At 62.9% G+C, this 43,578-nt stretch carries 45 protein-coding genes (1 of these 45 cut by a window edge); 23 read left to right on the top strand and 22 right to left on the bottom strand.

All coding sequences use genetic code 11. The features are described 5' to 3' along the window. Both EOC83_RS33305 and EOC83_RS23740 read right to left on the bottom strand, forming a co-directional pair. Positions 1–839 (bottom strand): cobyric acid synthase (locus EOC83_RS33305; protein WP_245441842.1); only part of this gene is annotated, 839 nt, incomplete at its 3' end. Beyond that, positions 839–1,453 (bottom strand): dimethylsulfonioproprionate lyase family protein, encoded by a 615-nt coding sequence (locus EOC83_RS23740; protein ID WP_063168187.1) that lies wholly within the window; start codon positions 1,451–1,453, stop codon positions 839–841. The genes EOC83_RS33305 and EOC83_RS23740, both read right to left, overlap by 1 nt. 144 nt (positions 1,454–1,597) lie before the next feature. Here EOC83_RS23740 and EOC83_RS23735 point away from each other — a divergent pair, with 144 nt between their 5' ends. Both EOC83_RS23735 and mmsB read left to right on the top strand, forming a co-directional pair. Beyond that, on the top strand, positions 1,598–2,764 hold the full coding sequence (locus tag EOC83_RS23735; RefSeq protein WP_013531207.1) for an isobutyryl-CoA dehydrogenase: 1,167 nt from the start codon (positions 1,598–1,600) through the stop codon (positions 2,762–2,764). Between the two features lie 25 nt (positions 2,765–2,789). Beyond that, positions 2,790–3,674 carry a 3-hydroxyisobutyrate dehydrogenase gene (mmsB, locus tag EOC83_RS23730; RefSeq protein ID WP_063168188.1) on the top strand — a complete coding sequence of 295 codons (885 nt, stop codon included), beginning with the start codon at positions 2,790–2,792 and terminating at the stop codon, positions 3,672–3,674. Between the two features lie 327 nt (positions 3,675–4,001). Here mmsB and EOC83_RS23720 read toward each other — a convergent pair whose 3' ends face one another. The 8 genes from EOC83_RS23720 to EOC83_RS23685 form a co-directional block, all read right to left on the bottom strand. Then, on the bottom strand, positions 4,002–6,437 hold the full coding sequence (locus EOC83_RS23720; RefSeq protein ID WP_063170256.1) for an FAD-dependent oxidoreductase: 2,436 nt from the start codon (positions 6,435–6,437) through the stop codon (positions 4,002–4,004). A gap of 193 nt (positions 6,438–6,630) precedes the next feature. Then, positions 6,631–6,876 carry a cytochrome c oxidase assembly factor Coa1 family protein gene (locus tag EOC83_RS23715; RefSeq protein ID WP_244514305.1) on the bottom strand — a complete coding sequence of 82 codons (246 nt, stop codon included), beginning with the start codon at positions 6,874–6,876 and terminating at the stop codon, positions 6,631–6,633. Positions 6,877–6,882: 6 nt separating this feature from the next. Next, positions 6,883–7,248, bottom strand: a complete 366-nt coding sequence (locus EOC83_RS23710) for a hypothetical protein (protein WP_063168189.1) — start codon at positions 7,246–7,248, stop codon at positions 6,883–6,885. 142 nt (positions 7,249–7,390) lie between these two features. Continuing rightward, on the bottom strand, positions 7,391–8,770 hold the full coding sequence (locus tag EOC83_RS23705; RefSeq protein ID WP_013531202.1) for an aspartate aminotransferase family protein: 1,380 nt from the start codon (positions 8,768–8,770) through the stop codon (positions 7,391–7,393). Positions 8,771–8,818: 48 nt separating this feature from the next. Next, on the bottom strand, positions 8,819–8,959 hold the full coding sequence (locus EOC83_RS23700) for a capsid protein (RefSeq protein WP_082826679.1): 141 nt from the start codon (positions 8,957–8,959) through the stop codon (positions 8,819–8,821). A 68-nt stretch (positions 8,960–9,027) separates the two neighbouring features. Further along, the gene (locus EOC83_RS23695; protein ID WP_063168190.1) at positions 9,028–11,100 is read right to left on the bottom strand and encodes a prolyl oligopeptidase family protein; all 2,073 of its coding nucleotides are present in this window, start codon (positions 11,098–11,100) and stop codon (positions 9,028–9,030) included. A 66-nt stretch (positions 11,101–11,166) separates the two neighbouring features. Then, positions 11,167–12,339, bottom strand: a complete 1,173-nt coding sequence (locus EOC83_RS23690) for an MFS transporter (protein ID WP_063168191.1) — start codon at positions 12,337–12,339, stop codon at positions 11,167–11,169. A 144-nt stretch (positions 12,340–12,483) separates the two neighbouring features. Further along, complete coding sequence (locus EOC83_RS23685; RefSeq protein ID WP_027160489.1) at positions 12,484–13,659, bottom strand: MFS transporter; 1,176 nt, start codon at positions 13,657–13,659, stop codon at positions 12,484–12,486. 252 nt (positions 13,660–13,911) lie between these two features. Between EOC83_RS23685 and EOC83_RS23680 the strand changes: the two genes are divergently transcribed. The 4 genes from EOC83_RS23680 (at position 13,912) to EOC83_RS23665 (ending at position 20,045) form a co-directional block, all read left to right on the top strand. Continuing rightward, on the top strand, positions 13,912–15,489 hold the full coding sequence (locus tag EOC83_RS23680) for a trimethylamine methyltransferase family protein (protein WP_024501293.1): 1,578 nt from the start codon (positions 13,912–13,914) through the stop codon (positions 15,487–15,489). Between the two features lie 138 nt (positions 15,490–15,627). Continuing rightward, positions 15,628–16,113: a DUF559 domain-containing protein gene (locus tag EOC83_RS23675; RefSeq protein ID WP_127224122.1), complete on the top strand. Its 486-nt coding sequence runs from the start codon at positions 15,628–15,630 to the stop codon at positions 16,111–16,113. Beyond that, on the top strand, positions 16,110–18,680 hold the full coding sequence (locus tag EOC83_RS23670) for an FAD-dependent oxidoreductase (protein WP_027160490.1): 2,571 nt from the start codon (positions 16,110–16,112) through the stop codon (positions 18,678–18,680). The genes EOC83_RS23675 and EOC83_RS23670 overlap by 4 nt, the downstream gene beginning before the upstream one ends. A 9-nt stretch (positions 18,681–18,689) precedes the next feature. After that, the gene (locus tag EOC83_RS23665; RefSeq protein ID WP_063168192.1) at positions 18,690–20,045 is read left to right on the top strand and encodes a Xaa-Pro peptidase family protein; all 1,356 of its coding nucleotides are present in this window, start codon (positions 18,690–18,692) and stop codon (positions 20,043–20,045) included. On the opposite strand, the gene EOC83_RS23660 is transcribed toward EOC83_RS23665, so the two are convergent. Further along, the gene (locus tag EOC83_RS23660) at positions 20,010–20,837 is read right to left on the bottom strand and encodes a PhnD/SsuA/transferrin family substrate-binding protein (RefSeq protein ID WP_063168193.1); all 828 of its coding nucleotides are present in this window, start codon (positions 20,835–20,837) and stop codon (positions 20,010–20,012) included. The genes EOC83_RS23665 and EOC83_RS23660 overlap by 36 nt on opposite strands. Before the next feature lie 91 nt (positions 20,838–20,928). After that, complete coding sequence (locus EOC83_RS23655) at positions 20,929–21,939, bottom strand: fatty acid desaturase (protein WP_024501297.1); 1,011 nt, start codon at positions 21,937–21,939, stop codon at positions 20,929–20,931. A gap of 230 nt (positions 21,940–22,169) precedes the next feature. On the opposite strand from EOC83_RS23655, the gene EOC83_RS23650 reads away from it, so the two are divergent. Continuing rightward, on the top strand, positions 22,170–23,027 hold the full coding sequence (locus EOC83_RS23650; protein WP_013531192.1) for a helix-turn-helix transcriptional regulator: 858 nt from the start codon (positions 22,170–22,172) through the stop codon (positions 23,025–23,027). 131 nt (positions 23,028–23,158) lie between these two features. Beyond that, complete coding sequence (bmt, locus tag EOC83_RS23645; protein ID WP_063168194.1) at positions 23,159–24,181, top strand: betaine--homocysteine S-methyltransferase; 1,023 nt, start codon at positions 23,159–23,161, stop codon at positions 24,179–24,181. A gap of 15 nt (positions 24,182–24,196) precedes the next feature. On the opposite strand, the gene EOC83_RS32865 is transcribed toward bmt, so the two are convergent. The 3 genes from EOC83_RS32865 to EOC83_RS23630 form a co-directional block, all read right to left on the bottom strand. Next, positions 24,197–24,466 (bottom strand): hypothetical protein, encoded by a 270-nt coding sequence (locus EOC83_RS32865; RefSeq protein WP_024501300.1) that lies wholly within the window; start codon positions 24,464–24,466, stop codon positions 24,197–24,199. A 213-nt stretch (positions 24,467–24,679) separates the two neighbouring features. Then, the gene (locus EOC83_RS23635; RefSeq protein WP_063168195.1) at positions 24,680–26,809 is read right to left on the bottom strand and encodes a VWA domain-containing protein; all 2,130 of its coding nucleotides are present in this window, start codon (positions 26,807–26,809) and stop codon (positions 24,680–24,682) included. A gap of 2 nt (positions 26,810–26,811) precedes the next feature. Beyond that, complete coding sequence (locus EOC83_RS23630) at positions 26,812–27,372, bottom strand: RNA polymerase sigma factor (RefSeq protein ID WP_013531188.1); 561 nt, start codon at positions 27,370–27,372, stop codon at positions 26,812–26,814. A gap of 156 nt (positions 27,373–27,528) precedes the next feature. On the opposite strand from EOC83_RS23630, the gene EOC83_RS23625 reads away from it, so the two are divergent. The 6 genes from EOC83_RS23625 to EOC83_RS23600 are packed head-to-tail and all read left to right on the top strand — an operon-like array spanning position 27,529 to position 29,883. Beyond that, positions 27,529–27,852, top strand: a complete 324-nt coding sequence (locus tag EOC83_RS23625; protein WP_063168196.1) for a metalloregulator ArsR/SmtB family transcription factor — start codon at positions 27,529–27,531, stop codon at positions 27,850–27,852. Beyond that, positions 27,849–28,274 carry an SRPBCC domain-containing protein gene (locus EOC83_RS23620; RefSeq protein WP_013531186.1) on the top strand — a complete coding sequence of 142 codons (426 nt, stop codon included), beginning with the start codon at positions 27,849–27,851 and terminating at the stop codon, positions 28,272–28,274. The genes EOC83_RS23625 and EOC83_RS23620 overlap by 4 nt, the downstream gene beginning before the upstream one ends. Positions 28,275–28,328: 54 nt before the next feature. Beyond that, complete coding sequence (locus EOC83_RS23615) at positions 28,329–28,550, top strand: hypothetical protein (protein ID WP_013531185.1); 222 nt, start codon at positions 28,329–28,331, stop codon at positions 28,548–28,550. 12 nt (positions 28,551–28,562) lie between these two features. After that, positions 28,563–29,003, top strand: a complete 441-nt coding sequence (locus EOC83_RS23610) for a DUF1801 domain-containing protein (protein WP_013531184.1) — start codon at positions 28,563–28,565, stop codon at positions 29,001–29,003. A gap of 39 nt (positions 29,004–29,042) precedes the next feature. Next, positions 29,043–29,435 (top strand): VOC family protein, encoded by a 393-nt coding sequence (locus tag EOC83_RS23605; protein WP_063168197.1) that lies wholly within the window; start codon positions 29,043–29,045, stop codon positions 29,433–29,435. 40 nt (positions 29,436–29,475) lie between these two features. Next, on the top strand, positions 29,476–29,883 hold the full coding sequence (locus tag EOC83_RS23600; RefSeq protein WP_063168198.1) for a DUF1801 domain-containing protein: 408 nt from the start codon (positions 29,476–29,478) through the stop codon (positions 29,881–29,883). 2 nt (positions 29,884–29,885) lie between these two features. Here the strand turns inward: EOC83_RS23600 and EOC83_RS23595 are convergent, their stop codons facing one another. From EOC83_RS23595 to EOC83_RS23570, 6 genes are all read right to left on the bottom strand, one after another. Beyond that, positions 29,886–31,064, bottom strand: a complete 1,179-nt coding sequence (locus tag EOC83_RS23595; RefSeq protein ID WP_063168199.1) for an NAD(P)/FAD-dependent oxidoreductase — start codon at positions 31,062–31,064, stop codon at positions 29,886–29,888. A 108-nt stretch (positions 31,065–31,172) separates the two neighbouring features. Further along, positions 31,173–31,910, bottom strand: a complete 738-nt coding sequence (locus EOC83_RS23590; RefSeq protein ID WP_063168200.1) for a dienelactone hydrolase family protein — start codon at positions 31,908–31,910, stop codon at positions 31,173–31,175. Between the two features lie 110 nt (positions 31,911–32,020). Beyond that, a complete protein-coding gene (locus EOC83_RS23585) occupies positions 32,021–33,319 on the bottom strand; it encodes an MFS transporter (RefSeq protein WP_063168201.1) in 1,299 nt (432 codons plus the stop codon). After that, entirely contained in the window at positions 33,316–33,993 is a 678-nt protein-coding gene (locus EOC83_RS23580) for a FadR/GntR family transcriptional regulator (protein ID WP_063168202.1), read from the bottom strand. Before EOC83_RS23580 ends, EOC83_RS23585 begins: the two co-directional genes overlap by 4 nt. Positions 33,994–34,095: 102 nt before the next feature. After that, entirely contained in the window at positions 34,096–34,791 is a 696-nt protein-coding gene (locus tag EOC83_RS23575) for a 4Fe-4S dicluster domain-containing protein (protein WP_063168203.1), read from the bottom strand. Between the two features lie 89 nt (positions 34,792–34,880). Further along, entirely contained in the window at positions 34,881–36,455 is a 1,575-nt protein-coding gene (locus EOC83_RS23570; RefSeq protein ID WP_024501311.1) for a trimethylamine methyltransferase family protein, read from the bottom strand. A 272-nt stretch (positions 36,456–36,727) separates the two neighbouring features. Here EOC83_RS23570 and EOC83_RS23565 point away from each other — a divergent pair, with 272 nt between their 5' ends. Beyond that, a complete protein-coding gene (locus EOC83_RS23565) occupies positions 36,728–37,426 on the top strand; it encodes a cobalamin-binding protein (protein WP_013531175.1) in 699 nt (232 codons plus the stop codon). A gap of 88 nt (positions 37,427–37,514) precedes the next feature. Here the strand turns inward: EOC83_RS23565 and EOC83_RS33665 are convergent, their stop codons facing one another. After that, the gene (locus tag EOC83_RS33665) at positions 37,515–37,733 is read right to left on the bottom strand and encodes a hypothetical protein (RefSeq protein ID WP_318011966.1); all 219 of its coding nucleotides are present in this window, start codon (positions 37,731–37,733) and stop codon (positions 37,515–37,517) included. Here EOC83_RS33665 and EOC83_RS23555 point away from each other — a divergent pair. The 8 genes from EOC83_RS23555 to EOC83_RS23520 form a co-directional block, all read left to right on the top strand. Further along, positions 37,719–38,348, top strand: coding sequence for a DUF1638 domain-containing protein (locus tag EOC83_RS23555; protein ID WP_013531173.1), 630 nt, complete (start codon positions 37,719–37,721; stop codon positions 38,346–38,348). The two genes, EOC83_RS33665 and EOC83_RS23555, sit on opposite strands and share 15 nt — an antisense overlap. 104 nt (positions 38,349–38,452) lie before the next feature. Next, positions 38,453–39,028, top strand: coding sequence for a DUF4893 domain-containing protein (locus EOC83_RS23550; RefSeq protein WP_013531172.1), 576 nt, complete (start codon positions 38,453–38,455; stop codon positions 39,026–39,028). Positions 39,029–39,121: 93 nt separating this feature from the next. Next, positions 39,122–39,904, top strand: a complete 783-nt coding sequence (locus tag EOC83_RS23545) for a formyl transferase (protein WP_027160505.1) — start codon at positions 39,122–39,124, stop codon at positions 39,902–39,904. Between the two features lie 204 nt (positions 39,905–40,108). Continuing rightward, positions 40,109–40,411, top strand: a complete 303-nt coding sequence (locus EOC83_RS23540; protein ID WP_013531170.1) for a virulence factor — start codon at positions 40,109–40,111, stop codon at positions 40,409–40,411. Next, a complete protein-coding gene (locus EOC83_RS23535) occupies positions 40,404–41,030 on the top strand; it encodes a methylenetetrahydrofolate reductase C-terminal domain-containing protein (RefSeq protein ID WP_013531169.1) in 627 nt (208 codons plus the stop codon). Before EOC83_RS23540 ends, EOC83_RS23535 begins: the two co-directional genes overlap by 8 nt. Beyond that, the gene (locus tag EOC83_RS23530) at positions 41,027–42,118 is read left to right on the top strand and encodes a methylenetetrahydrofolate reductase (RefSeq protein WP_063168204.1); all 1,092 of its coding nucleotides are present in this window, start codon (positions 41,027–41,029) and stop codon (positions 42,116–42,118) included. Before EOC83_RS23535 ends, EOC83_RS23530 begins: the two co-directional genes overlap by 4 nt. Positions 42,119–42,199: 81 nt before the next feature. Further along, entirely contained in the window at positions 42,200–43,174 is a 975-nt protein-coding gene (locus EOC83_RS23525) for a methyltetrahydrofolate cobalamin methyltransferase (RefSeq protein WP_013531167.1), read from the top strand. Beyond that, positions 43,125–43,578: the 5' portion of an ASKHA domain-containing protein gene (locus EOC83_RS23520; protein WP_063168205.1), read on the top strand. It continues 1,700 nt past the right edge of the window; 454 of the gene's 2,154 nt are visible here — the first part of the coding sequence; its start codon is at positions 43,125–43,127; its stop codon lies beyond the right edge, outside the window. The genes EOC83_RS23525 and EOC83_RS23520 overlap by 50 nt, the downstream gene beginning before the upstream one ends.

The following is a 43,578-nucleotide window of genomic DNA, read 5'->3' as shown; positions in this document are numbered from 1 at the left end:
GCCTTGAGCGGGTCGAGATCGTCGAAATTGGCGATGCGGCCAAGCATCGGCACCGCCACCTTCAGCGCGCGCGCTTCGCCGGACGCCAGCCGCTCCAGCACCACCGAATCTTCCGAAGGCAAGCGTGCCGCCGCCTTCAGCCACGGAACGACACCGAAACAGCGCCAGCCCGTGAATGTCTCGATCGACTTCAGGCCGTCGTCAAACAGCGAAACGTCGCCGCGGAACTTGTTGATGAGGTAGCCGGCGATCATGCGCCGGTCCTCTTCCGGGAGGATCAGATGCGTGCCGGCCACCGAAGCGATGACGCCGCCGCGATCGATGTCGCCGACCAGCACCACGGGCACGTCGGCGCGCGTGGCAAAGCCCATATTGGCGATGTCGCGGCTGCGCAGGTTGATCTCGGCCGGCGAGCCGGCGCCCTCGACGATGACCAGATCGGCGCCCTCGCCGACCTTGCCCCAGGAGTCCAGCACGGCGTCCATCAGCCGGCCCTTCATCGCCTGGTAGTCGCGCGCCCGCGCTTCCCCGAACATTTTGCCCTGCACGATGACCTGCGCGCCGACATCGGTCTGCGGCTTCAGCAGCACCGGGTTCATGTGGACCGATGGCGCGACACCGCAAGCGATCGCCTGCAGCCATTGCGCGCGGCCGATCTCACCGCCGCCGGCATTGTTGTCACCTGGAATTTCGGCGACGGCGGCATTGTTCGACATGTTCTGCGGCTTGAACGGCCGCACCTTCAGCCCACGCTTTTTTGCCGCGCGGCAGAGGCCGGCGACCAGCACGGTCTTGCCCACGTCGGAACCCGTGCCTTGCAGCATGATCGCTTTGGCCATCAGTCCCTGCCCTGCGCCACGGTTCCGGTGATATCGGATTTCTGCGCCAACGGCCCGCCGCGCCAGATGTACAGCGCCAGCAACGGGTCTTTGCCCGTGCGCATGGCGTGATTGACGTTGGAAGCGTGATGAACGACCTCGCCGGCCGTACGCATGCAAAAGCCGCTCTCGCCCATGCGCCATTCGGTGCCGCCGGTCAGCGGAATGTAGATTTCCTCGGCGACGTGATGGTGGTCGGGATAGACGATATCTGGTCCAAGAATCAGCAGGCCGGCGGCGGCCGCGTCATTGGCAAAGTGGCCACGTGTGCCGAACACTTCCAGCCAGCCGTAATTCTCGATGAACTCTTTCCCGAAGTCCGCCTCGCCATAAGTCTGCCCCCAGCGGAAATCATTCCGACGTTCGGCAAGCAGTTGCACCAGCGGCTTGGCATCCGGAGGCGCCAGTTCGGCGGCGCGATCGAGATGGCGCAGGCAGGCAAGCGGACGCGGCTCCAGCGTGCGAGCCGGCATGTCCCAGCCGATCCGGGCCACGGCATCGCGCATCAGGACGTGATCCACGGTCGCAAGGTATGCGTGGAACCGGCCCAGCAGTTCATCGAATTTTGTCGTCATATCTTGCTCCGGACATGCATTGATGCACAGCCGCTCCGCAGGGGATCGGGTTGCGCGGCGGCATCATTGGTCTAGATTGGTGCGCGCGCAAAGCCAAAAACAACAGGCCAGCGAGCTAGCTGGCCAGCACACAGGGAGCACGCCATGGACGCCGCGGTCGATGCGAGCACCAGCCAATTCGAACTCAACGAGGAGCAGCGCGCCATCCAGGAGATGGCGCAGGCCTTCGCCGCCGACCGTGTCGCACCGAATGCGCTCGATTGGGACCGCAACAAGCATTTCCCGGCCGACGTGATCCGCGAGACCGGTCCGCTCGGGCTCGGCGGCATCTATATCAGGGACGATGTCGGTGGCTCGGCACTTGGCCGGCTCGACGCCGTGCTGATCTTTGAGGCGCTGTCGCACGCCGATCCGGCCTTTTCGTCCTTCATCTCGATCCACAACATGGTGGCCTCGATGATCGACCGTTTCGGCAATGACGAACAGCGCCAGCGCTTCCTGCCCAAGCTCACTTCGATGGAATGGCTGGCCAGCTACTGCCTGACCGAGCCAGGCTCCGGCTCCGATGCCGCGGCGCTCAAGACCCGTGCGGTGAAGAGCGGCGGCGACTATGTGCTCAACGGCACCAAACAGTTCATCTCCGGCGCCGGCGACAGCGATGTCTATGCCGTCATGGTGCGCACCGGCGCGGACGGGCCGAAAGGCATTTCCACCATCGTCGTGCCCAGAGATGCGCCGGGCCTCTCCTTTGGGGCAAACGAGCACAAGATGGGCTGGCACATGCAGTCGACCCGCCAGGTCATCTTCGAGGATTGCAAGGTGCCGGCGGAGAACCTTCTGTCCGACGAAGGCGCTGGCTTCGGCATCGCCATGGCCGGGCTCGACGGCGGCCGGCTGAACATCGCCGCCTGTTCGCTGGGCGGCGCGCAGTCGGCGCTCGACAAGGCGCTGTCCTACACCGCCGAGCGCAAGGCTTTCGGCTCGAAGATCAATCAATTCCAGGCGCTGCAATTCAGGCTGGCCGACATGGAGACCGAGCTGCAGGCGGCGCGTATCTTCCTTTATGCCGCCGCCTCGAAGCTCGACCGCAAGGCGCCGGATGCTGGCAAATGGTCGGCGATGGCCAAGCGCTTCGTCACCGACACCGGCTTCAATGTCGCCAATGACGCACTGCAGCTGCTCGGCGGCTACGGCTACCTGCACGACTACGGCATCGAGAAACTGGTGCGGGACCTGCGCGTGCACCAGATCCTCGAAGGCACCAACGAGATCATGCGCGTCATCATCGCTCGCGCGCTGATTGGCCGTTGAAGCCAGCAACTCTGGGAGACAGACAATGACGACGATCGCCTTCATCGGCCTCGGCAATATGGGCAATCCAATGGCCGCCAATCTGGTCAAGGCCGGGCATGCGGTGAACGGTTTCGACCTCGTTCCGGAAAACCTCACCGTCGCCAAGGAACATGGCGTGACGATTATGGCGAATGCCTTGGCCGCGGTGAAGGATGCCGACGTGGTGATCACCATGCTGCCTGCAGGCAAGCATGTCCTCTCCGTCTACGAAGACATCGCGCCCAAGGCCAGGCAAGGCGCACTCTTTATCGATTCCTCGACCATCGACGTCGAGTCAGCCCGCAAAGCCCACGCCGTCGCCAGGAAGCACGCGCTGTCGTCGATCGATGCACCGGTCTCGGGCGGCACCGGCGGGGCTGCGGCCGGCACGCTGACCTTCATGGCGGGAGGCTCCGATGATGCCTTCGCTGCCGCCGAGCCGATCCTGAAGCCGATGGCCGGCCGCATCGTCCATTGCGGCGGCGACGGCGCCGGCCAGGCAGCAAAGATCTGCAACAACATGATCCTCGGCATTTCGATGATCGGTGTCGCCGAAGCCTTCGTTCTGGCCGAAAAGCTCGGCCTGTCGCATCAGGCGCTGTTCGACGTCGCCTCGACCTCGTCGGGCCAATGCTGGTCCTTGACCACCTACTGCCCGGTGCCCGGCCCGGTGCCGACTTCGCCCGCAAACAGGGACTACAACCCAGGATTTGCAGCCGCCTTGATGCTGAAAGACCTGAAATTGTCCCAGGAAGCCGCGCAAGGTGCGGGTGCTGTAACGCCGCTCGGTGCCGAAGCGGCTCAGCTTTATGCCTTGTTCAACGCCCAGGGACATGGCGGCGTCGATTTCTCCGGCATAATTAATTTTCTCAGGGGTAACCCGGCGTAACCCACGGATTTGGCGGATTTTTCCGGTTTCCTTCGGTGGAAAAAATGAAAATTTAGATTTGCTTAAGCTCTCGATAACTCCGCGGTAACGATGTCCCTATAAAACGGACTGTGAGGCGGACATCTCATCCGTCCGGCGCTCCGGATCAGGTCTCGCGTACCGGAGCCCGTAAGTTTCGACAAGTGCCATAAGTTTCGCAAAGTGTTTGCGTAGCGAAGCGCCATGCGTATCTGGCAAAACCGCGTTCCCGATGGAGCGCGGTTTTTGCGTTTTACCCTGCAGCACGGTTGAGACATCGATGAACCGGAAACTGTACTCCGGGATACCTCACATGCGCCCGCGGGCGCCTTCCGGATCATAGGGCGAGTCGGCGATCACCTTTGCCGCGCGGCGCTCGCCGAGGATCGAAACCTGGAGCTCGGTACCGGGCGACACAAGTTCCAGGGGCAGCAGCGCAAGTGCTATGTCGTGACCAAAAGTGTAGGAATAGCCCGCCGAGGTGATGTGGCCGACGAGCTCGCCTTCGCGGTAAACGCCCTCGAAGGCGAATGCGCTCGCACCATCCGTGTCGATCGACAGTGTGGCGATCCGGCGTGTAACCTGCTGCTGTTTCGCGACCAGTGCCGCCCGGCCGATGAAGTCCCTGTTGTCGAGGCTGATGAAGCGCTCGAGGCCGCTTTCCCAGGCGGACAATTCGGGGTTCATATCGCGGTACATGGCCCGGTAGGATTTATCGAGACGAAGCGATTCCAGCGCTTGAAGTCCGACCAGCCTCAGCCCGTGTGCCTCTCCCGATGCCAGAAGCGCATCCAGCAAATGCCGCTGGTAGCAGAGTGGATGATAGAGCTCCCATCCCAGCTCACCCGAATAGTTGACACGCAGCAGCCGTACGTCGCTGGCCATGCCGACGGTGCTGGACTGTACGCTGAACCATGGGAAGGCCTCGTTGGAGAGGTCGATCTCCGTCAGCGGCTGCAGTATGTCGCGCGCCTTCGGCCCAACCACCGTGAAGCTGCCGCGATCCTCCGTGACGTTGCGCAGATGCACGCTGCCGTCCTTCGGCAACAGCCGGCCGAGATCGTCAAGGTTCCAGCGTTCGGCGCGCGGCGTCGATATGAGATAGAACAGGTCGCTCTGCAGCCGCGCCACCACATACTCGGCCTGCACGCCGCCGGTCGGCGTCAGGTGATGGGCAAGAGCGACACGACCGGGACGCGGCAGTCTGTTGGCCAGGATTCCGTCGAGCCAGCCCTCGGCGCCCGGCCCGCCGACCTCGAACTTGGTCATTGGTGTCATCTCGACCAGACCGCCGGCGTGGCGGACAGCCTGGACCTCTGCGGCGACGTGGTTCCCCTTGGGGGTCCAGCGCCAGCTGTAGACATTGCGCGCCTCGACACCCGCGGGCGCAAACCAGCTCGGCATCTCCCAGCCGTTCAACACGTCCCATACCGCGCCAAGCTGACTTAGGCGGTCATAGGACGGGGCCGTTTTCTGCGGTCGCGCCGCCGGCATGTCCTGGCCCGGATAGTGCTGTACGGCGTGGGTGCCCCAGGCTTCCCGGACCTTGGCCCGGGTCCAGTTCTTGTTGGCGTATCGGCCGAACCTGCGGGGATCCAGCTCCGCCGTGTCGATGCTGTTGCCACCCTCCACGATCCGTTCGGAGAGGTAATAGCCAATCGCACCGCCCCAAAGGATGCCCCCCGGCACCCCTTCGGCGAGCCAGACATTCTCCAGGCCCCACGCCTGCCCCATCAGCGGCAGCTCATCGGCCGTCATCTGGAAAGGTCCTCGCACATTGCGCTTGATGCCGGCGCGCCCGAGCGCGGGAACCAGTTCGGTGGCGCGCTCCCAGTTCCAGGAAACGGCATCGAAATCTTCATCGAGCAGATCGGCGCCGAACCATTCCGGGACACCGTTTTCGGCGAACAGCTTGAGCTGCTCGGTACGCTCATAGGGACCGAACATCAGCCCGTCTCCCTCTTCGCGCAGATAGCCCTCGTAACCCTCGTCCCTGAGGATCGGCATCTCCGGAAGACCAAGCCGTTTGCGTTCCACGATTTCGGGAACCGCCTCGGTGATCCAGTACTGGTGCAGGATCGGGATCGCGGGAATGTCCAGGCCCAGCATGGCGCCTGTCTGGCGTGCGTAATTGCCTGTTGCAAGGATGACATGTTCACAGACGATCTCGCCGCGTGAGGTTTTGACCCTCCACTCGCCGCTCGGCATCCGCTCGAAACCCACGACCTCGGTATCAAGATGGATCTTCGCGCCGAGGTCGCGTGCACCCTTGGCCATGGCCTGGGTGACATCGGCGGGTGCAATGTGGCCGTCATCGGGATGGTAGAGGGCACCCAGCATGGTGTTGTTGTCGAGCAGCGGCCAGATCTCTCGCGCCTCCGCGGGCGATACGATCCGGGCCCGCACTCCCTGGACCTCGGCAACGTCCATGTAGCTTCTGTACTCGTCCAGCCTGTCGCGCGTGTTGGCAATGCGCAGTTGCCCGCATTTGTGCCAGCCGACGTTCTGGCCCGTCTCCGCCTCCAGGCCTTCATAGATCGCGATCGATCTGGCGATCATGCGGCCGACATTGCGGCTGCGCGCGTAAGAGGGGATGAGCCCCGCGGCATGCCATGTCGAACCGGCCGTAAGCTGTGTTCGCTCCAGCAATGCCACATCGGTCCAGCCGCGCTTTGCCAGGCCGTAGAGAATGCCGGCGCCCACACAGCCGCCACCGACCACGACCGCACGAAAGGAACTCACCATATGCGCGTGCCCTTGTCTGAAATTGCCACCGGTCCACATGAACGCATGCGCATACTGTCAGACAGCATCCGGCTTTTCAGCATATTTCCTTGTCTGGAACGCTGCAGTGGTCACCCGACTGTTGGGCCACGAAGCCGGCCGAACTGTCAGCTGTCGCGCCCGCGTTCAGGCCGCTTTTTTGCGTTTTGCCTAGCTATATTCCGATTGCAGCATTCGGGATCGGGACATGATCTTCGTTGATCAGCACGATCGGCGCATCGGCTCCCTCGACCCTGACGACCAGCAGGCGCAGGCTCCACGTGCCGGCTGTCCGGACAGCCGTCGAATAGGCCGTGCCCTTGCCCCTGGCGCCGTGGACCGGAATGCCGAACTGGGCGTCACCAGCCCCATTCGCATCGACGTTGAGATGGCCGCCGACCCAGAAACTGTCGGTTTGCAACCCCGGTCAGGTCTTGTTGGACAGCCGGCGAAAATTCGCTTTCACGGCACGGCTTGCCGGCTTCAGCGCGGCGCTGATCGAGCGCTCCGCCGCAACCCCGTTGAACAGCGATGGCGTGCGGCCGGAAAAGACTTCCGGCCAGAACCGCGACGCCGATTGCAGGAAAGACATTTGCGCCGCAAACGCGCCTTCGGCCATAGCGGCGGTCTTCTCGTTGACCGCACGCGCCGTCTCCGTACTCCATGGCTGGCGGCTCCCGCCATCCATGGCCATCAACGGCAGCCGCATCATCGCCACCAGCGGCGCCAGCATCAGGTCGCCGCTGATGCTGGCCGCTTCTCGCGTCCGTCGGCTCTTGCCGGTTTCTCTCATGGAAACAAACCCCTTGTGGCGGCCGAATCAGCCGCTGCCCCACACACTACGCGCTTGTGATGGAATTCGTTCCCTCGCCGCTTCGGCATGGTCTCAAGGCTGGGCGCGCCCGCCGAAGAGCGCCCAGCCGAGGGGTCGAGTTCTACCGCTTGCGAAGATCGGCTTGCGCCAGATCCAGCGCCTTCGAGATGCGGTCGCAGGCCATATCGATCGTATCGCGGGTCCAGATCAGCGGCGGCGACAGGATCATCGTGTCGCCGGTGGCGCGCAGCATCATGCCATTCGTGATGGCGTGATCCCGCACGGTTACCGCCGCACTTCCAGCCGGCAGGAACCGCTCCTTGGTCGCCTTGTCCTTGACGATCTCGATCGCGCCCATCAGTCCGATCGAACGGACCTCGCCGACCAGATCATGTCCGGCAATGCGCTCCTGCAACGCCTTGGCGAAGTAAGGGCCGGTGTCGTTCCGGACGCGGTCGACCAGCCCTTCGCGCTCGATGATCTCGAGGTTCTTCAGCGCCACGGCGCAGGCCACCGGGTGCCCGGAATAGGTGTAGCCATGGTTGAACTCGCCGCCCTTCTCGACCAGCGTCGAGGCGATGCGGTCGCCAACCAGCAATGCCGACAGCGGCTGATAGCCCGAGGTCAGCGCCTTGGCCGTGGTGATCGTGTCTGGCTCGATGCCGAGTGTCTGTGCGGCAAACCATTCGCCGGTGCGACCATAACCGGTGATGACTTCGTCCAGCATCAGCAGGACATCGTATTTACGGCAGATGCGCTGCACTTCCGGCCAATAGCTCGCCGGCGGTATCTTCACGCCGCCGGCTCCCATGATCGGCTCGCCGATAAACGCGGCAACCTTGTCGGCGCCGGCTTCGAGGATCGCCTCCTCGACAGCCCCGGCCGCGCGCAGACCGAAATCATGATCGCTCTCGCCAGGCAGCGCCAGCTCATAGGCATAGGGCATCATCACATGGACGATGTTGGGCACCGCACCGTTGAGCTGCTTGTGCATACCATCCATGCCGCCGAGCGAGGTGCCGGCAACGGTCGAGCCGTGATAGGCCATCTTGCGCGAGATGATGCGGTTCTTCTCCGGCTTGCCCTCCAGCACCCAATAGTGGCGCACGAGGCGCAGCGCGGTGTCGTTGGCTTCCGACCCGGAAGAGCCGTAGAATACCTGGTTGACGTGCTTCGGCGCGATCTCCGCCAGCTTCTTGGACAGCAGCACTGGCGTCGGCGTCGAGCATTTGAAGAAGGAGTTGTAGTAAGGCAGTTCCTTCATCTGGGCATAGGCGGCCTCGGCCAGCTCGTCACGGCCATAGCCGATGTTGACGCACCACAGCCCGGCCATGCCGTCGAGGATTTCAGCCCCCTCGGAATCGTAGATGAAAGGGCCGTTGGCATGGGTGATGATGCGCGACCCGGCCCCGCGCATTTCCTTGTGGTCGGTGAACGGATGCAGATGATGCGCGGCGTCGATCTGCTGAAGCTGCTTCAGCGAATAATTCTGATAGGTCATGTCTGATCTTCCCTCTGGATTCTATCCGGCCAAGCCGGGGCGAATGCTTCAGAGGCAGAGAGGTGGCGAATAGCCGATGCGGGCACACAGCCGCAAAAGCTCGGCGCGCAGCGTGCGCGGTGACGGCGTCACCGCGACCCGCAATGCGCGAGCCTCAAATGCGTCAATCAACGTCCTGACGAGAGCCATGGAAGCCACCTTAGAGCAAAGGCTGCTCGAGGAGAACCACCCTTTGCTTGGCCCATAACTGAATGACTCTAGGCCTTGGCTGTCAGCGCCCTTTGCAGGAAGACATATTTCATCGCCGTCTGCGCCGCCTGCGGCCGGCGGTCGCCACGCCCGCCATGGCCGCCCTCGGTCTCCTCGAAGAACAGCGTCCTCGCATGGCCGGCTTCCTGCAGGCGGGCGGCCATCTTGCGCGCATGGCCGGGATGGACCCGATCGTCAGCGGTCGATGTGGTCAGCAGCACAGGCGGATAGGCGGCAGCGGCGTCGACATGCTGGTAGGGCGAGTAGGCTGAAAGCCACTTCGCGTCTTCGGGTTTCGACGGATCGCCATATTCGGCCATCCACGAGGCGCCAGGCGGCAATTCGGCGTAACGCAGCATGTCGAGCAGCGGCACCTCGATGATGACGGCGCCGAAAAGCTCGGGATGCTGCGTCAAGGAAACGCCGGTCAGCAAGCCGCCATTCGAACCACCCTGGATGCCGAGCGAGCTTGCTGTCGCGATGCCGCGCTTGACGACGTCCTGCGCGACCGCTGCGAAATCGTCGAATCCGTTCTGGCGATTGCCCTTGAGCGCCGCCTGATGCCAGGCTGGGCCGAACTCGCCGCCGCCGCGGATGCATGCCTGCACATAGGCATTGCCTTTCTCCAGCCACAGCTTACCACGCACGCCGGCATAGCCGGGCAGCAGCGGCACTTCGAAGCCGCCATAGCCGTAAAGCAGCGTCGGCACCGGACCTTTCTGGTCGCGCCGCCTGACGACGAAATAGGGGATCATCGTGCCGTCCTTGGAGCGCGCCTCGAACTGTTCCGAGATCAGCGGCGAGGCATCGAAACGCGCCGGCTGCGACTTCACGGTGGCGAGCGTCTCGCCATTGTCGTCGGACCAGATGATCGAACTCGGGGTCAGGAAATCGGTGAAGGAGAAGGAGACACTCGAGCCGAACTGCTCGGCATGACTGATGCCGACATTGCCATTTTCGGGCAGCGCCACCGGTTTCAGCGACCAGTTGCCATCCATGCGCTCGCAGACGACGACTTTGCCGCGCACATTGTCCATCAGGCTGACGAACAGCCGGTCCCGCGTGCGGGCAATGCCGGCTATGGAAACGCGATAGGCCGGCTCGAACAAGGTTTCGACAGGCCCGATCGCGCCGGTCTCGACCCAGCGCGCCAGGTCCAGCGAATAAAGACCGTCGGGCTTGCAAACCGTGTCGTCGGGCGCCGTCCATGCACTGCGCACGCCGAACACGAGCTGATCCCTGAATATTGCCGTATCGGTCATGTCGTCCGGTAGCGGCAGCTGTTTGTTTTCGCCGGAAGGCAGCCGAAGGAAGATGTGCGAAGCGAAGAAATTCAGCGTTCGAGCCAGGACCAGATAGCGTCTGTCACCGTCGTACTCGACAGCGGCACCAACGGCGAGATCCTCTTTCTGCGCCTCGAAGATCGGCGTTGCGTCTTCCAGCTTGGTATCGCGCTTCCACAGCTTTATGATTCGCGGATAGCCGGACTCGGTCTTGTCGGCCTCGTCGAAAGCGGCCGAAACAATCACGGTGTCCTTATCCAGCCAGCTGAAACCCGACTTGGAAGCGGGTGCACGAAACCCACCCTCGACAAACGACTTGGTCGCGATGTCGAATTCGCGCATCTCGCTGGCGTCGCCGCCATCCGGCGACATCGAGACAAGGCAAAGGTTGAAGTCGGGATAGAGCCGGCTGGCGCCGCCAAAAACCCATTTTATCCCTTCCTCCGCCGCAAGCTGGTCGAAGTCGATGATCGTTTCCCAGTCGGGCTTCTCGGTCTTGTAGGAAGCGACGGTCGTGCGGCGCCAGAGGCCGAGCACATTGGTCTTGTCCTGCCAGAAATTGTAGACATGGCCGGCTTTTGCCGCGCCGACCGCGATGTTGTCCTCGGCCGTCATCAGGTCGAGCGCGGTCTGGAACGACGCCTGATAGGACGGATCGCCCTGCAATTCGCCAACCGTGATCTCGTTCTGGCGATGTACCCAGTCCAATGACTGCTTGGCTGTCCTGTCCTCCAGCCAGAGAAAGGGATCGTCGGTCGTGGGGGCGGAATTCGGCGTCTGGGTGGCAGGCTTGGTCATGAGGTCTCCGATAAACGCGTTGCTTTGAAAAAGCCAACGCCGACAGGCCGTCGATATTCACCATGTTCAGCGCACAATTGAGGCTTTCCGCCGACCAGCGAGGCTCGCAATGGCCAGCGCCAGGCACAGCAGCCCAAGCGTGATCGGCAGTCCGCCGGCGCCCATAACATCCATGGCGCCCCCCGCCAGCGGCGGCACGGCGATGCCGCCGACCCCCCACATCAAGGAAAAGGCCGCATTGCCGGCGACCAGTGCGGAGCCGGTGAAGCGTTCGCCGAGCTCGATGATCGACATTGTGTAGATGCCGTAGGAAACCGCGCCCCAGACAAAGATCATTGGCCAGATCAGCGGCGACTCGATGAGAAGCGGAAGCAGGACGCAGCCGAGCACCGTGATCGCGACGCAGGCAAGCCGCACCAGGCGCGCGGAAAGCCTTTCCGCCAAAAGGCCGAGCGGCACCTGCATGGCGATGTTGCCGGCGATCATCACCGACAGCAGCGCCGACATGCGGGTTTCGGTGATGCCGTGATGGGTGCCATAGACCGGCAGCAACGCCAGCGCACCCTGTTCGAAGCCGGCGGCGACTATGACGGCGAACAAAAGCAGCCACGCCAGCGGCACGAAACCCAGGACGGAAACCTGGTGCCCGGCCTCGTCGACCTTGGGCAAACGCGGCAGCACCGAGGCCAGGCAAATGCCACACAGCACGAAGGCGAAAATGCCGACGAGGAAGGGCGGCCAGCCCTCAGTGCCGACTGCAAGCAGGCACAGTGGCCCGGTCGCGAAACCGGCCGAGATGATCGTCGAATAGACACCCATGACGCGGCCGCGTCGGGCCGGCGGTGCCAGCGCGATCACCCAGATCTCGCTCAGCACATAGAGCGGATTGGTCACGACGCCGATCAGGAAGCGCAGGGGAAACCACAAATAGACATTTTGCGTCCAGCCGATCAGCGCCAGCACGACAGCCGAAAGGGCCGCACAGGTGAGCGCGGTGCGCCCTGCCCCGAATCGGCGGGCCAGCGCCGGGATCAACGGCGATAACAGAATGAAGCCAATCGGCGTCATGGCCGCCGACAAGCCGATCATCGCTGGCGAAACGCCCTGGCGCTGCAGGATGAAACTCAGCAGCGGATAGGACAACCCTTGCGCGATGGCGAACACCGAGACGGTCGCGATCACACCGGTGATCGCCGCCCATTGCATCGTCTCGTCCTTGTTCGATTCAACCAAATTCATGTACGCACCGCTGTCGGGCTGCAGGATTAGCGATTGAGTTGCGCAGAGGTAAGCCCCTGGCGGGCGAAAACTGCTTGCTCCAGACAGTGCCTGTCAGGAGGCTGGGCCTGTCAGGAGGTTGGGCCTGTCAGGAGGTTGGGCTTATCAGGAAGCTCGGCGCATGGATGAGCGGTACAGCGCGAACATCACCAGCACCGCGTCGAGAGCGGCAATAACCACCGGCAGCCCAAGTGGGCCGATGCCTTGCATGAGCAGGCCCGCACCGGGTGGGCCGACGATGCCACCAACGCCCCACATCAGCGCAAAGGCAGCGTTGCCGGCGACCAGCACAGAGCCCTTGAACCGGCTGCCGAGTTCGACCAATGCCATGGTGTAGACGCCGTAACCGACCGCGCCCATCACCAGCAGCACCACCCAGATCAACGGCGTTGTGATCAGCAGAGGCAGCAAAAGCGCGCAAACGGTTGTTGCCAGTGCGCAGACGATGATCATGGCGCGGCCGCCAAAACGCTCCGCCAGAAGGCCGAGTGGTATCTGCAGCAGGATGTTGCCGAGGGAAAGCGCCATCACCAGCGAGGCCAGAACGGCTTCCGCCAGGCCATAGCTGGCGCCGAAGACCGGGACCAGCGCATAGGTGCTCTGCTGGACCGCCGCCGAGACAAGCACGGCAAGCAGCAGCGCCGGCGCCATTTTGGCAAACCCGACAAGGCCGCTGGCAGGCTGGCCGTCATCCTCGAAGCCGGTGAGCTTTGACGAGACGGCGTGCAGGATCACCGCGCAGAGCGCGAAGCCGGCGACGCCGACCATGAAAGGCGCCCAGCCCGACGTACCGAGCAGGGTCAGCGCGAATGGTCCGGCGGCATAACCGGCGCCCATCAGCGTGTTGAACACGCCCATCACCCGGCCGCGCCGCGACGGCGGTGCCAGCGACAGCGCCCACACCTCGCCAAGGATATAAAGCGGATTGATGACCACGCCGATGATGAAGCGGATGACGAACCACGCCACCCAGTCCTGCAGATAGCCGATGCCCAGGAAGCAGAGCGCGCCGATCAGCGAGCAGCCGACCGCCAGGTTGCGCCCGCCGACCAGCCGCACCGCCGCCGGCACGAAGGAAGCCGACAGGATCAGCCCGAGCGGCATCATCGCCGCCGACAGGCCGATCAGCGCCGGCGACATGCCTTGCTTCTGCATCAGCAATGTGAACAGCGGCGAGCTCAGCCCTTGCGCGGCGCCAAACATGGCAAGTGCCGCGGTGACGCCGGCAAGCGCTGCCCATTGCGTTCCTGCTTCGCCTTCGCTCGAGCCGGTCGCGACCATGCTGCCATCCAGATGAACTGCTGGCCATCAGGCCGGCAAGCCAAGTAGCTATCGGTTCGATCCCCGGAAGGAAAGGGCCGGCCACCGAAATCCGCTTGCTCCAACGCGGCAACCTGATCAAGCCGATGTCGCGGCCGGGCACCTGCCGTTCCGGCATGTCGCTTCCCTCGCCCTAGTGGTCGTCGCCTCCGCAATGGCCGGACAGCCGCCGGTCCATTATGCCGCCCGCTATCGCATCCCACGAGGACCATCATGACCGCCGCCCTACAACCCTCAGAACCGGCATTGGCCACCGACCGCGCCCGTCGCGGCGGCCGCGCTGGAAAGCGCGCCGGCGGCTCAGCCGCGTTCGAGCAGCCGGCTTTTCGCCAGTTGAAGAACCCGCTGGCGCCAACCAGGCTGGTGTCCGACGACGAGCTGGAATCGATTCACCTCGCTTCCCTGCGCGTGCTGCGGGAAATCGGCGTCGACGTGCTGCATGATGAGGCCCGCAGCATCATGAAGGCGCATGGCGCCGACGTGCGTGACGGCTCAGAGCGGGTGCGCTTCGACAGCGACATGATCCTCGACCTGGTGTCGCACTGCCCGTCGGAATTCACCATCCATGCCCGCAATCCTGCGCACAATGTGCGCTTCGGCGGCAACAATGTGATCGTCTCGATGATGGCGTCGGCGCCCAATTGCTCCGACATCGATCGCGGCCGCCGGCCCGGCAACCAGCAGGACTACCGCAACTTCCTCAAGCTCGCGCAGATGCACAACATTCTGAACTGCACGGGCGGCTACCCGGTCGAGCCGACCGATATCCATCCATCCGTCCGCCATCTCGAATGCATCCGCGATCTCAGCGTGCTCACCGACAAGGTGTTCCACATCTATTCGCTCGGCAAGGAGCGCAATGTCGACGGCATCGAGATCGCCAGGATCGCGCGCGGCATCAGCCACGAGCAGATGCTCGAAGAGCCGTCCGTCTTCACCATCATCAACACCAATTCGCCGCTGAAACTCGATGTGCCGATGATGGAAGGCATCATCCAGATGTCGAGCAAGGGCCAGGTCGTCGTCGTGACGCCGTTTACCCTGTCGGGTGCGATGGCGCCTGTCACCATCGCCGGCGCACTGGTGCAGCAGAACGCGGAGGCGCTTGCCGGCATCGCCTTCGCCCAGATGGTGCGCAAGGGCGCCCCCGTCGGATATGGCGGCTTCACCTCCAATGTCGACATGAAGTCCGGTTCACCGGCGTTCGGCACGCCGGAATACATGAAGGCGCAGCTCGTCGGCGGCCAGCTTGCCCGCCGCTACAACATCCCCTACCGCACCTCCAACACCTGCGCCGCCAACACGGTCGACGCGCAGGCGGCTTATGAAAGCGTGTTCTCGTTGTGGGGCGCCATCCAGGGCGGCGGCAACCTGATGATGCATGCCGCCGGCTGGCTCGAAGGCGGCCTGCGCTGCTCCTACGAGAAGACCATTCTGGACATCGACCTGCTGCAGATGGTGGCCGAATTCCTGACCCCGCTCGACCTTTCCGAAGAGGCACTCGGCTTCGACGCCATCCAGTCGGTCGGCCCCGGGGGCCATTTCTTCGGCACCCAGCACACGCAGGACCGCTACAAGACCGCCTTCTACTCGCCGATCCTCTCCGACTGGCGCAATTACGAGACCTGGGCGGAAGCCGGCTCGCCGACGGCGCTCGAAAAGGCCAACAAGGTCTGGAAGGAGCGGCTGGCGTCCTATGAGGAGCCCTACATGGACCCGGCCATCCGCGAGGAACTCAACGCCTTCGTCGCCAAGCGCCGGTCCGAAGGCGGCGCGCCGACCGATTTTTGATCGGCAGTATTGTTGATGAACGGTCGACCCCCACTCCGTCGAGCTGCGCTCGACACCTCTCCCCCGATCGACGGGGGAGAGGAAAGGCGCGAGCTTATGCACGCTGGCACCCTTCCTCTCCCTCCGGAGGGGGGAGAGGTGGCGTCGCGAAGCGGCGACGGAGTGGGGGAAGGCGCTCATGAAACCCGTAGCCGTCGCAAAACGGGCACTACCCAGCGAGCCAGAAAACTCAGGCAAGGTGACAACCAGGCCGAAGCGCTGCTTTGGCTTGAGTTAAAGGCCCGCAAGCTTGGCGGCTACAAGTTCACGCGACAGTTCTCTATCGGACCATACTACGCGGACTTCGCTTGCCGCAAAAATTGGCTTGTCGTGGAAGTCGACGGACACCAACACGCCGGCAGCTCATATGACCGCCGCCGCGACGATTTCATGCGTGCCCAGGGCTATTCGATCCTGCGTGTTTGGAACCATGACGTCCTGAAACATCGTACTCCGGCCTGTGAAACCATCCTCGCCGCGCTTGATGGCAGCCTGGCCGAGAACACGGCCGCATCCGATCTCCGCTTTGTTTTCACACCCCGCTCACCCGATTCAATCTCTTCAAACACGGACCTATCCAGATGAAATCACACGTAAAAGCGGTTGTCATCGGCGGCGGCGTCGTCGGCTGCTCGGTTCTCTACCACCTGGCCAAAGCCGGCTGGACCGACATCATGCTGATCGAGCGCTCTGAACTCACATCCGGCTCGTCCTGGCACGCGGCGGGCGGCTTCCACACGCTGAACGGCGACCCCAACGTCGCCAAGCTGCAGGCCTATACGGTGCAGCTCTACAAGGAGATCGAGGAGATATCCGGCCAGTCCTGCTCGCTGCATTTGACCGGCGGCGTGATGATGGCCGATACGCCCGAGCGCATGGACTTCCTGCGCCTTGCCCACGCCAAGGGCCGCTATCTCGGCATGGACACAGAGCTGATCACCCCTTCCGAAGCCAAGGCGATGTTCCCGCTGATGGACGAGACCAATTTCGTCGGCGCCATGTGGGATCCGGTCGAAGGCCATCTCGACCCGTCCGGCACCACCATCGCCTATTCAAAGGCGGCGAAAAAACTCGGCGCCGAGATCGTGCTGCGCAACCGCGTCGTGGAATTGACGCAGGAGGTCGACGGCACCTGGAATGTCGTCACCGAACAGGGCACGGTGAAGGCCGAGCATGTCGTCAATTGCGGCGGCCTGTGGGCGCGCGAGATCGGCCGCATGGTCGGCGTCGAACTGCCGGTTCTGGCCATGGAACATATGTATCTGCTCACCGAGCCGATGCCGGAGGTCGAGGAATTCAACAAATCGACCGGCCGCGAAATGATCGGCGTGCTCGACTTCAAGGGCGAGATCTACACCCGCCAGGAGCGCAACGGCATCCTGCTCGGCACCTACGAGAAGGCCTGCAAGCCGTGGTCGCCGGTCAACACGCCATGGGATTTCGGCCACGAATTGCTGCCGCCGGACCTCGACCGCATCGCGCCGTCGCTGGAAATCGGCTTCAAGCATTTCCCCGGCATCGAAAAGGCCGGCATCAAGCAGATCATCAACGGCCCCTTCACCTTCGCGCTGGACGGCAACCCGCTGGTCGGCCCGGTGCAGGGCCTGACCAATTTCTGGTGCGCCTGCGCCGTGATGGCCGGCTTCAGCCAAGGCGGCGGCGTCGGTCTGGCACTGTCGAACTGGATGGTGCATGGCGATCCTGGCTTCGATGTCTGGGGCATGGATGTTACACGCTTCGGTGAATGGGCCGGCCTGCGCTACACCAACGCCAAGGTGCGGGAAAACTATTCGCGCCGCTTCTCCATCCGCTTCCCCAATGAGGAACTGCCGGCGGCACGTCCGGCGCAGACGACGCCGCTCTACGACACGATGCTGGCCAACAACGCGGTCATGGGCGACAGCTGGGGCCTCGAAACCCCGCTCTGGTTCGCACCTGAAGGCAAGGAACCCAGGGATATCGTCTCCTTCCATCGCTCCAACGATTTTGGGCCGATCGGCGAGGAAGTGCGCGCCACGCGTGAGCGCGTCGGCGTCACCGAGATCGCCAATTTTGCCAAATACGAAGTCTCGGGACCCGCGGCCGAGGATTTCCTCAACCGGCTGATGACCAACCGCATGCCGAAGACCCGCCGCATCGTGCTGACGCCGATGCTCAACGAGTTCGGCAAGCTGATCGGCGACTTCACCATCGCCAAGGCGGCAGAAGACCGCTTCATGATCTGGGGCTCTTCGGCGGCGCAGAAATACCACATGCGCTGGTTCGAGAAGCACCTGCCGAAGGACGGAACGGTGCGCATCCACCGCTTCGACCAGACGCTGGTCGGCCTGTCGATCGCCGGGCCGAAATCACGGGACCTGCTGCAGAAACTGGTCGATGTCGACGTCTCGACAAAAGCCTTCCGTTTCATGGATTTCCGCGAGATGGCTGTTGGCGGGGCGCCTTGCATGGTCAACCGCATCACCTACACCGGCGACCTCGGCTATGAAATCTGGATGGCGCCGGCCTACGAACGCCTGGTTTACAAAGCGATCAAGGACGCCGGCGAGGAATTCGGCCTTGTCGATTTCGGCATGCGCGCTCTGCTCTCCATGCGCCTCGAAAAGAACTTTCCGACCTGGTTCCGCGAGTTGCGGCCGATCTATGGACCGTTCGAAGGCGCGATGGACCGCTTCATCAAGCTCGAGAAGAATGACTTCATCGGCCGCGAGGCCGCCGCCAAGGAACAGGCCGAGGGGCCAAAGCTGCGCCGCGTCTCCTTCATCGTCGATGCCACCGACGCCGATGTCATGGGTGACGAGCCGATCTGGGCCAAGGTCAGCAAGGACTACGGCACGGTGGAAAAGCCGCATGGCTATGGCGCGCCGCGCTTCGACAAGGGCGGCAAGGAAATACGTGGCTCCAAGGCTGCCGAAGGCGCATCCGCCGTGCGCGGCATCGTCGACGGCGACTGGCGCGTGGTCGGCTGGGTCACGTCGGGCGGCTATGCGCATTATGTGCAGAAGTCGATGGCGCAGGGCTATATCCCCGCAGCGCTTGCCGAGGACGAAAGTGCCGGGCTGTTCGAGATCGAGATCCTCGGTCAACGGCGCCCGGCCCGCATCAATGTCGAAGCGCCCTTCGATCCGAGCGGCGAGAAGATGCGGACCTGAGGTTCGACGATGGACAGCGCGGGGCCGAAGGGCAGCTTTGGCCGCCACCGCAAGATCATGCCGTTCGAGCCGGGCTCGATCGAAGCTTTGCGCGACGCCTCCCGTCAGAAGGCGGGTTCGCTCAACCAGCATGTGCTGGGCTATGGCCCGCAGGCCGAGGCTGAGTGGGCGGCGGCAGGCATTGCCGCGCCCGACCTGGCGGCGATGCGAAAATACCGGCTGGAGCGTATCCGCGCCGAGCTGAAGCGGCGCGGCTATGCCGGCGCCCTGCTCTACGACCCCGTCAACATCCGCTACGCCACCGACAGCACCAACATGCAGCTTTGGGTGGCGCACAATCCGACGCGGCATTGCTTTGTCGCCACTGAAGGCCCGGTGGTGCTGTTCGATTATTTTTCCTGCGAGCACCTGTCCGACCATTCCGGCGTCGTCAACGAGGTGCGGCCGGCGGTGTCGTGGATGTATCTCTATGGCGGTGAGCTGACCGAGCAAAAGGTCCGCCGTTGGGCCGCCGGAATAGCCGATTTGGTCAGGGAATATGGTAGCGGCAACAGCCGCATCGCCGTCGACCACATCAATCCCGAAGGCGTCGAGGAGCTGGCTCGCCTCGGCATTTCCATCGGCAATGGCGAAGCCGTGATGGAGAACGCGCGGCTGATCAAATCGCCGGACGAAATCCTCGCCATGCGCCGGGCGATTGTCGCTTGCGAAGCGGCGATGGGCGAGATGGAACAGGCGCTGAAGCCGGGCATTTCCGAGAACGAGCTATGGGCGGAATTGCATCGTGGCAACATCGCGCGCGGCGGCGAGTGGATCGAGACGCGACTGCTGACGTCAGGCCCGCGCACCAATCCGTGGTTCCAGGAATGCTCTTCGCGAAAGATCGAGGCTGGCGATCTCGTCGCCTTCGACACCGACCTGATCGGCCCCTACGGCTTCTGCGCCGACCTGTCGCGCACCTGGCTGTGCGGCGATGCAAACCCGTCGAATGAACAGCGCGCCCTGTTCCGCATCGCCGCCGACCAGATCGAACACAACACGGCTCTGATGCAGCCAGGCATCTCGTTTCGCGACCTCGTCGAAGCCTCGGCGGTGCCGCCGGGTGACTGCTTCCCGACGCGCTACGGCGTGCTCTATCACGGCGTCGGTCTGGCCGATGAATACCCGACCTTGCCGCATGCCAGCGACTGGACATCGGACACGCCGGACGGCGTGCTGGAACCTGGCATGGTGCTGTGCGTGGAAAGCTATATCGGCCGGCTTGGCGGGCGCGAAGGCGTCAAGCTCGAAGAGCAGATCCTGATCACCGAGGCCGGCAACGAACAGCTCTCAACCTACCCGCTGGATACGAGGCTGCTCGGATAGTCCGGCAAGCGCTTCTCGCATTGCCCTGACTGTCTTTTCCGGCGTTGCCCTCGCCGTGATGAACGGCAGGCCTTTGCGCCGTCCGGTCCAGCCGACGATCGCGACTTTCCGCGCTGCTGGCTCGAAGCGCTGCGCCAGCGCCCAGCTTTCGCAGTCGATCGCTGCAACATCGGCCCAGCCCTCGGCAATGGCGACGATTGAAGCGCGGTGACCGCCGCTCTCGCTACGCGACGAAAAGATGTCCAAGCCTTCGCCGGCCGCTTGCAGGTCGCGCGTCAGCGCAATGATGCCCGACATGGAATCGAGGCTGTTGAAGGTGAAGCGCTTGCCGCGGATCAGATCGAGCGGGATGAGAGCGCTGCCATCCGCAGGCGATCGAACTTCCGGTCCCTCGCCTATCCGCATCACCAGAGCGCTCGAATAGAGCTCGCCCTGCCCGCCTTCATAGGCGTCATAGCTCGGCTGGCCGACCACCTGCACATGCCTGGACAGGCCAAGTTCCATCGGCCCCCAGCAGGTCTGCGCGAACAGCAGCAAAGGATGCAGCCACAATCTATGGAAATCGAGTTCATCCGGCGGCAATGTCGCGGGATCGGGTGCGATCAATGCACCGGCAGCATCGCGAATTCCGCCCGGCACCGGCGGCAGGTCGCCATTGCGCCGCACGATGGCTTCCGGCGCGTCGATCCCCTTTTGCCGAAACGCATCGCGCAGCAGCACCCATTGCGCGTCGACCTCATCGCGCATTTCGGGCCAATCATACATCGGCAACGCCGCAACCAATTCACTCATGCCGATATCAAATCATCATGTCTGGAAAAAGGATCGCGAAAACGCGGCGTCCAATCAGAATTGGCCGACACGGATTCCGGGTAGGCCGGAATTATTCCTTGGGCGGCTCGGCGGGAACCGGCGCACTGCCGAGCCCGCTGATGCTGCGCGCCCTGATGCGCGGCTTGAAGGCCCTGCCCGGCTCAGGCGCACGCCGCAGCACCGGGTGCACGATCGGCTCTTTCGCCTTGAACGCATAGGCTTTGACCAGCGCGAAATAATTCGGATAGGCATAGCCATTGTTCATCCGCAGCCATTCCTCACGGCGGTCGCGAAACAGCTTGGGCAGCTTGTACCAGGCCACGGTCGGGGTCTTGTGATGGACGAAATGCAGATTGTTGTTGAGGAACAGGAACGACAGCGGCGAGCGCTCGACGATCACCGTACGGCCTTCCGGATGTTCCGACCATTGATGCTCGGCGAACGTACGGATCGAGATCAGCGACTGGCCGAGCCAGACCGGCACCAGAATGTAAAGCCACAGCGGGATGCCGAAGCCGAACTGAACGATCGGCAGCACGACGGCCAGGCCGATCGCATGCAGCAGCCAGGCCTTGCGGATCGGCTTGTCGCCGGCGATCACCTGCTTGGCATCGTCGATGAAGAAGCCGACGCAGGACAGCCACGGGCCGAGCACGAAGCGGCCTGCCATGGTGTTGTTGATCTTGAGCAGGAATTTCATCGTCGGCGGCAGCTCGTCATGCTGCCAGAGCGCCTGATAATAGCTTTCCGGGTCATCGAGCGGGTCGGTCAGCCGCTCGTCGGCGTGGTGACGCAGATGAATGGTCTTGAAGCGGCGGAACGGCCAGACCAGACCGATCGGCAGAAACACGAAGGCTTCGTTGACCCGCGCGTTGCGCGTCGGATGCCCGTGCAGCACTTCGTGCATGATCGACGACTGCAATGCGGCGGTGAAGGCGAGGACGGCGAGCGCCAGGACGGGATAGGAAGGCCAGAGCAGGAAACCGGTGGCGAGCCATGTCGCGTAGCAGAAGAAGGCGAGTACCACGGTTGGCCACTCAATGGCCCGTACGCTGTGTCGCCTGATGCTCTTGCTCGTCATGCTATCGACCACTGCCCCTCAGTCGCCGGAATCCCAATTGATTCCTGACAGCATTGTGTCAGGAGAAATGATTCCACTCAACGAGACAAAGTGCACAAACTGTTGCGATTGCGCATTTTTGACCGCACATGTTATACATTGTAAACAGACTTAGGGATTCATTTACGCCTAACGCCACCCTCGGAGCGGTTCCGGCGCAAATTTTTCCTCAATCCAGGTGGAGCACGGACATGGACAAGCGCGACCTGTCGACGATCTTCCGCGAGCGACTGAAAATGCTCTTGACACGCTCCGACCTGAACCAGTCGGCCTTTGCAACCGCGGTCGGCATCGACCGCTCGGCGCTGTCGCAACTGCTGTCGGGCGCCTCGACGCGCCTGCCCCGCGCCGAAACACTGCTTAACATCGCCGCCGAGTTCAAGGTGTCGCTCGATTGGCTCCTCGGCCTCAGCCAGGACGAAGGTCTCACCGGCGAAATCCGCGAAAGCCTGGAGATCGAAGAGGCACCGGATGGTTTCGACCGCACGCTGTTGGCCAAATGGCATGCCGAGGCGGCAGGCACCAAGATCCGCTACGTGCCTGCCGGCATTCCCGATCTTCTGCGCACCGAAGCGCTGGTCGACTACGAAGCCGGCATCGCCAACAAGAGCCGCCTGGCGCAGGCCGGCGAAACGCAATACCGCATCGACTACAACAGGCGGCCTGAGACCGACATGGAAGTCTGCATGCCGCGCCACACGCTGGAGATATTTGCCCGCGGGCTGGGTGTCTGGGACCGTTTCCCCGAAGCCGACCGGCGCGCCCAGCTGCTGCACATGGCGACGCTGCTCGACGACCTCTACCCGACCTTCCGGCTGTTTCTCTATGACGGGCGGATGCGCTATTCGATCCCCTACACCATCTTCGGACCCTATCGCGCCGCCATCTATGTCGGCGACATGTATCTGGTGCTCAACGCCACTCAGCCGATCCAGACGCTGATCCAGCACTTCGACAATCTGATCCGGGCCGCCGACATCAATGCGCACGAGGCGTCCGGCTTCGCGCACAGACTGGCCGGCATGTCGTTCCCAACAGGCACTGTCTGATCTTCGGCAACAATGATCCTTCGGACGGAAACCGGCCTCCGCATTGGTGGCCGCGTTGCCGCCATTCCATTGACTACACATAAAGACTTCTTTATATCCTTATTCGACTTCGAAACATGAAAGCCAATCCGATGACGACCACCAACCCGATCGATGCTCTGCTGGCCGAAAAGGGCGTGCTGCTGGCCGATGGCGCCACCGGCACAAACCTTTTCGCCATGGGGCTGGAAGCCGGCGAGGCGCCCGAGCTGCTCAACGAGACGGCGCCCGACACCATCACCAGCCTGCATCAGAATTTCGTCGATGCCGGGGCCGACATCATCCTCACCAACTCGTTCGGCGGCACCCGCCACCGGCTGAAGCTGCATCATGCGCAGGATCGCGTGCATGCGCTGAACCAGCGCGCCGCCGAGATCGCGCGCGCCGTCGCCGACAGAGCTGGCCGCAAGGTCATCGTCGCCGGTTCGGTCGGACCGACCGGCGAATTGCTGGTGCCGCTTGGCGCCATGACCTATGACGAGGCGGTCGACGCCTTCGCCGAGCAGATCGAGGGTCTCAAGGAAGGCGGCGCCGAAGTCGCCTGGATCGAGACGATGTCTGCTCCCGACGAGATCCGCGCCGCCGCCGAGGCTGCCATCCGCGTCGGCCTGCCCTACACCTATACCGGTTCCTTCGACACCGCCGGCCGCACCATGATGGGCCTGCTACCCAGGGATATCCACGGCGTCACCGACGGGCTGTCGCAGGCGCCGCTTGGCGTTGGCGCCAATTGCGGCGTCGGCGCGTCTGACATCCTGGCCTCGCTGCTCGACATGACCGAGGCGAAGCCGGAGGCAACGGTGATCGTCAAGGGCAATTGCGGCATTCCCGAATTCCGCGGCACCGAAATCCATTATTCCGGCACACCCGAACTGATGGCCGACTATGTCAGGCTCGCCGTCGATGGCGGCGCCAAAATTATCGGCGGCTGCTGCGGCACCTCGTTCCAGCACCTTGCCGCCATGCGCAAGGCGCTCGACGCGCACACCAAGGCGGATCGTCCGACGGTTGCCGCGATCGTCGAGCGCATCGGCCCGATGCGCAACAAGGCGGCGACGGAAAATACCGCCGAGACCAGCGAAGCCCGCCGCGAGCGCCGCCGCAGCCGGGCCTGAGCTTATCGGTTTCGATTATTCGCTGTTGTCGGCGTAGCTCGACTGCGCCGACTTGAAGTCGACCACATTGTCGCTGTGCATCGTCATCAGCGCGCCGGATGAAACCGGATCGGTTATCTGCTCCAGCATGATGCGGAAGCGGTCGTTGGTCAGCGCCGACATGGCGGTGTGGCGCGCCTGCGCGACATCGTCACTGATACGCCTGGATTCCGATGATGGGGCCGATGAAACCGCCGAAGCATCTCGTGCCGGCGGTGTCGAGTTGGCGATAGTCCTGATCTGCAATTTCGGCTCCCTCAAGCCCGGTACACCTGTCCTGCGTAACAAGCAGGGGGTTGCGATCCGCTACCGGAAATGCCGCGCAATTTAACGACCTGGAGATTCTCCGAAAAAAGGCCGGCAAGGGAATGAACCCCTCGCCGGCATGCCTCACCCGCCCGCGGTCGGTTTCCCCTGTCAGAACGATCCCATCTGAAAGAAACCGGCCGTCATCACCCACTACCGATTACCGCCCAGCGCCGAGGCAAGGCGCACAAGCGAGAGGAACTCGGACCTGTACCCAAACGGGTCGGCTCCTCGAGCGGCAGTGGCGATCTCCATGATCTTGTCGTAACCGAACTTCGCGGTCGCATCCTCGTCGCGCAGCTTCTGGCCGAAGGCGGCGACCGCGACGGAGAAGCGCTGGTCGGTGCTGGCCTGGTCGAAAGACGAGATCTCGTTGGCCGAGGTCACCGGCGTGGTGATCAGCTTCGAGACGTCTTCATTCGGCAGCTTGTAGCGGATCTTGACGAAGGCATATTCGTCCGCATTGGCAACGCCGCCATTGTCCACCGACGCCTGGCCATAACGCAGCGCGTCGATCTGTTCGCCGCCGCTGCCCTTTGGCGTGATTTCATAGATCGCGGTGACGGAATGGCCCGAGCCGATATCGCCGGCATCGACGCGGTCATTGTTGAAATCCTCGCGGTTCAAGGCGCGGGTCTCGTAGCCGATCAGGCGATATTCCGAGACCTTGTTCGGATTGAACTCGACCTGGATCTTGACGTCCTTGGCGATGGTGAACAGCGTCGACGATGCATCTTCGACCAGCACCTTCTCGGCTTCGGCCAGCGTGTCGATATAGGCGGCGGTGCCGTTGCCGTTCTGGGCGATGGTCTGCATCATCTGGTCGTTCAGATTGCCGCGGCCGAAGCCGAACACCGACAGGAAGACACCGGTCTTGCGCTCTTTTTCGATCAGCCGCTTCAGATCGTCGTCGTCGCTCTGGCCGACATTGAAGTCGCCGTCGGTGGCGAGCATCACCCGGTTGACGCCGTCCTTGACGAAGGATTTCTGCGCCAGCCTGTAGGCTTCCTTGATGCCCGCCTCGCCGGCCGTGCTGCCGCCGGGCGTCAGATTGTCGATGGCACTGAGGATCTTGTCCTTTTGGGACGCCTTGGTCGGCTCCAGGACCGTGCCGGCGTCACCCGCATAGGTTACGATCGAGATCGTGTCGTCGGCCTTCAGCTTGCTGACCAGCAGCCGAAAAGCCGATTTGAGCAGCGGCAGCTTGTCCGGCTCGTCCATCGAGCCCGAGACATCGATCAGGAAGACCAGATTGGCCTTCGGCTGCTCGGTCGGCTTGACGTCAAAACCCTTGATGGCGACATGCATCAGCCTGGTATGCGTGTTCCACGGCGTCGGCATGACGCTGACGGTCGAGTTGAATGGTGTCGAGGCCGACTCCGGACCCTTCCAGTCATAGGGGAAGTAGTTGATCATCTCCTCGACGCGGACAGTATCGACCTGCGGCAGGGTGCCCTGCTTCAGCGAGCTGCGCACGAAGGAATAGGAGGCTGTGTCGACGTCGATCGAGAAGGTCGAGACCGGATCCTCGAGTGCCGCATGCACCGGATTGGTCTTGAAATCCTCGATGCGGTCGCGGTTTTCCGGTTGCGGCTGCATCTGGTCGGCCGGCAAGGTCGACGGCTGCTGCGGCGCCATCAGCTTGGACTCGGCCGGCATGCGGGCCCGCGACGTACTGGGCGCACTTACGGCGCCATCCAATGCGAATTCGCCTGTCGGTGCCGGTGGCGCAGGCTCGGCCAGCACACCGCGCTCCAGTGCATTCTGTTGTGCCGCGCCGGAAGCAACGGTCGATTCGGATTTCTGCGGCGAGGCCGGCGCCACAGGCGCATCGGTCGCGTCGCGGCTTTCCACATCGGCGTCGGCTTTCTTGTCCGTCTCCAGCCCGGTCGGAGCCGGCTTCGGCTCGGCGGTCGTCGGCTTGACGGTCGCCGGCTTGACGGTCGCCGGCTTGTCGGCCAGCGTCTCGGTGATTTTCTCGTCGCCGCCGAATTTCGGCGGCTGTTCCCTCAGCATATGGAAGGTGGCGTATCCGGCGATCGGCAGGGCGACGAGCCCGGCAAGAACCGGCGTGGCAATGAGTTTCTTTTGCATGATCTCGCTCCAGAGCTTTTGTGCTCGCTCTGTGAGACGAAGCCCGCCAACCGATCCTTGGGTAACGGCAGAAATATTTTCCTGATCGTATGCACGCAGGGCGGCTTCGAAAGCACGTGCCTTGGCATCCTTGGCGGGCGCCGGCGCTGCTATATCGCGCAGTCTGTTGAGTTCGTTGTCGTCAACCATGGTCACACTTCCCCGGCCGCGCGCATCAGCGTCTTCAGCCGTTTCTTCGCTTCATGGATGTGCCAGGAAACCGTCGTCTCCGAGATTGTCATCGCCTCGGCCGCGGCCGCATGGCTCAACCCTTCGCCATAGACCAGCAGCACCGCGTCGCGCTGCTTGTCCGGCAATCGCCGGACGGCCGCCCACAGCGCTTCGGCAGGGTCTTCCGGTTCGACCGACGCCTCGCCCGAGATCAGTGCATGGACGCCATAGGCCTCGGTCTTGACGGTCTCGCGGGCGGACTTTCGCATCACGTCGCGCGCGGCGTTCATCGTCACGGAATAGAGCCATGTGGTGAAGGCGCCGCCGCCGCGATAGTCGCGGATCGCTTTGCCCAGCCTGACGCAGACTTCCTGGGCGATGTCTTCGGCATCGGCCTTCCTGCCGCACCAGCGATAGGCGGCGCGATAGACGAAGTCATAGTGCCTTTCCAGCAATGTGCTGAAGGCCCTCCTGTCTCCGCCCTTCGCCCGCCCGATCAGTTCGGCGTCGGAGGCTTCGCTCTCATCCAGCATCATCGCCATCATTTGCCTGTTGGACGAAGGCTAATGGCTAATCCTTGGGGCAATGGAAAGATTTTTTTGGAAACCGCCGGATCGGGACCGTCAACACCCCCGCTTGACATATCCATATCTCGACAGTTATACGTAAATCAATAGCCACAGGGTTATCGATCCCGGATGACGAACGCTCACGATGTCCTCTTCAGAACGCTCTCCGATCCGACGCGTCGCGCGATCTTCGAGCGCCTGTGCCGGCAAGGCGAGCAGACGGTCGGCGCCCTGACGGCTCAGTCGGGGGTCTCTCAACCTGCGGTGTCGAAGCATCTCGGCGTGCTCAAGCAGGCCGGGCTGGTGCGCGATCGCCATCAAGGACGGCAGACCCATTACAGCGCCCAACTGGCAGCACTTTCCCCACTGACCGACTGGACGAACCAGATGAACGCGTTCTGGCAGAGCCGGTTCGACGATCTCGAAAATTTGCTCAAAAGAATCGACCAATGACCAACATTGCGACCGAAACGCGCTCTGTCATCGTCGAACGTGAGATCCCCTATCCGCCGGAAAAAATCTGGCGCGCGCTGACCCAACCGCATCTGATCGAGGAATGGCTGATGAAGAACGACTTCAAGCCAGTCGTGGACCACCGCTTCAAGCTGCGGAAGGAACCGCAACCTGACGTGAGCATCGTTGTGGACTGTCAGGTAACAGCCGTCGAGTTGAACAAGACACTGTCCTACACCTGGCAGGCCTATGGCCTTGAGAGTGTCGTCACCTGGACCCTCGTGCCGACCAGCACAGGCACCCGGTTGCGTATGGAACAGTCCGGCTTCCGGCCGGATCAGGAGCAGGCGTATCGGGGCGCGACGAGCGGGTGGCGACAGTACTTTGCAAATCTGAGTCAGGTCCTGGCGCGGATAGATTGAAACTCGCAGGTGCGGATCGGTGGCCCGCACCGGCTGTTTTGACAGGAGGAACTATTGGACTGGAACAAGTGGGTTCGGCAAATGCATCGCTGGCTGTCGATCATCTTTGCGCTGACCGTCATCGCCAACTTCGCCACCATGGCATTCAGGCAGCCTCCCGCCTGGGTGGTCTACTCGCCGCTCCTGCCGCTCCTCCTGCTGCTGCTCAGCGGCCTGTACATGTTCGTGCTGCCCTATGCCGCCAAGGGACGCGGCGTGCAGCGTGCCGGCGGGTAGGAGTGGGGCAGAGTGGCCAAGACGCAGGGACAATCGACCGAGGCCAAGGCTGCGCCAGTGCTGCTCTCCGGCGGCAACCCGCAAATCGCCAAGGGCGACGGCGACGCCCCGGTGCAGGCCTATATCGCTGCGATGCCGGACTGGAAGCGCGGCCTGGGCGAGCGCCTCGACGCGCTCATCGTGGGCAACGTGCCTGACGTCCGCAAGGCCGTGCGATGGAACTCACCCTTCTACGGCATCGAAGGCCAGGGCTGGTTCGCGAGTTTCCATGTATTCACCCACTATGTGAAGATGACCTTTTTCAGTGGCATCTCATTGCAACCGATCCCACCAGGCGGCACGGCCAAGAGCAAGGATGTGCGCTGGATCGACATCCGCGAAGACCGGTTCGACGAGGCGCAAATGGCGGAATGGATCAAGCAGGCCGCCGCCCTGCCCGGCTGGACCCCGTAGCGGCCACAGACGCAAGAATACGACAGAGGAGAAAGAGCGATGAAGATCAAGCTGACCAGCGTGTATGTGGACAACCAGGAAAACGCATTGCGCTTCTACACCGACGTGCTGGGCTTCACCAAGAAGGCCGATTTCAGCAACGGGCCCTATCGCTGGCTGACAGTGACCTCGGCTGAAGAGCCTGATGGAACCGAACTGCAGCTCGCGCTCAACGACAACCCGGCCGCCAAGGCCTATCAGGAAGCCATCTTCCAGCAGGGTCAGCCTGCGGTCATGTTCTTCACCGACGACGTCAAGGGCGACTACGAGCGCATCAAGGCGAAGGGTGGCGCGTTCACCGTGCCGCCGACCGAGGTGACCGGTTCAACCATCGCCCAGCTGAACGACAGCTGCGGCAACCTCGTTCAGATCACCCAACTGGCGCGCTGGTGACAGGCAGCGGTTGAACGCGTCGACGCACAGGAGACACCAAATGACCCCCTCGCAACAGATCGACCAGTTGATCGCCGGTCTCTCGGACTGGCGCGGCGAGACGCTCGCCGACATCCGCAAGACCATCCTTGCAGCCGACCCGGACATCATCGAGGAGTGGAAGTGGATGGGCAGCCCGGTATGGTGCTTCGACGGCAACATCGTGGTCGGCAACGCCCACAAGGACAAGGTGAAGCTGACCTTTTCCCATGGCGCCAGCCTGCCGGATCCCGACAGGCTGTTCAACAATGGTTTTGGCGGCAAGGTGTGGCGGGCTATCGATGTGTTCAAGGGCGACAGGCTCAATGAGAGCGCTTTGAAAGAGCTCGTCCGTGCCGCCATCGATTACAACAAGGCCAAAAAGAAGAAAAAGGCGCCGGCAGCTACTGGGGCGAAGCCACGGAAGTAAGTCTATGCTGCCTGGCCTGCCACCCAGCCAGACGACCATGCCCACTGGAAATTATAACCGCCCAGCCAACCCGTGACATCGACGACTTCGCCGATGAAAAACAGGCCCGGCACGGATTTCGCCTGCATCGTCTTCTGGTCCAGCCCGTTGGTGTCGACCCCGCCCAGTGTCACTTCGGCGGTGCGGTAGCCCTCAGAACCGGCAGGCTTGATGCGCCAGTCATTGACTGCGGCAGCTATGGTTTTGATCTGGGCGTCCGCAAGATCGGCGAGGTTGCCGTCGATGCCGGTTCGTTCGGCGATCGACTGCGCCAGCCGCTTCGGCAGGTGATTTGCCAGCACGGTCTGCACCGCCTGCCGCCCATTACCGCGCTTGGCACTACGAATGAGGTCCGCCACATCAACTCCCGGCAGCATGGCGATGCGGATTTCGTCGCCCTCGCGCCAATAGGACGAGATCTGCAGGATGGACGGTCCGCTGACGCCGCGATGCGTGAACAGCATCGCTTCGGAGAACCGCGTCTTGCCGCAGGAGACTTCCGCGTCGACGGCGTTGCCGGCCAGCGGCGCCAGCCGTTCGAGCGTGTTTGCGTCGAAGGTCAGCGGCACCAGCGCCGGCCGCGTTTCGACGATGGCAAGCCCAAACTGTCCGGCAAGCTCGTAGCCGAAACCGGTCGCCCCCATCTTGGGGATCGACTTGCCGCCGCAGGCCACGACCAGAGACTGGCACCTAATCGTGCCCGTGGAGAGAGTGAGCACAAACCCCTCCACGGTTTTGCGGACATCCTCAACGCTGGTCGACAGCACCAGTTCGGCGCCCTTGTCCTGCATTTCCGAGACCAGCATGTCGATGATCTGGCGTGCGGAGCCGTCGCAGAACAACTGCCCAAGCGTCTTTTCGTGATAGGCGATGCGGTGGCGTTCGACGAGGGCGATGAAATCGCGTTGCGTATAGCGGCTGAGCGCCGAAATGCAGAAATGCGGATTGCCCGACAGAAAATTCTTCGGGCTGGCATGGATGTTGGTGAAATTGCACCGGCCCCCGCCGGAGATGCGGATCTTCTCGCCAGGCGCCGCCGCATGATCGAGGATCAGTACAGAACGGCCGCGCTTGGCCGCCTCCACGGCGCACATCATTCCGGCGGCACCCGCGCCGATGATCACGACATCATAGGATTGCATCAGGCTGTTCGTTCCCGCTCGGCCCACTCATCCGGCGCAGCGCATTTGTGCTGCCTGATACCGCGAACGGGGCGGACAGCCAACAGGCAAGAACAGCCAGGCAAAGGCTCAGATCAGCGTCTCTGCGAACAACGTCGTCAAGCGCTTCCAGTGGCGTTCGGCGCCCGCGGCATTGAAAACGCTGTGATCGGGCACGCACCAGCCATGCGCCATGCCGGCATAGTTCTCGATGACATGATCTACTTCCGCAACCCTGAGCGCCTCGGCCAGCCGCGCCGACTGTTCCGGCGGGAAACTCCTGTCGACGCCGGATGTGCCGACATAGACGCGCGCCTTGGTCGAGGCTGCCTTGCGATGCGGGCTGTCGGCGGCGTCGCTGGCGAGATTGCCGCCATGGAAGCTTGCGGCCGCTTTTATCCGTTCGGGATAGGTTGCAGCCGCATTCAATGATCGACCGCCGCCCATGCAATAGCCGATGGTGCCGATCGGCCCGGTAATGCCTTCTGCCGCAAGCGCATCGAGGAACGCACCGCTGTCGCTGATGGTCATGTCCTGCGTCGTGCCGGTGACCAGCGCCATCAGCGGGATTTTGGTCTTTTCCTCGGCGAAGGCGGTCTTGGCGTCGAACGGCCCGTAGGGTGCATTGCGGTAGAACAGGTCGGGCACCAGCACCGCATAGCCTTCATTCGCCAGTCGCTCGGCCATACTGTCGAGCGCCGGCCGCGGACCAAAGGCGTCCTGATAGAGAATGACGCCGGCCTTGGCAGGAGATGCGTTTGCCGAGCGGAAAAGCCCGGCATTGGCAACACCATCCCTGGTCTTGATCTGAAGGTCGTGTTTCGTCATCGCTCGCTCCGTTCGACAGATGCGCGATACATATCCGCGCAAGCCTATACGGCAAGGCGCTCCCTGAGCATGGCAGTCAAAATTTCGTGCGGGATTGCGTGACGCTATTGCTAGCCTTCTCGCACCGTCCGCGCACCGACATGCAGCGCGCGGCCGGCACCGAGCCCCATAATGGCTACGCCAAGCCCGAGCGCGACGAACAGGAACGCCGTTCCCGAAAAACTGCCGGTCCAGTCGCGGATCAGGCCCACCAGCAGCGGGCCGAATGCCGCCAACACATAGCCGACGCCTTGCGCCATGCCTGAAAGATGCGCGGCGACATGCGAATCCGGCGAACGCAGCACGATCAGGCTCATGGCAGCCGCGATCAGGCCGCCCTGCCCGATGCCTTGCAGGATCGCCCAGAACAGCACGGTCGAGGTCGGTGCGAACAGAATGCCGAGCAGCGCGATCACCGCCGTGGCAACGAGCGCCACATTGATGCCGCGCTGGTCTTTCAGCCGCATCGCGAAGGATGGCACGGCGAGGCAGGTGATGACTTGCGCCATGACAGACACCGAAACCATGGCGCCGGCGGTGGCCGCATCGAAGCCACGCTCGCGCAAGATCGGCGCCAGCCAACCGAAGATGCAATAGGCAAGTGCCGACTGCAGGCCCATGAACAGCGTCACCTGCCAGGCCAGGCGATCGCGCCAGAGACCAACGACGCGAAAGCCCCGATGACTGACCTGCCGACGGCTGCCCAGCGCCTGCGGAATCCAGATCAAAAGCACGACCAGTGTAGGCACCGCCCAGGCAGCAAGTGCCCCGGACCACGAACCGGTGACAAAATGCTCGATCGGCAGTGTGAAGCCGGCGGCGGCCGCCGAGCCGGCACAGAGCGCCATGGTGTAGAGCCCGGTCATGACGGCGGCCTTGTCGGCGAAATCTCGCTTCACCAGGCCCGGCAGCAGCACATTGCCGATGGCAATGGCGCCGCCGGCAAGGAAGGTGGCGACAAACAGCAGGGGAACCGTACCGAACCAGCGCAGGCCGGTTCCCAGCACCAGCAAGGTGAGCGCCCCGAGCAAAGTGCGCTCGGCTCCATAGCGCTGGGCAAGTCTTGGCGCGAAGGGCGCGAACAGACCCAGGCACAGAACGGGCAGCGTCGTCAGCAGGCTGGCGCCCGTCGTCGACAGTCCGGTTGCCTGCATCACCTCGGGCAGCAGTACCGACAGGCTGGAAAACAGCGGCCGCAGGCTGAAGGCGATCAGCACAAGGCTCGCGCCAAGCACGATGCGCGCCGCACGGCTGCGCAGTTCAGGCGGCTGCGGCGCGGGCAGGCTGTCGGCCTCGGCATCGATGAGTTCCAGACCCTCGATGGCGGCGGATTGCGCCGTCGGGTCAGGCTGACGAAAACTCTGGTTCATTGCGAAAGCAGTCTTTCAAGTTGGGCAAGCACCGGCGCCATGAAGGCGCGAACGGCGGCAACGGCGCGCTCGGGATTGCTCGCGGCAATGGCGTCGACGATAGCCGCATGCGCCTGGTGGTCCGGTTCGGGCAGATCGCCGTCGATGGTGGCATGGATGGTCTCGGTGATGGCGGCGGTGAAGAAGTCGTAGAGCTCCATCATCGCTTTGTTGCCGGACGCCGCGACAACCGATTTGTGGAAAGCGAGATCGCGCCGGATGAAGGCATCGCTTCCGCCGTCCGCGACGGTGCCGCGTTCGGCAAGCAGTTGCCGCATCGTCTCAAGATCGGCTGGCGTGTGGCGCATGGCGGCGAGCCGTGCCGCCTCCAGGTCGAGCGCCGCCCGCGCCTCCCACTGATCGCGCAGGCCGGTGCGCTTGACCCGGTCGAGCGCGGCAGAGGCATCGACGGTAGAGCGCACATATGTGCCCGAGCCCTGGCGCGTATCCAGCAATCCTTGCGAGACCAGCACCCGCACCGCCTCGCGCACCGTGCCGCGGCTGACCGACAGAAGGTCGGTCAGGGCTGCCTCATTGGGAATGCGCTCGCCGACGCCCCAGCGGCCGCTGACGATCTCCGCACGCAGGCTGCTGGTGGCGCTGTCGGTGAGATTGGTTCTGGTGGCGGGTTGCATAGGCCTATTCATAAGTCATCAGATGACTTGATGAATAGGCCTGCTTCTAGCTGCCGTCAAGATGCTCATCGAAGCCAACGAGCACCATGCAATGGGAACGGATCAGCTGGTGGCCCGTGCGAAGCTCGCCATGTGAAAGGCCTGGACCTCCGGCGGATAGCGATACCCCGTGCCATAGGGGCACGCATTGCGATCGAGGCAACCGCCGCTGCGGCAGGGTTCGCCATTCGCTCCCCCCACATGCGCCAGGCAGGATTGATAAGCGAATCCTTGCACGGAATAGGCGTCGACCGGGCAGGATTTCAGGCAGGGTTTCTCGGCGCAGCTATCGCAAAGGTGGGGCGCTGCCTCGGCAACTTGAACTGGAATTTCGTCGTCAAACAGCAGCACACCGCGGTAGGCATGCCATAGCCCGTAGCGCGGATGCATGAGGATGCCGAGCGGCGACGGTTTCAGCCCCTCCGCCCGCATCGCCCATTGCTGGAACGGCAGATAGGGCTTGTCCGACGGAGAAATCGCCCGTGCGCCAAAATCCTGCGCCACGGCGCCGATCACTTCGCGCGACCATGTGTCGAGCGGATTGGCGATTGCCTGTGGCTGTTGCTCCCACCAACGCAGGAAATGCGGCCAGGGTGCCGCGCCCGCCTGCCCCACCAGCAGGACGGCCGCTGCCGGCGCACCCGATGATCCCGTTGGCGGCGCATCGCTTGGCGTAAAATTGAAGCCGCCGCGAAGAACAAGGCCGTTGGCGAGAAGCGCCGCAGCAATGCGGTCAACGCTGCCGGCGGGCGTAATCATCCCTTCTTGTCCGGATCGGAGAACGCGCTCCGCCAGACTTCCTTGTGGATGATGTTGGCGACTTTAGCCCCGCCTGACTCGGGCTCCTTTCAAGTGAAGGCGTCGGGCATCGACCCCTTCTTCTTGGCGATGAAGTCCTTCAACGCTTCGTCGATGCTCGGATCGAGATGCGGCGCCTCATAGCTTTCCAGCCAGCGGCGCGCGAGTTCGTTGGCGCGCTGCGGCGCTGTCTTCTCGCCTTCGGCCAGCCACTGCTCGTAGGAATTGTTGTCGGCGATGTTGGAGCGGTAGAAGGCGGTCTGGAAATTGGCCTGGGTGTGGTCGCAGCCGAGATAATGGCTGCCCGGCCCGACCTGGCGGATGGCGTCCATCGCCTGGCCGTTTTCCGACAGGTCGACGCCTTCGGAGAATTTCTGCGTCATGCCGAGCTGGTCGATGTCCATCATGAACTTTTCGTAGCAGGAGGCCAGCCCGCCCTCGAGCCAGCCGGCCGAGTGCAGCACGAAATTGGTGCCGGCCAGGATGGTCGAGTTCAGCGTGTTGGCGCTTTCATAAGCCGCTTGTGCATCCGGAACCTTGGACGCGCAGAGCGAGCCGCCGGTGCGGAACGGCAGGCCGAGACGGCGCGCCAGCTGTGCGGCGCCATAGGAAACCAGCGACGGCTCCGGCGTGCCGAAGGTCGGCGCCCCCGACTGCATCGAAATCGACGAGGCGAAGGTACCGAACAGCACCGGCGCGCCGGGACGGATGAGCTGCGTGAACGACGCGCCGGCCAGCACTTCGGCCAGAACCTGCGTCAGCGTGCCGGCAACCGTCACCGGGCTCATCGCGCCGGCGAGGATGAACGGCGTGACGATGCAGGCCTGGTTGTGGCGCGCATAGACCTTCAGCGCACCGAGCATGGTCTCGTCGAACACCATCGGCGAGTTGGCGTTGATCAGGCTGGTCAGCACCGTGTTGTTCTCGACGAAATCGTCGCCGAACACGATCTTGGCCATGGCGACGGTGTCCTCGGCGCGTTCCGGCGCGGTCACCGAGCCCATAAACGGCTTATCGGAATATTTGATGTGGCTGTAGATCATGTCGAGGTGGCGCTTGTTGACCGGCACATCGACCGGCTCGCATACCGTGCCGCCCGAATGGTGGATCGACGGCGCCATATAGGCGAGCTTAACGAAATTCTGGAAATCCTCGATCGTCGCGTAGCGCCTGACACCGTCGAGGTCACGCACGAAGGGCGGGCCATAGACCGGCGCGAACACGGTGGCATTGCCACCGATCTGCACCGAACGCTCGGAATTGCGGGCGTGCTGGGTGTAGACGGACGGTGCGGTCTTGAGCAGCGAACGGCACAGCCCCTTCGGGAAATGCACGCGCTCGCCCTTGACGTCGGCGCCGGCCTCTTTCCACAGTTGCAGCGCTTCTGCATCGTCGCGGAAGATGATGCCGATCTCCTCGAGCACCGTGTCGGTGTTCTTCTCGATCAGCGCCAGGCCTTCCTCGTCCAGCACCTCGTAAACGTTGATCTTGCGCTTGATGTAGGTGAGCTGCGTGCCCGGGCCTCCGCCCGAACGCGCGGCCCGCCGGGCAGCAGCCCCGCCGCTGGCGCCGCGCCCACGTCGCGCGTTTGACGCTTCCTGATCGACTGCCGCGTGTTCGCTCATGGTGTTCTTCCCTGAATCTGTTCTTGTCTGGAATCCATAGCGGCTGCTCTCGCCGCTTCTTGCCAGATCGTAGCCATGCACCCTATTCGAAACGGCCCGCCAGCGCCAACGCCTGTCGCAAAATCGACAAGAATTCCAAGAGAGTTACGGTCGCTTTCCTTTTGCGGGAAGTCGCAAATCAGCTATGGATACATGCCCTCAGCGGGTTAGGTATGAACGCGAAGATATGTGCCTTGCGACATGGTCGCGATGCCGGCAGGAGCTCGATACAAATGTCCGACGACGAGATCATCCTTTCCGAACTTTCCGACGACGAGTTGGTGCAGCAGATGCACGACGATCTCTATGACGGGCTGAAGGAAGAGATCGAAGAAGGCACCAACATCCTGCTCGAGCGCGGCTGGGCGCCTTACAAGGTGCTGACCGAGGCGCTGGTCGAAGGCATGCGCATCGTCGGCGAGGATTTTCGCGACGGCATCCTGTTCGTGCCGGAAGTGCTGCTTTCCGCCAATGCGATGAAGGCGGGCATGTTCATCCTGCGCCCGCTGCTCGCCGCCACCGGCGCGCCCAAGCAAGGCAAGATGGTCATCGGCACCGTCAAGGGCGACATCCACGATATCGGCAAGAACCTTGTCGGCATGATGATGGAGGGCGCTGGCTTCGACGTCATCGATCTCGGCATCAACAATGCGGTCGAGAAATATCTCGATGCGATCGAACAGCACCAGCCCGACATCATCGGCATGTCCGCACTGCTGACCACGACCATGCCCTATATGAAGGTCGTCATCGACACGATGAAGGAAAAGGGCATCCGCGACGATTATGTCGTGCTGGTCGGCGGCGCACCGCTGAACGAGGAATTCGGCAAGGCCGTCGGCGCCGATGCCTATTGCCGCGACGCGGCGGTGGCGGTCGAGACCGCCAAGGACTTCATGAAGCGCAAGCACAATGTGCGCGCTTCGGCCTGATTGGCCAATTCGGCCTGGACGACAGGAGAAGCCGCGCCCTTGCAGCGCGGCTTTTTTGTTACCAGATGATGAGGTGGCCGCGTGCGGATCAGGGCTTGGTGACGGTGTCCTCGACCGCCTTGGCCGTCGATTTGACATCCCTGCCGACGCCACGGACGGTGTTCGCGCAGGCCGCAAGGGCCAAGGCGCAGGCCAGGATGGCAATCGGCGTGATGCGCAGCAGTTTCATGGACGGTGTCTCCCTCAACAGATAAATTAGCGCCACAACAACGAAGGCCGCTCGACTGGTTCCATGGCCAAGACGCAAAAAACGAAACCGAATCAAGACGACAGGCTGCTCGTCATCGCCTGCGGGATGATTGCGCGCGAAGTTCTGGCCGTCAAGGAACAGCTCGGGCTGGATCACCTCGACCTGACCTGCCTGCCGGCGGAATTCCATTTCTACCCGGACCGCATCGCACCGGCCATGGACAAGGCGATCGAAAAAGCCAAGACGGAAGGCTACAGCAACATCTTCGTCGGCTATGCCGATTGCGGCACCGGCGGTCTGCTCGACCGCATCTGCGAGAAGCATGGCGTCGAGCGCATGGCCGGCCCGCATTGCTTCGCCTTCTACCAGGGCATGGAGGCCTATGCGAAAGTCGCAGACGACGACATGATGTCGTTCTACATGACCGACTTCCTCTGCCGGCAGTTCGACGCTTTCTTCATGAAACCGCTCGGCCTCGACAAGCACCCGGAGTTGATCAAGGACTATTTCGGCAATTACGAGAAGCTGATCTACCTCGCCCAGACCAACGATCCGGAACTCGACAAGGTCGCCGAAAAAGCCGCCAGAATGCTCGGTCTCGTCTATGAACGCCGCGCCACCGGTTATGGCGACCTGACGGCCGGGATGGCGCAGGCGGCTGCAGGCGCCTGAAGCAATTCTTGCCCCGCGATGACTCAAGGCTAGATGACAGGCCGCCGTGGACGGGTAAGGTGTGCGCCACAAGCAAACAGACTGCCAGCCATGGAAACGCACTGATGACCCCTCGCCTCTTGATAGCTGCACTCGGCCTCCTCTGTTTGGCCCTGCCCGCCCATGCCGACGGCGAGATACAGAAACTCATCACCCCGGCCGACAAGACGCGGCTCGACAAATATGGCGAGACCCGCAAGGCAGCCCTTGCCGAGGCGAAGACAGGCAACCCGGCCGAGGTCAAGCAACTCGATGCCCTGTTGGCAAAGCCGCTGGTGGCCTTTTCCGACAAGGACCTGACCGGCAACTGGCAGTGCCGCACCATCAAGGCCGGCGGACCTTTGCCGCTCGTCATCTATGGCTGGTTCAAGTGCAAGGTGACCGATGACGGTTCCGGCTGGCGGCTGGAGAAGATCAGCGGCTCGCAGCGCACCAGGGGCCGTTTCTTCGACGATGGCGAGAAACGCGCGATCTATCTCGGCTCCTTCTATGTCAACAGCGATCCGGCAAAGCCCTATGGCAGCGGTCCGCAAACCGACCAGGTCGGCTACGCCTTCCGCAACAGCGCCAAGGAATGGCGCATCGAATTTCCGGCGCCCTACTATGAATCGAAGCTCGATATCATCGAATTCAAGCGCTGACTGTGTATCGAAGAGCTGATCACCAAGGATTAACCCGGACACCCTAGCATCCCGTCTATTGTCGAGAAGGGTTGCTTGGAGGGGGCAAGATCCATGGCAGCATCAGAATCCAATACGCGTCCGATCGTGGTCGTCACCGGAGGCGGCCAGCATGTCTGGGCTATGATCAATGCGATCGCCGACCGCGTAGGTCCTGTCAGCGTCGTCCTCGAAACGCCTGAATCCAAAAAGCAATTGCTGCGTGGCCGGGCTCGCCGCCAAGGCTGGATTTCCGCCATCGGCCAGCTTGGCACGATGGTACTGAGTAGGTTGGGCAAGCGATTCCTGGCCGGCCATAGCGCGCGACTGATTGCCGAGGAGAAGCTGGAGGTTGAGCCGCGACCAGGCCAGGAGATCATCCCGGTAGCCTCGGCCAATGGGCTTGAGTGCCTGCAGGCGATCCAGAAGATCCGGCCAGGCGTTGTGCTGCTCAACGGTTGCCGACTAATCTCGGCTGAGATGCTGAGCAAAATGCCCTGCCCGGTGCTCAACTACCATGCGGGCATCACGCCGAAATATCGCGGCATGAATGGCGGCTATTGGGCTCTGGTATCAGGCGATGCGGAGAATTTCGGCACGACTGTCCACCTCGTCGACGCTGGCGTCGACACTGGTGGCGTGCTGAAGCAGGCGCGCGGCAGATCGAAAAAAGGCGACACCATCTCAAGTCACGCGCTACGCCAGACGGCGTTCTCGCGCGACATCTGCGTCGAGGCTGTCAGCGATGCACTGGCTGGAAAACTCACGACGATCGATCCCGGCCTGCCTTCGAAACTCTGGTATCATCCGACGATCTGGTTCTACGTCTGGACGGGCCTCAGAACTGGCATCTGGTAGCGCGTTTTTCGTCCTGGACGGCATACTGCGCGCCAGCGTTTCCGACGCGCTGGACCGGGCGCCGGCACACGCCGCAAACGAATAAACCCACTTTTCATTTTACGACATCGATATGCGTCGCTTTTGAATGCGCGCGCGTCGTCCCATAACAAGCGGCACCACTGCGCTTGCGGCAATGCTCGATAGTTCGAGGAGTGAGAATTCATGGCCGATCTGATCGTCGTCTACTGGCGCGACATCCCTGCCCAGGTGATCGTCAAGAAGGGCCGGCAGAACGCCAAGCGCGAACTGCCGCTGCGCTTTACCGAGGCGATCGACATGTGCGCCATGCGCACCGGCGCCGGCGGTACAGACGACTATCTGGCCGAATGGCGCAAAGCCGATCCCATTCCGGTCGGCGACGACCTCGAAGCCGAAGTCGAGAAGGCATTCAACGACATCGACACGAGATATGACCGCGAGCGGCTGGTCGCTCTGGTCAAGGCGGGCGGCAAAGAAAATGTCTGAAACCATTCCTGCCAAGGAGAGGCCGGCTGTTACCCAGGCCACTCTGGTCAAGAAGGCAGCGCCGAAATCCGACTACAAGCCGGCCGACGTATCGCCGCAGCGGCGCGTGCAGCGTTCCTTCGCGGTCAGATTATGGTCGGTGCGGCACTCGCGATTACTCGAATGGTTCTACGCCAAATTCGCCGACATGTTCCTGCTCCTCCATCCCTTATGGAAAGGCATAGGCTATGGCCGTGTCGAAGGGCCGATCAAATTTGTCGAGAAGCGCGTCAAGGGCTTCATGTTCGACTGCCGCATGTGCGGCCAGTGCATCTTGTCCTCGACAGGCATGTCTTGCCCGATGAACTGCCCCAAGCAATTGCGCAACGGCCCTTGCGGCGGTGTCCGCGCCAACGGCAATTGCGAGGTCGAGCCCGATATGCCCTGCGTCTGGGTCAAGGCCTGGGAAGGCTCGCAGAACATGGTGCACAGCGACAGGATCCTGACCGTGCAGAAGCCGGTCGACCAGTCGCTGCGTGAAACCTCGGCCTGGCTGCGGGTGACCGCGCAGGCGGCCACCGCGCGCGAAGCCGCCGCTGCCGCCAAGAATGAGGCGGCCAGCACCGGGGCGTCGGCATGATCGGCCGCCAGCGCGACGAAAACCCGGCCGGCATCCACCTGCCGCTCGAACCCCTGCCCGGCCACACCTCGCGCGGTCGGCTGGAGCGCGTACTGCGGCGCGGCGAGTTCGCTGTGACGACGGAACTCAACCCGCCCGACAGCGCCGATCCGGAAGACGTCTACAACAGGGCGAAAATCTTCGACGGCTGGGTCGACGCCATCAACGCCGTCGATGCATCGGGCGCCAACTGCCACATGTCCTCGGTCGGCATCTGCGCACTTTTGACGCGCATGGGCTATGCGCCGATCATGCAGATCGCCTGCCGCGACAAGAACCGCATCGCCATCCAGGGCGACGTGCTGGGCGGGGCTGCGATGGGCGTCGCCAACATGCTGTGCCTGACAGGTGACGGCGTGCAGGCCGGAGACCAGCCCGGCGCCAAGCCGGTGTTCGATCTCGACTGCATGTCGCTCCTGGAAACCTGCCGCATCATGCGCGACAACGGCAAGTTCCTGTCCGGCCGCAAGCTGACGACGCCGCCGCAGCTTTTCCTGGGTGCTGCGATCAATCCGTTCGCGCCGCCGATCGACTTCCGCCCGCACCGGCTGGGCAAGAAGATCGCCGCCGGCGCGCAATTCGTACAGAGCCAGTATTGCTTCGACGTGCCCATGTTCCGCACCTACATGCAAAAGGTGCGCGACCTCGGCTATACCGAAAAATGCTTCATCCTGGTTGGCGTCGGGCCGCTCGCCTCGGCCAAGACGGCCAAGTGGATCCGCTCGAACGTGCCGGGCATCCATATTCCCGATTCCGTCATCAAGCGGCTGGAAGGCGCCCAGGACCAGAAAAAGGAAGGCAAGCAGCTCTGCATCGACATCATCAACGAGGTGAAGGAAATATCAGGTGTTTCCGGCGTTCACGTGATGGCCTACCGGCAAGAGGAATATGTCGCCGAGATCGTCGATGAATCGGGCGTGCTGAAGGGCCGCCAGCCATGGAAACGCGAGATCCGCCGCGACGACCAGATGGTCGCCGATCGGCTCGAGCACATACTGCACGACGATATTACCGAAACGCAGGTGGATATGGTGAAGACCGCGCACTGACGGCGCGGACGGCCACCCATTCGCTTGAACGAAACCAGACAACGATATAAAGAAATCTTTATATCACGGCGGAGAGAATTTATGACCCGTACCATCGTCGCTTCGGCGACACGAGAAATCATCATCGGCTTCGACCAGCCGTTCTGCGTGATCGGCGAACGCATCAACCCGACCGGCCGCAAGAAGCTGGCCGCCGAGATGATCGCGGGCAATTTCGAGACCGTCATCAGGGACGCATTGGAGCAGGCAGCCTGTGGCGCCACCATGCTCGACGTCAACGCCGGCGTCACCTCGGTCAATCCGAACGAGACCGAACCCGGCCTTTTGGTGCAGACGCTGGAGATCGTGCAAGGGCTGGTCGACCTGCCGCTGTCGATCGACAGTTCCGTCACCGCCGCGATCGAAGCCGCACTCAAGGTTGCCAAGGGCCGCCCGCTGGTCAACTCCGTCACCGGCGAGGAAGAAAAGCTCGAAGCCATCCTGCCGCTGGTCAAGAAGTACAACGTGCCGGTCGTCGCCATCTCCAACGACGAGACCGGCATTTCGATGGACCCGGACGTGCGTTTCGCCGTCGCCAAGAAGATCGTCGAGCGCTGCGCCGATTTCGGCATTCCGGCGCATGACGTCGTCGTCGACCCGCTGGTGATGCCGATCGGCGCGCTGGGCGATGCCGGCCGCCAGGTCTTCGCGCTGCTGCGTCGTCTGCGTGAAGAACTCAAGGTCAACACCACCTGCGGCCTGTCCAACATCTCTTTCGGCCTGCCGCATCGCCACGGCATCAACGCCGCCTTCATCCCGATGGTGATCGGCGCCGGCATGACCTCGGCCATCATGAACCCGGTGCGGCCGCAGGAAATGGAAGCCGTGCGCGGCGCCAATGTGCTGAACGGCACCGACGAGAACTGCACCAACTGGATCCGCACCTACAAGGATTACAAGCCGGCCGAAGGCGGCCAGGCCGTTGCCGCCCCGACGCAAGTCAATGCGCCGGGCGACGGCGCCGGCAATGGCGGTCGCCGCCGTGGCGGCCGTGAAGCCCGGATGGGCCGAGGATAAGCGCGCAATCGTGAATTCACCTGCAAACATCACCGACCCGCTCGTGCTGTTCATGCCGTCGGGCAAGCGCGGGCGGTTTCCTGTTGGAACACCCGTGCTAGACGCCGCGCGCCAGCTCGGCGTCTATGTCGAAAGTGTGTGCGGCGGACGCGCCACTTGCGGGCGTTGCCAGATCGAAGTGCAGGAAGGCAATTTCGCCAAGCACAAGATCATTTCGTCCAACGACCACATCACGCCCAAGGGCGCCAAGGAAGAGCGCTATGAGCGCGTCCGCGGCCTACCCGAACGGCGTCGCCTCTCCTGCTCGGCGCAAATCCTCGGCGACCTCGTCATCGACGTGCCGCAGGATACGGTCATCAACGCGCAGACCATCCGCAAGGATGCCGACACCAGGGTCATCGCCC

The sequence above is a fragment of the Mesorhizobium sp. Primo-A genome (assembly GCF_003997175.1).
Lineage (GTDB): Bacteria > Pseudomonadota > Alphaproteobacteria > Rhizobiales > Rhizobiaceae > Mesorhizobium > Mesorhizobium ciceri.
The sequence above is the reverse complement of the archived record's forward strand: the minus strand, read 5'-3'. Positions and strand labels throughout refer to the sequence as shown.

Coding starts and splice junctions, on each gene's coding strand:
- EOC83_RS23740 (WP_063168187.1), bottom strand. CDS start 1,453: ATGACGACAAAATTCGATGAACTGCTGGGCCGGTTCCACGCATACCTT.
- EOC83_RS23735 (WP_013531207.1), top strand. CDS start 1,598: ATGGACGCCGCGGTCGATGCGAGCACCAGCCAATTCGAACTCAACGAG.
- mmsB (WP_063168188.1), top strand. CDS start 2,790: ATGACGACGATCGCCTTCATCGGCCTCGGCAATATGGGCAATCCAATG.
- EOC83_RS23720 (WP_063170256.1), bottom strand. CDS start 6,437: ATGGTGAGTTCCTTTCGTGCGGTCGTGGTCGGTGGCGGCTGTGTGGGC.
- EOC83_RS23710 (WP_063168189.1), bottom strand. CDS start 7,248: ATGAGAGAAACCGGCAAGAGCCGACGGACGCGAGAAGCGGCCAGCATC.
- EOC83_RS23705 (WP_013531202.1), bottom strand. CDS start 8,770: ATGACCTATCAGAATTATTCGCTGAAGCAGCTTCAGCAGATCGACGCC.
- EOC83_RS23700 (WP_082826679.1), bottom strand. CDS start 8,959: ATGGCTCTCGTCAGGACGTTGATTGACGCATTTGAGGCTCGCGCATTG.
- EOC83_RS23695 (WP_063168190.1), bottom strand. CDS start 11,100: ATGACCAAGCCTGCCACCCAGACGCCGAATTCCGCCCCCACGACCGAC.
- EOC83_RS23690 (WP_063168191.1), bottom strand. CDS start 12,339: ATGAATTTGGTTGAATCGAACAAGGACGAGACGATGCAATGGGCGGCG.
- EOC83_RS23685 (WP_027160489.1), bottom strand. CDS start 13,659: ATGGTCGCGACCGGCTCGAGCGAAGGCGAAGCAGGAACGCAATGGGCA.
- EOC83_RS23680 (WP_024501293.1), top strand. CDS start 13,912: ATGACCGCCGCCCTACAACCCTCAGAACCGGCATTGGCCACCGACCGC.
- EOC83_RS23670 (WP_027160490.1), top strand. CDS start 16,110: ATGAAATCACACGTAAAAGCGGTTGTCATCGGCGGCGGCGTCGTCGGC.
- EOC83_RS23665 (WP_063168192.1), top strand. CDS start 18,690: ATGGACAGCGCGGGGCCGAAGGGCAGCTTTGGCCGCCACCGCAAGATC.
- EOC83_RS23660 (WP_063168193.1), bottom strand. CDS start 20,837: ATGAGTGAATTGGTTGCGGCGTTGCCGATGTATGATTGGCCCGAAATG.
- EOC83_RS23655 (WP_024501297.1), bottom strand. CDS start 21,939: ATGACGAGCAAGAGCATCAGGCGACACAGCGTACGGGCCATTGAGTGG.
- EOC83_RS23650 (WP_013531192.1), top strand. CDS start 22,170: ATGGACAAGCGCGACCTGTCGACGATCTTCCGCGAGCGACTGAAAATG.
- bmt (WP_063168194.1), top strand. CDS start 23,159: ATGACGACCACCAACCCGATCGATGCTCTGCTGGCCGAAAAGGGCGTG.
- EOC83_RS23635 (WP_063168195.1), bottom strand. CDS start 26,809: ATGGTTGACGACAACGAACTCAACAGACTGCGCGATATAGCAGCGCCG.
- EOC83_RS23630 (WP_013531188.1), bottom strand. CDS start 27,372: ATGGCGATGATGCTGGATGAGAGCGAAGCCTCCGACGCCGAACTGATC.
- EOC83_RS23625 (WP_063168196.1), top strand. CDS start 27,529: ATGACGAACGCTCACGATGTCCTCTTCAGAACGCTCTCCGATCCGACG.
- EOC83_RS23620 (WP_013531186.1), top strand. CDS start 27,849: ATGACCAACATTGCGACCGAAACGCGCTCTGTCATCGTCGAACGTGAG.
- EOC83_RS23605 (WP_063168197.1), top strand. CDS start 29,043: ATGAAGATCAAGCTGACCAGCGTGTATGTGGACAACCAGGAAAACGCA.
- EOC83_RS23600 (WP_063168198.1), top strand. CDS start 29,476: ATGACCCCCTCGCAACAGATCGACCAGTTGATCGCCGGTCTCTCGGAC.
- EOC83_RS23595 (WP_063168199.1), bottom strand. CDS start 31,064: ATGCAATCCTATGATGTCGTGATCATCGGCGCGGGTGCCGCCGGAATG.
- EOC83_RS23590 (WP_063168200.1), bottom strand. CDS start 31,910: ATGACGAAACACGACCTTCAGATCAAGACCAGGGATGGTGTTGCCAAT.
- EOC83_RS23585 (WP_063168201.1), bottom strand. CDS start 33,319: ATGAACCAGAGTTTTCGTCAGCCTGACCCGACGGCGCAATCCGCCGCC.
- EOC83_RS23580 (WP_063168202.1), bottom strand. CDS start 33,993: ATGCAACCCGCCACCAGAACCAATCTCACCGACAGCGCCACCAGCAGC.
- EOC83_RS23575 (WP_063168203.1), bottom strand. CDS start 34,791: ATGATTACGCCCGCCGGCAGCGTTGACCGCATTGCTGCGGCGCTTCTC.
- EOC83_RS23570 (WP_024501311.1), bottom strand. CDS start 36,455: ATGAGCGAACACGCGGCAGTCGATCAGGAAGCGTCAAACGCGCGACGT.
- EOC83_RS23565 (WP_013531175.1), top strand. CDS start 36,728: ATGTCCGACGACGAGATCATCCTTTCCGAACTTTCCGACGACGAGTTG.
- EOC83_RS23555 (WP_013531173.1), top strand. CDS start 37,719: ATGGCCAAGACGCAAAAAACGAAACCGAATCAAGACGACAGGCTGCTC.
- EOC83_RS23550 (WP_013531172.1), top strand. CDS start 38,453: ATGACCCCTCGCCTCTTGATAGCTGCACTCGGCCTCCTCTGTTTGGCC.
- EOC83_RS23545 (WP_027160505.1), top strand. CDS start 39,122: ATGGCAGCATCAGAATCCAATACGCGTCCGATCGTGGTCGTCACCGGA.
- EOC83_RS23540 (WP_013531170.1), top strand. CDS start 40,109: ATGGCCGATCTGATCGTCGTCTACTGGCGCGACATCCCTGCCCAGGTG.
- EOC83_RS23535 (WP_013531169.1), top strand. CDS start 40,404: ATGTCTGAAACCATTCCTGCCAAGGAGAGGCCGGCTGTTACCCAGGCC.
- EOC83_RS23530 (WP_063168204.1), top strand. CDS start 41,027: ATGATCGGCCGCCAGCGCGACGAAAACCCGGCCGGCATCCACCTGCCG.
- EOC83_RS23525 (WP_013531167.1), top strand. CDS start 42,200: ATGACCCGTACCATCGTCGCTTCGGCGACACGAGAAATCATCATCGGC.